This is a genomic window from Micromonospora sp. NPDC047812 (genome assembly GCF_040704175.1).
In the GTDB taxonomy this organism is placed as follows: domain Bacteria; phylum Actinomycetota; class Actinomycetes; order Mycobacteriales; family Micromonosporaceae; genus Micromonospora.
In genome coordinates this window covers 141,580-197,803 of the sequence record NZ_JBEYRY010000003.1, presented here as the reverse complement: position 1 = coordinate 197,803, position 56,224 = coordinate 141,580, and the positions used below count along the sequence as shown (strand labels likewise).

Genomic DNA, 56,224 nt, shown 5'->3' with positions numbered 1-56,224 from the left:
GCCGGCGGACCGTACTTGACCTTGCGCCAGCGGTACAGCGTCTCAGCGGGCACCCGCAGGTACGCCGACACGTCTCGGATCGTCCACAGCTCGTCGGCCGGCTTCATTGCTGCCCCTCCCCGATGTCTTGCGTCGTTCCATCCGGTGCTGTGTTCGATGGCGGCTGTGCGGCCCGGTCCTTCGCGGCGAGCAGTTCGGAGCGCCAGCGGGCGCGTTCGCTGATTGACCGCAGGAGGCGGTGCGCCATGGCCGGTACGTCGGGATCGTCGGGCCGGGCGAGTTCCCAGGCGTGCCGGACCGGTTCGACGGTGGCGCCCTGGTCGTCGACGCCATCCAGGCCGACGGTGACGCCGAGCAGCGCTCGCACCCAGGCCCGTACGTCGTGCTTGTGGTCGGTCAGCGTCTTGCCCGACCAGTCGCGGGAGATGAGGATGCGCCGACCGCCGATGCCGAGGGTGTCCCGCTGGTGCACCTTGCCCTTGCAGCGGCCCGGCCTGAGCTTGGCGTGTGCCTTCTTCGGCTGGACGCCGTAGAGCAGCCAGTTCGCGCAGCGATCGGTGCACGGGGTGACGCGCAGTTCCTGCCACAGCCGGTCGAGGTGGGCACGCTGCCGAACGCTCGTGATCTTGTGGCAGTCGCCGGTGTGCTTGGTGATGTACTTCGTGACGTACCTGATGGTGCGTTCCGCGTCCTCGGTGCCGGGCATGACGCCGCGCGCGTCGACCTGGGCGCCGAAGCGGACGACGTGCACCGGTTCCGCGTCCGGGTCCTCGTCGATCGCATCGAGCGCTTCGGCCCAGGTGGTCAACGGCTGGCGGGTGTCCGGGTCGACCCACGCCGAGGCGTCCTCGTCCCATACCGGCGGCCGGTCGGCGGTGTACTGCTGTACCTCGACCGAGGGCCACCACACCTGGTGGTACGTCGCCGCCGCGACGGTGCGCAGGATGTCCCGGGGGATGGTCCCCCGGATGGCGAAGTGAGCGTGTGGGGCGAGACGGCGCTGAGGCTCGACGCAGCCCGCGTACTGGACGTTCCAGCCCTCACACCGCCGCAGGTTCTGCCAGAACCGGTCGAGCAGCCGGGGGAAGTGGACCGCATCCCAGGCGGCCTGCCGGTAGTCGTACCGGTCGGGGTTGACCGGGGTGCCGTCGGGACGGACCGGCCCGTACGAGTCGAGCGTCAGCGTCAGCCACATCGACGGTCGGTAGGTCGACCCGTCCGGGGCGGTGTACGTCTTGCCAACCGTGCGCCGCTCTACCTTGCGCCGAGGCAGGTCCGGGGCATCCTGGCGCCGCTTGGTCGACCGCTTCCGGCGCCGGCCGTTGTCCTCGTCGCCCTGGTCCTCGTCGCCGGTCGAGTGTGGCGGCGCGACCCGGCCCCGCAGACCTTCGGCGGTGATCGCCTCTTCCACCTCCGTGATCGCCTCGTCGAGGTCGGCGACCTGGTCCCACTGGCACGCACGGGACGCCTCGTCGCGGGAGAACTCCAGGTGCCCGCGCAACAGGATCAGTGCCTTCTGTTCCTCGGTCGCGGGTTCCGGGGGCGGTAGCGGCTCGTCGTCCCGGTGCCATCCCTCCCGGATCTGGGCCTGCCGCAGCCGCCGGTTCTTCTTGGCACACGGAGCGCACTTGTCCTCCCGCGTCGCGCCGCAGGGCAGGTCGATGACCTCGGTACGGCCGGTGTCGAGATCCGTACGCCGCATGGCGAGCGGCCGGACGCAGACGCCGTACTCGGCCGCAATCTCCTTCAGCACGTCGACCGAGCGAGGGAGCGCCATGCGGGCCGCCCGCGACCCCGGCCGAGGAGTAACCGGAGTCGGGGCGGCCTGCGCGAGGCCGGGCAGGGTCGGCGCAGTCATCGAATGATCCCGACGACGTGCGGCCGGTTGGACTGGACGACGCCACGCGGAGGCAGGACCGCTGCCGGGGCGGGGACGACGACCGGAGTCGCTCAGCCGGGCGAACCGGTTCGACTTCGGTGGTCTGCTCTGGTTCCTCGTACCGGTACGCGGTCGGCTGGTCCGGCTCGACAGCCGGCGGGGTGACGGGTGCGTTCGACAGGACGACCTTCACCAGGGCGAGGAAGGCCAGCGACGGCACCGCCGCCACGATCCAGCCCCACACCGACGGTTCGGCTTCCGCAACCTGGGCCGCCAGCGACAGGAGCGCGAACGCCACCAGGAGCGAGCCGACCAGGCCGACGGGACGACCGGTGCGCCGACGGGAACGGATCTCCAGGCCGAGGTAGATCGCCATCAGCTCGACAGCTACGGCGTTCGCCCAGCCGATCCAGTGCGGCTGACCGTGAGCAACGGAAAGGTCGTGGACGTGGGTGAAGGCGGCGGCGCCGGCCATGGTGCCGATGGCGAGCAGGATCACCAGGCGTACGGCGGATTCGGTGCGTTGGCTCATCGCTGCTCCCCCTTCGGCTTCTCGCGGATGGTCACGTCGATCCGGATGCGCCGGCCGTCCATGTCGCGGCGGCGGTTGATGAAGTGCGCGAGCCCGCGCAGCGCGGCGGCGGTCTGGTCGGCCGGCCCGACGAGCTGGATGTGGAGCGGACGCCGGAGGCGGTTGGTCAGGCGGATGAGGGGGGTCACGGCGGTTACCTCCGGGCCGGTCGAATGTCGGTGCGGATGTAGTCGGGAGGGGTGCCGAGCGCGGCGACGGCTTCGGAGAGGCAGCGCCACAGCGCCCACGCCTCGTCGGGGGTCAGGGACATCCGCCGCCGGCCCGCACCGACCGCCAGATAGACCGGGTACGGGTCGGGCCGTTCGGGGTCGACCCGGACGGAGACGGCGGTGGTCGGTTCGGGGGTGCGGAGCCGGTAGAAGCGGCGGCCGTTCGGGGTGGCGGTCACCGCGGATCACCCCCGCTGTCGCGGTCGAGCAGGTTGCGTAGCGCATCAGGCAGCAGCGGCCCGGACGGCTTGCGGGGCAGCGGAGGGCGTACCGGTTCGGTGGCGGTTTCCCGGCCGACCTGGGCGAAGATGTCCGCTGCGTCGACCGGCGCCGGGTACTGCCGCGCCATGTCGCGGATGTCGTCGTCGCTGACGTACGAGAACCGGACCCGCATCGGGTCGGGGGTGCCGTCGAGGATCACGTACCCGACGCCCTTGGCCCATCGGGGCATCTGGTCGGCCAGCGCGCCCCGGTTGCGGGCGCCGTCGCCAAGGACCAGATCGACTTGCGACGCCTCAGTGAGGCCGAGCGCGATGCGGGTCGGGAACAGGTCCCGGAACGGCAGCACCTCCTTGCGCGGGTCCTGCAACGCCGCCACGACCAGGACCCCGACGCCGGCACCCTGCGACAGCAACAGCCCCAACGAGGACGCGATGCGCTTCCGCAGGTCGACATCCTGGAGGTACGCGGTCAGCGCCGCCATCTCGTCGACGACGACCACGACCAGGGGGTCAGCCTCAGTCGGGGTGTGCACCCGGACCGTTCCGGCCAACCGGGTCTGACGCTCACGCAGGACGGTCACGGCCTCGTCGAGCAGGTCCGCCATGGCCTCGAACGACTTGCAGGCGAACCGGGCGAACATCGGCCGACCAAGCGCGAACTCCATCCCGCCCTTGGGGTCGATCACCCATAGCCGCACCAGACCGGAGGCGATCCCGCCGCCGAGGACCCGGACGAGCGACCAGAGCACCGAGCCCTTCCCCGATCGAGTGGCACCGCCCACCAGGACGTGAGTGGCGAGCAGGTGAAGCGACCAGGTACGCAGATCTTCCCGCCGGGCCAGCGGCAACGCGGTGAAGTCCGGCACCGCCGGGACCGGGAACGGCGGAACCACCGTCCGCAACGCATCGGTACGCACCAGCGCCAGATAGACGCTGGTCGGCCGGTCCCGGTACCGCACCCGGTCGACGAGCCGAAGCAGCCAGGAACCCCGCCCGGTCCGGGTCGGCGCCTCGTCGGGACGTTCCGCGTAGACCCGGGCGTGCCGCCGGCCGAAGGCGTACGCCAGATGTGCACTCGCCTTCTGGAACTGCTCCGGCGTCTGCCCCCGCACCATGCGGACGGTCAGCACGTCTAGCGCCTGATCCGAGCGGACCCGCAGTAGTTCGGGCAGAACCTTGCGGTGGTCGTACGTCTCGGCGAGCCCGCACAGCGTCATGGCCTCACGCCAGACCCGCCGGTAGACGAACACCCGACGGAACGAACCGAGCAGAGGACCCGCCAACCAGGTCCACCAGGACGACTCATCCCGCCAGCGCCAAACCGCAGCGAACGCCGCCGCCAGCACGAGCGGCACCACCAGGCCGGACCAGCCGAACTCGACGCACAGCCAGAACGCCAGCACGGTCGAGACGGTGGTCACCGGGTGACGTAGGCACCACCAGAGCACCCGCCCGGACCAACGCAACACCAGCCAGAGCAGCGCCGCCCAGACTGGCAACTCGAACCGCTTGGGCCGGATCACCAGCAGATCCCCGGCCGAGGTCATCACCACTTCACCGCGAGGCCGCCCGATCACTTGGCACCCCGCAGAGACACGAACCGTCCCGACGCGTCGCGGACCGGAGGGAACGGAAGAACAAGCTGCCCGACGCAGACACCACAGCGGCCGTCAGCACCGCTGACCGGATTGAATCGGACCTGACACACACCACACCGGGGCCAGCCACTGCCAGCCCGACGCCTACCCTTGGACACGTCACTACCTCTCTCGACAGAGCAGGGGGAAGAGACAGAGAAGGGCGGGGCTGCCGTCCGCCAAGATCAGACAGCCCCGCCCACACTCGAAGCAGCTACGCCGCCGCCTTGCCGGTCACGCCCGCCGGGGCACGCATCGCGGTCGCACGCAGCGAGTACGCCATCCGACCGTTGTTCGACACGTACGGCGTGACCGTCATGCCCTCGAACTCGACCGCCTCGAACGGCGCCCCCGTCGGCGGAACCGGCTGGTAGTCAGCCGAGATCTTCACCGTCGTCTCCCGGGACCGCTTCCCGAGTTCGGGGTCCAGGTCCATGACTCGTACCTGCCACACCCGCTGGCCGGTCAGCTTGTCCTTCGCCGGGGAGCGTCGCCCCGTCTTCTCGTCGTAGTCCTCCACCTCGCCCAGCGACTCGGGCACCAACGCGCACCCCGCCGGGAACACGTCCTCACAACGCACGGCGAATCTCGTACCGCCACGCAGAGCCATAGCTCGACCTCCTGACTTCACCTGACTGTCCTGACTAGCCAGGTGGCGTGGATCAAAGGTAGGCCGGCTTGGCTAGTCATGTCAACGACAGTGTCGAAACTTTCCTAGCCTGGCTAGTCAGCGGTACCGTCCCTTCATGGCTCTTGACCCAGACGACCCGCGCACGCCGTCGCAACAGATCGCGGCCACACTTCGCGCAGAGATCAAGACAGGGAAGTTCGCGCCGGGCGAGAAGTTGCCGTCCCAACACGACCTCGTCGAGCGGTTCAGCGTCGCCCGCGAGACGATCAAGGCCGCCCTACGGAAGCTGCAAGATGAGCGCCTGATCGTCACCCGTCAGGGCAGCGGCACCTTCGTGCGCGCCAACACGGAACGCCCGGTCGGACTCCGGCCGCACATCGAACGAGCCTTCGAGGCCACGAACGTCACGATCGACTTCGCCGGCTTCTCCGGAGAGACGATGTACAACGCGATCCAGGAGACCTTGGACAAGGTCCGCATCGGGCGCCTCACCCCGGAGTCGATCCGGGTCCGCGTCCTGATCTCCGACATGACGTCACCGATGGCGATCCCCTGCCGCGCCGAGGACCAGGCCGACGACCCCGGCATCCGCGCCCGAGCCCGCCGCATTACCGACCGCTCGATTCACGCACTCACCGACGCCGTCCAGGAACTTGCCGACCTCGGGTTGGTCAAGACCGCCACCACCGAGGTACGCGTCCACAGGGCCGCCCCGCTGTTCAAGCTCTTCATCATCAATGAGCAGGAAGCGTTCTTCGGCTTCTATCCGGTGGTTGAGCACACCGTCTCTGTCGAGGGCAAGCCGATGGCGATCTACGACGCGATGGGCAAGGACGCGATCCTGTTCCCGTTCACGCCCAGCGACGAGGACGCCAGCAACGACGCCCTCTATGTCGAGCAGGCCCGCGCCTGGTTCGACAGCATGTGGGGCACCATCGCCCGCGAGTACGCGTCGTGACCGCCGCCGACCTGGCCAAGGTGATCGACCGCGCCCGCGTGATCCTGCTCGACTTCGACGGCCCCGTGTGCAGCATCTTCGCCCAACACTCCGCGTCGACCGTCGCCCATGCGTTGCGCCGCCTGCTCGTCGACCAGGCCGTCACCCTGCCGCCCGAGATCTTGGCCGAACGCGACCCGCTCGCCGTGCTCCGCTTCACCGCCACCCTTGGCCGCCCCGCCGTCGTCCGCCTGGTCGACGAGGCCATGATTCGCGAAGAGGTCACCGCGGCCCGCACCGCCGAACCCACGCCGTACGGCAGGGAAGTCATCGTCGCCTCCCACCAGACCGGCCGCCGGGTCGCCGTGGTGTCCAACAACTCGGCCGCTTCCGTCCACGCCTACCTGAGCGCCCGACGCCTCACCTCGTACGTGCACCCGGTAATCGGCCGCCCCGAGGCCGCGCCCGAGCGGATGAAGCCGGACCCGTTCCCTGTGCTCGCAGCCGTGCGAGAGCTGGGCGCAAAGCCGGCGGAATGCGTCCTGGTCGGTGACTCGGTCAGCGACATCGAGGCCGCCCACGCCGCCGGAGTCGCCGCCATCGGATACGCCAACAAGCCCGGCAAGCGCGAGCGGTTCGCCGCCGCCGATGTCGTCATCGACAGCATGGCCGAACTGGTGACCGCCTTCGCCGTCGACGAGCTGTAGCACCACCCCGCACACGAGCGCCCCGGGAGACTGTCACCGGGGCGTTTCTCGTGTCGTCAGTTCACCCCGGCCCGGGTCGCGGTGGGGCCACCCTGGAGCTAGTCCAGGTCCCCGCGCTTGGCAGCGATCCACGCCTCAACGTCTTCGGCAAGCCAGACATTGCCCATCTGGAGCGTCGCTACGGGCTCAGGGAAGTCGCGCCGGTTGGTGATCTGGTAGACGCGCTGGCGCGAGACACCACCGAGCATGGTCCGGATCTCCCCCGAACCCACCAACCGCAGCTTCCTGCCCATAACGCTGACGCTAGGCACACGCCGACTAGGCGTGAATCAAGTTGATGGACGCCTAGTCGTCGCAAGCACTAGTCGCATACCCTTGACGCATGACTAGGTTCAAGTGGTTCCAACGCCCTGACCAACCTGTCGACTACGTAGCCGGCGAGCCAGCCCCATCCAGGTACTGCCGGGAGCCGCAGAGATGGACTGCTCGCGCCGCCGTCCCCGCATCCGAGCCACCCCTGATGACCAAGGCAGGACTCTGGCGCTCCAAGCAAGCCGCGACGCGCCTCGACCGGAGGTAGGTCATGTCGATCCCGCAGCCGCAGCCAGAGCCGTCGTTCCTCGTCCTGATGGCCGGCAACGTCGTCGACTTTCACAACCGCGCCGTCTGCTTGCAGTGCACGGTCGATGGATGCCCACGCTTGACAGAGGCCGGCGAGACCCTACGCGCCTGGCGAGATAGGAAGAACCGACGTGAATCCCGGTGACGTGCTGCACTTGACCCGCGCGGCAAGCCCTCAGTTCGTACGGCCGATATTCTTCCGCCTCATCAAGGTCCGCGCAGACCTCCACACTTATGACGGCTGGACATGGCTGGACGGCTATCAGCTAGACGAGAAAGGCGACGCCGTGGCCCGCAGAGAATTGTACGCACTAAAGGCAGGTGTGAGGTTGGAGCAAATATCGTCCGCCTCACAACCGAGGACGGCACGGCGGCAGCCGTCTCCGGATCAAGGTGAGCACCGCGTGAAAACAAGCGCTCCTTCTTAGCGTCCAAGCAGGCGCCGTGGACGTGGCCACACACCGCCGCTGTCTGGCCTCGCCAGTCGACTCCGGCACCAGGACCCAGCAGTCGACTCAGTGCCCGCCGCCCAGCCTCCGCCACGTCAGGTGACCGCCACGACATAACCGTCCTTGGTCAGCGCCGACCTCTCGAATGGGATGGCGAGAGGCGTCAACCTGTCGATAAAGTTTACCCTGTTCTAAGATTCAGGATTCGCCGCTAAAACTTGCTGGCAGCCCACCGCGCCACCAAATATCGAAGCGATACTCTTCGATGCCGGCGTGTTCTCTTTGCAAATCTTCCACTTCTGACGAGGTCGCGCCATTCTCCATTGATCTCAAAATCGATACCCGGGCCGCATCAGCTCGCGCCCGGCCCCTATATCTGACGACAGATCCGTAAACCCCTGGCCCCTGCGGTGGGTCAATACCATCGAATCCTGAGCCGGTAGTGTCGGAGAGCAGGAGTTGCCCACTCGGGCAATACAGGCTGGCGACCTCTGACACTTCCCAGCCCGGCCAAGAAATACCCACTGACGGAGAGTCAAGAACACTAACTACGACCCTAACAGGAACCATATCCTGTGAAGCTTTCACGTAGATGCCAGAATCGGTTACAGCGACGACTTCGCGGCAAGCAGTTAGTACCGCATCGCCATCCTCGAGGACAGAATCACACACAATGTCGCGTAAAGTGAATAGCTGATGACTTGGAAGGAATGTCAGCTCATAACTCCCGTACAAAGCAACCAGCTCCGACTCCTATACATGATCGCCTTGCTGACCCCAAATAGGGCCAGCAAGGCGATCGCCCGCAACGGTGAAATTATTGTACTTCTCCAGACGGTCCTACCAATTAACCTTCACGAGGAAGGGGTCACTGGGGATACCTTGACTGGAAGTACCACGATTCTCATCCAAGACCCTATTCTGCCCGTAAAAGACACCCAAGTGAGTACCCCCCTTAGAGTTGTGAGTACCGCTGATAGGCCGAGCCGAGCCGTGCCACGCGTTGGCATTCCCGCCGTCAGGGTTCTGCTCTGTGGCGCCGGTGGATGTGGCCGATCCCTCATACGTCGTCTTGAACGGATATTCGTCACACTCAAGTCCGCCGGCGGGATATCCTGAACCCCAAACATCGACACAAATACCGACAGACGCGTTGTTGTTCTTAGTCTTCAGCGTGTCATTCATGAGTCGATGCAACGGTTTGCCAAACTCGCCCGGAACGGACTTGTTCATTATGCTGGGGAATGTACGTAGCGGCGCCTTTAGCGCATCGTCGATGTGGACAGCCTCCTCCCGATGCTCGCTATCAGGATGGGCACTAAATTCCGCTACAGGCTGATGGTCACTAAAGACCGCACCATGGAACTTCCCGTTACCTAAGGGCGCTCGCGCTGAGTCGAACCTAACTCTCGAGCTGGCCATCGCTGCCTCTTGCCACGGATACACGTTCGGCGCAGTAGTTAGGATCGACATATTCATTTGCATTAGCGAGCGCGCTATCTTGAAGTCACCTTCCCCGGTATCGTTGGGGGACGTTACGGAGAAGCTGTACATGCGATTCCCCGCCAACCATTCAGGAACAGTTGCCATCCGCATAGGGAGGCTGGGGGCGCATGCGATATTCCCTCCGCAACCGAAAAAATCAACAGTCAACGTTGTGACCGGCAGTGGATCGCCACCTTTAGTCTCGAACTTATCGAAGTCAAAAATATAGTCGACTTTACGGGAACCGTCGACCGAAAAGGCAAGGAGCGAATATTCCATTTCGATGGTTGCAACGACAGTGGCATCTTGACGAGACAACAAATTCGCGGTTCGAGCACCTATAAAACACTGCTCGAACCTGCTGCGAGCCCACCCTTCAGGACGGCGAGCTGAGAGGCTTATCATGCACTCACTCTTGAAGTCTTCAGCAACCCTTGCACGGTGCGCACTGCTATCGGTCGGACGAATTCGGATAGGCGGCGAGGCGGGATCAGTGTGCGGGTCCGACTGCTGAGTGAGGGCGGGAAGCGTCGAGGTGACGGCCCACTCCAGCATGTCGCCGCTGGACACTTCACTTGAATTTGCGGTAGCAGGCGATGCAGTGGCGAGTAAGGCCAAAATGGCGACACCTGCCACGTAACGCACGTTACGAAACATAAGCCTCTCTGTTCATCTAGCCTTGCATGGAATGCGCAGAGTGAATCAATGTGACAACAGTTGCGACGCGACGATTCCGCCTTAGCAGGAAATCACTCAATTAAGCGCTATGTGCCATCTGAACAATCGGCGCCCAGGCAGGCGTGGAGCAATTTGCCTGTCCTTGAGCCGAAGGCCAACTTGTACCCGTTGTATTCTTTCACTCGGCGGCCAAGCAAGCTTTGTACAGGCCCATCTCCTGCAACAACGATAACGTCTTCCTTATTTTCCCCGAAGGCAGCCGATCCTGCTACGCGCGCGAAGTCCTGGGCAGAAATCGTGCGCGCCTTGGCAGTGGTAGCAGGGCTGCCAGGTACCAGGGATAGCGCCTCATCCGCTAGGCGCAAAGCCTGCTGTTCAGTAATCGCGGCTCTAGCAGTGCTACTCAGCGGCGACGATCGTTCAGCATTTACATTGCAAGCCCTGAGCGCCTTTACGCATGCGGCCAATCCGCGGACTTCACTCATACAGCGGGTTGCGTCTTCGGCCATGCAAGCTGCTAGCGCACGCTGATCGACGCCGTTATAGACTTGACTCGCCTCGGTGGAGGGCTTGATGAATAGAGGATTCTGGAGAGACGACGTAGAAGGTTTGCTAATCTCGAAGTAGTCGATCGCCGCAGGGCTAGAGCCTGCCTTTGCGACAGTTGAAGCCGTCAAGCACCGGGGAGGCGTGTTTGGGCCCCCCGTAGCTGGCGCATTACGGGGTGCGTCGCAGGGGTAGGTCTCGCGCGTTGAAGTCTCCGTAACCCAAGGTCGCCGCCATACATCGTTGGCGTCCAAAAGTCGCATCCGGTGCGCAAATGGCCCCGCGAAGGTGGCCGCCTCGATGGTCTCGGCAAACAGCCCTCCGCTGCTTTCACCAATTCGAGCACTTTCGGCCTTCGTAGTGCTACCGACCGGATTGAAATCAAAATATAGCGCAAGCTGGGAGCCTTCACCAGGCACAACCATATAGGTGTGGAGACGGCCGTCTGCTCCAGCGCCGCCAGGCTTACTTGCAAGGCTATAGTAATTATATGACCCGCTGTCATATTCTACCCAATAGGCGCTTTCCACCCTCGGCTCAGCGGAATACCTTGATTCCCAACCGAACTTAAAACCCTCCCCTCTACTATTATTTCCCTGAGCATCGAGCGTGCTCCACTCCAAGGAGTTCAGCATATTACTGTAGGTTGTACCGCTGTAAGTAATGACATGCTGATGCCAAGTACTCATCAACCCATAAACCGGCTGCTCGGGGCGAACACAGAGGACAGTTCCCTCCGCCACGCACTCAAACGGCCCGGTGCGCAAGATCCAATGCTCGCCGGGCCGGCCCCCTGTCGGAAGGTTGTAGCAGCTGTTAAGTCCCGCCTCGGTTCCCGAGTACATTCCATCCAGGCAGCGGGTATTGTCATTGTGGCGAAGCCAGAAGCCCCCACCGTAGGTGGGTTTTGCCGTGTACCAAAGAGTGGAGGCCGTGCAGGCTCTAAGCTGAGCTTGTGGCCCTCCCGTGCCGGTTTTGCCCAGGCAAAGCCCGGTTTTTACGTGCTTGATTCGGTAGAGATGACGCGGTGGCGTATATGGTTGGGTGCTCTCGAACTCAAACCTCCAACGTTGCGTATTAACAGCAGGACCACCATCGGCAACGTAAGGAGCAATACCGACCGGAGAGCCATCCGTCGCCCCCAAGGCTGAAAGAACTCGCTGGTCACCGTAGACGCCAATAGCGAATTCCTTTGAAAGCGCAGCCGATGCTGGAGTTACAGAAGAGAGCAACGCTCCAGCAATGATCAGAGACGTGACTAAAATGTTCGCCACTCCTCGTCGGACGTGTTCAGCATAATTTGTTTGAGACACCTAGCTTTGATCCTCCCGTAAGAAGCACGAGTAACACGATCGCTGGCATGACCTCTCCGCACCCATGCACGTTGAGTGGCGCTGGCGTCGCGCTGCGTGAGAACTAGCACTATGACATAGCGCGGACTCATCGATCAACATCATCGAATGGTGATCTTTTGCATAGCTTGCGCCCTTGACTAAACTGCTCAGCAGTTGGGCGGCTTGGAGTGATTCACGCCTATATAGGCTGCGACCTGCTGAAATGCCTGCTGCCGTGATGTTTGCCGGGGTCAAGTCTCAGCATTGCCGAAATGCTCTTTCTTTGATCAAGGCACCGCGCTCCGCGCGGTGCGGGGCGGCAAGCCCGGCCGGCGGCAAGCCGCCCCGGCCGCCTACGGCGCCGGGGCGGTGAGCCACCGACAGCCGCCGGGGCACCGCCCCCACCACACCCAGGAACCAGCCTCAGCGAGGCCGTGACGGAAGCCAGCGGCTCGACCTGGTCGCGTGGTCGGGGCTTCCGGCTGCCGCGCCAGTCCAAACCCGGGACTGGCTTGCCACCGTGTCACCAAGTCGCGGTAGCAGCTCCACCGCCAGGACGTGCCCTGCCCCGTCTACCGCTGTCGGCAACGCGCAGGAGCCCCCGCCGAGCCGCCCCGGAAGCCTCACGACGGGACAGCACGCGCCAGGACGAGGGCGGTCCACCGATCCCTCGCTCAGGCCGTCTCCAGGCCGTACCAGGCCGTGGCCAGGCCGTCAAACGCCACCCAACGATGACCAAGGTCAACCAACGGCACCAAATAAAAGACCAGCTCAGAGCCTTGATCACGGCTCTGAGCTGGTGGGCGACGGACGAGTCGACCTGTACGCCGGATTCTGTGACCGGCGCGCGCCCCGAGGGGCTCGCGCCGGCGGCGGCCATCCATCTAGGCCTGCCGTCGCCGGCAGGCTCGAGCGGCCTACCCGCAGACATCGGGCGGGCAGCCCTCAAGCGTCTGCGCGGACCGTCATCCTGCTGGTTGACGACCCTTTCTTGGCCTTGCTCCGGGTGGGGTTTACCGAGCCACCCCGGTCACCCGGGGTGCTGGTGGGCTCTTACCCCACCGTTTCACCCTTACCGTCCCCGATGGGGTCGGCGGTCTGTTTTCTGTGGCACTGTCCCGCGGGTCACCCCGGGTTGCCGTTAGCAACCACCCTGCCCTGTGGAGTCCGGACGTTCCTCGGCGGCGGGCCGGAGCCCGCCGACGCGACCGCCCGGTCGACTCGTCCGTCGCGCACCCATCCTAACGACGCCACGGCCGCGTCTATTGCCGCCCCGGGACGACCGGCACCCGTCCTGCCGGGGCCGGGTACTAGCCTCTGGTGACCATGGATGTCTCCGACGCCGCGCTCCTGCTCGCCGCCGGGCTCGCCGCGGGCACGGTCAACGCGGTGGCCGGCGGGGGCTCGCTCATCACCTTCCCGGCGATGATCGCGGTGGGTTTGCCGCCGGTCCCGGCGAACGTGAGCAATTCGGTCGCGGTCTTTCCCGGGTACGTGGCGAGTGTGGCGGGCAGCCGGCAGGATCTGCCGCCCCGGCGGACGCTGGCCACGCTGGTGCCCACCACGATCGCCGGCACGATCGCCGGCGCCCTGCTGCTGCTGGCCACCCCGGCCCGGGCGTTCGAGCTGGTGGTGCCCTTCCTGGTGCTCGGGGCGACGGCGGTGCTGGCGTTCCAGGATCCGCTGCGCCGGCTGGTCGGGCATCCGCGTGACCTGGCGCCGCACCGCCGTACGGTCACCGTGCAGGCCATGGTCGCGGTCGGCGCGGTGTACGGCGGCTACTTCGGCGCGGCGCTCGGGGTGATGCTGGTCGCGGGCCTGGCCCTGGTGCTGGACGCGACGCTGGCCCGGGTGAGCGCGATCAAGAACCTGCTCTCCGCCCTGGTCGGGTTGACCACGCTCGTGGTGTTCGCGCTGTTGGGGCCGGTGAACTGGGCGGCCGTCGCGGTGGTCGCGCCGGCGACGCTGGTCGGCGGGTACGCCGGCGCGCGGCTGGTGCGCCGGCTGCCGTCGGTGGTGCTCAAGGTGCTGATCGTGGTCTTCGGCACGTCGATCGGGCTCTACCTGCTCTGGCGCGCGCTGCGCTGGCGTGCCGATTCGTAGAGCACGACGGTCGCGGCGGCCGCCGCGTTCAGGGAGCTGGCGGCCCCGGACATCGGGACCCGGACGAGCTGGTCGCAGGCCTCACGCCAGCCGACGCTGAGACCGGTGGTCTCGTTGCCGATCAGGGTCAGCGTGGGTTGCGTGAAGTCGTACTCGGCGGCATCCAGTGCGCCGTGCTCATCGGCACCCACGATGCCGACGCCGACGCCGTCGGCGCGCACGTCGGCGACCCAGGACAGCACGGCCTGGTGTGAGGGCGCCCGGACCACGGGCAGCGCGAACAGCGAGCCGGTGCTCGCCCGCACCGCCTTCGGGTCGTACACATCGGCGGCATGGCCGGTGACGATGACGCCGGACGCGCCGAAGGCGTCTGCGGACCGGATGAGCGTCCCGATGTTGCCTGGGCTGGTGGGCCGGTCGAACACGACGGTGAGCATGGTCGGCCCGGCCGGGATGCGGCACAGGTCGTCCTGCGGCAGCGCGACCACGGCCAGCAGCTCCGGAACCGTGTCCGCCTTGCCGCCCAGCTCGTGCATCAGTTCACGGCAGACGGCGAACCTCTCGGCCCGGACGGTGTCCAGGGCCTTGCGTGCCCAGCCGGAGAGCTGGACGTCGGCGTCGTAGAGCAGCTCTCGAACCTGCCAGCCGTGTTCGATGGCCAGGGTGATCGGGCGCACGCCCTGCACGAGGAACTCGCCGCGACGCTGCCGCTTGGTCCGATTGCGGAGCAGTGCCTCCCACTGCTGGAATCGTGCATTGCGGCCACTCACCCGCACCCTCACCGTTGTCCCCGCCTCCCCCGTACCTCAGGATCGGGGGTGTCCTGCCCGAGGCCTCGGCGAATCGCGATCTCCACGGGCGAGTACGCACCGTCGGCCCGTTCCAGTTCGTACGGCGCGGCCGGCATCAGCGGCGGCTGGGCCATGAAGCGCGGCCGCGTCCCGTGGTGCGGTTGCGCCGCGTGCACCAGGAACGGATGGCACAGGAAGACATCGCCAGGGGACCCGGTGGCCAGGGCGAGTGGCCGGTGGTCGGACGCCGCCACCAGCTCGGGCGCGAGGTCCAGCCCGCTCGCCCCGTCCTCCCCGTACCTCTCCAGCACCTTCGGCACGTCGAGGTGTGAGCCGACCCGGATCCGGGTCGGGGCGTCCTCCGCACCGATCTCGCTGAACAGGAACAGCATCAGCAGCGCCCGGCCCCGGGAGCGAACGTTCGTGAAGTACCAGCTCGCACCGTCCGGCAGATAGCTGCCCTCGATGTGCCAGCCCGCGTCGTTCGGCTCGTCCTGGTGCGGGAAGCGCAACGGGAACGTGCCAAGCGAGTAACGCGGCTCCCAGCGTCCCGCGCCGACGAGCAGGTCGTACGCGTGATGGAGGAACGGTGAATTGGGCGCGGCGGCGAACGGCCCCTGCGCCATGCCGGGCACCCAGTGCACGGGCTGCGTCCAGGTGGCGGGGTCGTCCGGGTCGCAGCCCGTCTCCCGCCACAGCAGCCGCGCGCAGTCCGCGGCCACGCGCGGTGCGACGGCGCCCGCCAACTTCACGAAGCCGTCGCGAAGGAACCGGGATACCAGTGTCGTGTCGTCCATGCCCCCCATCGTGTGGCGGCACCGATCCCGATCGCCCGACACTTTCGGCTCCGCTTCTGTCGGGTGTGCCGCAACAGAGCCGGTCACGATACGGAGGCACTGTCGCACAGCACCACAGCGTCAGGTTCCGCCCAACTGCCGAAGGGAGCGAACGCATGGAAACCCGCATCGTCGACCGTCCCGCGTTCCGGCTCGTGGGGCACGCTGCCCGGGTTCCACTGATCCACCGAGGCATCAACCCGCACATCCAGCAGCACATCGCCGCGCTGCCGGCAGAGGAGCACCTGCGCTTGAAGGCACTCGGCGACACTGAGCCGGGCGGCCTGCTCGCGGTCTTCGATGACCTCGACGCGGACTACGACGAAGGCAGCGAGCTGACCTACCTGCACGGGGTCGCCGTGTCCCCGGGCACGCCGGTCCGGGGCGATCTCGAGGTCATCGAGGTCCCGGCGGGCCGCTGGGTGGTCTTCCGGGCCGTGGGGCCGCAGCCGCAGACCCTGCAGGAGATCTGGGCCGCGGCCGCAGCCGAGTGGTTTCCCTTCAACCCGTGGCGGCTGCGGCCGGGCCCGGAGATCGTCGCGGTGCCCGAGCCGACGGACGACCTCAGCACCGCGACCCGCGAGCTCTGGCTGCCCGTCGAGCCGGCGTAGCGACGGGGTGTGGAATATCCGGGTGCCCAGGCCCGACGGTGGCAGTCCGCGTACCCGTCCGGATCCGGTCCTGGCGGACATGGCCGACAGCTCGCGGACCAACCGTGAGTACCTGCGGCGCCGAGGTATCAAGGCACGCCGCAGCGATCAACGAGTGGCCACCCGCCTCTGGAATACGGCCTAGTGGTCGTGGAGCGTGAAGAAGAGCGTCCGGTGCTCGATGTCCAGGAAGGCGGCCCGCCACCGCGTGGACGGGGTCGCCTCGTCGTACGTCCGGCTGTGCAGCCAGCGGGGCGCGGTCGGCAGGAACGGCGCGAGAGCGGGCCACGCGTCCGCCGGGCCGGTGAGGGGCGCCTGATCCGGCTCGGCGGGCGCGTACGGCACGAAGCCGTACCGCTGCGCCAGCGTCCGCGCGTCCTCCGGACGCAGCCGCACCACGCCCTGGTAGGCCCAGTCCGTCGGGCCCGGCGCGCGGCTGCACGCATCGCCCGACGCGCGCAACTGCCAGTGGATCTCCGGGTAGTCGCCGAGGCCCGGCAGCTCCTGGGGCGGATCCCACCGGTCGGTGCGCACCTTCGCCTCCTCGGCGCGCACCGACTCCCGGCACTCGGGCGTCTCGTCCGGGTGGTCGCTGACGGTCAGGATCGCGGCCCCCACGCACCCGACGACCACCAGCAGCAGCGCGGCGGAACCGCCGAGGACGGCCACCAGCGCGCGTCTCGTCATGGTGGTCAGCGTACGAAGGGCGTCCACCCCGCCGCGTCGCCCCCGGCGGCAGGGGCCGGGGGCGACGCGGTCCGGGAGCCGCTCAGGCGACCGGTTCCGGGGCCGCGTCGGCGTCGCGGCGCGGGCCGGGCACGACGCGCGGGTCGCCCTCGTCGGCGAAGTAGTCGTCCGACGTGGTGCCGTCGCCGCCGTCGCGCACCTTCGCCGCCCGCAGCACCACCGTGAGCAGCGCCGCGACCGCCAGGTTGACCAGCACGGCCACGATCCCGACGTAGATCGTCTTCGGGGTGTCGAAGCCGAAGTCGGCCAGCGGGAACGCCGAGCCGCCGAAGTGCTTGCGGCCGGTCGCGGCGTTCGGGATCTGGTAGAGCATCGACATGCCCAGCCCCATGCCCGCGATCCAGCCGCCGATCAGCGCCCCCCGGTGGAACCAGCGGGTGTAGAGGCCGAGCGCCACCGCCGGCAGCGTCTGGAGGATGATCACGCCGCCGATGAGCTGGAGGTCGATGGAGAACTGCGGGTCGAGGAAGACGATGCACGCCACCGCGCCGACCTTGACCACCAGCGAGGTGATCTTGGAGACGTTCGCCTCCTGCGCGGGGCTGGCGTCCCGCTTCAGGTACTCCTTGTAGATGTTGCGGGTGAACAGGTTCGCCGCCGCGATCGACATGATCGCCGCCGGCACCAGCGCGCCGATGCCGATGGCCGCGTACGCGACGCCGGCGAACCAGTCGGGGAACTGCTGGTCGAACAGGACCGGCACCACCGTGTTGCTGTCCACGGTGCCCTCCTTCGACCCGGGCAGCGGCTTCACCCCGGCCGCGATGGCCATGAAGCCGAGCAGCGCGATCAGGCCGAGCAGCAGGCTGTACGCGGGCAGCGCCGACATGTTCCGCTTGATCACGTCGCGGTTCCGGCTGGCCAGCACGCCGGTGATGCTGTGCGGGTAGAGGAACAGCGCCAGCGCCGAGCCGAACGCCAGCGTGACGTACTGGAGCTGGTTGTTGGCGTTGAGCAGCACCCCGTCGTTGGGGCTCGGCGACGCGTCGAACTTCGCGTCCGCGGCGTCGAAGATCTCGCCCCAGCCACCGAGCTTGTACGGCAGGTACAGCACCGCCACCAGGATCACGATGTAGATCAGCGTGTCCTTGACGAACGCGATCAGCGCCGGCGCGCGCAGCCCCGACTGGTACGTGTACGCGGCCAGGATCGCGAACGCGACGATGATCGGCAGGTGCCGGGCCAGCGCGCTCTCGCCGGTGACCCCCATGGTCTTCAGCACCGCCTCGATGCCGACCAGTTGCAGCGCGATGTACGGCATCGTCGCCACGATGCCGGTGATCGCGATCAGCAGCGCCAGCACCGGCGAGTCGAACCGCTTGCGGACGAAGTCCGCGGGGGTGACGAAGCCGTGCCGGTGCGAGACCGACCAGAGCCGGCACAGCACCAGGAACACCAGCGGGTAGATGACGATGGTGTACGGGACGGCGAAGAAGCCGGCCGCGCCGGCACCGAACATCAGCGCCGGCACCGCCACGAAGGTGTACGCGGTGTACAGGTCACCGCCGACCAGGAACCAGGTGATCCAGCCGCCGAAGTTGCGCCCGCCCAGCCCCCACTCGTCGAGGTGGGCCATGTCCTTCGGGGCCCGCCACCGGGCCGCCACGAATCCCATCCCGCTGACCAGCAGGAAGAGCACCGAGAAGACGATGATCTCGGTGAGGTGGTCGCGCCACATCAGCGACCACCCGCATCCGTGCCGGCCGGCCCGTCCGACGGCCCGCCGGCCCGCTTCTTCGTCATCTGGTACACCAGCGTGGTGGTGGCCACCCCGAGCAGGATGTAGCCGAGCTGGAGCCAGTAGAAGCGCGGGAAGCCGAGGAACCGGGGCGAGTCGGCGTTGAAGAGGACCGGGATCAGGGGCACCACGATGGGGATGAAGAGCAACCAGTTCCAGGGGCTGTGGTCCTTCGCCCTGGAGCGCGCCGCTGTCGGCGCCTCCGGTTCGGGTGCGGCCATTGCGACAAACCTCCGCGTGTCGTAGATCGGCACTGATGACGGCCGGAGGCTACGACCCTGTGAGCCGGGTCACGTTCGACGGGAGGAAGTTGCTGCGCCGAACGGCGGACGGCGTGCGCCGAACGGCGACCCCGGGCGGCCGGACGGCCGGCTCAGATCGCGGCGAGGTGCGCGGTGTCGTTGACCGTACGGACGGCGACGCCGCCGTCGGGCCACGTGTCGAGCACCGAGATGCCGGCCGCGTCCAGGAACAGCCGGTGCAGGAAGCCGTCACCGGCCGCGAGGGCGTCGCGCAGCACCAGCTTGATCGGCGAGACGTGCGAGACCACCACCACGGTCTCCCCCGGGTACGCCCGGCACAGCCCGTCGACCGCGCGACGGCAGCGCTCGGCGACGTCGACGAACGACTCGCCGCCCGGCGGGGCCACCCGGGTCGAGGCGAGCCAGGCGTCCATCTCGCCCGGCCACTCCTGGCGTACCTCGGCGAAGGTGCGCCCCTCCCAGGCCCCGAAGTCGCACTCGATCAGGTCGTCCTCGCGGCGCACCGGCACGCCGCCGAGCGCCCCGGCGATCGCCTCGGCGGTCGCCGTACACCGGGACAGGGGGGAGCTGACCACGGCCGCGACCGTCGGGGCCAGCCCGGCCACCCGGGCGGCCGTGGCCCGGGCCTGGGCCCGGCCGCGCTCGGACAGCGGCACGTCGCCGCGGCCGGAGTAGCGGCGCTGCTCGGTGAAGGCCGTCTCGCCGTGCCGGACCAGGATGAGCCGGGTGGCGGTGAAGCTCGGCCGCGGCTCCCAGGAGGCGGGCGCGGTGGCCGGGTCGGTGCCGGTGGTGGTCGCCGACGCGGCGCGGGCGGCCACCTCGCGGGCCCTCGCGCGGGCCGGCGAGTCGGGGCCGGCGACCTCGCGCGGCGGCTCCACGACGCGCGGCGGCGCGACGGCGGCCCGGGCCGGCGCCTTGCCGGCGGCGGCGTCCATGGCGGCGTTCGCGAGGGCGTCGGCGTGCCGGTTGCGCTCCCGGGGGATCCAGTGGAACCGTACGGCGGCGAAGCGGTTCACCAGCCCGGCGGCCTGCGCGGCGAGCGGGCGCAGCCCGGGGTGCTTGATCTGCCAGCGGCCGCACATCTGCTCGACCACGAGCTTCGAGTCCATCCTGGCCTCGACCTCGGCGGCGCCCAGCTCGGCGGCGGCCTCCAGCCCGGCGATCAGCCCCCGGTACTCGGCGACGTTGTTGGTGGCGACGCCGATCGACTCGCTCCGCTCGGCCAGCACCTCACCGGTGTCCGCGTCGCGGACCACCGCGCCGTAGCCGGCCGGACCGGGGTTGCCCCGGGATCCGCCGTCGGCCTCGACGACGACCACGCGCGGCGCCACGGGCTACAGGCCGGACTCGTTGGTGCGGACCATGATCCGCCGGCAGTCCTCGCAGCGGACGACCTCGTCCGGGGCCGCCTTGCGGATGCGGGCCACGTCGGCGCCGGAGAGCTCCAGGCGGCAGCCGCCGCACCGGCCGGCGGTCAGCAGCGCCGCGCCGAGCCCGGTGTCCTCGCGGATCTTGTCGTACAGCTGCACCAGGTCGGCGGGGAGGTCGCCCGCCAGCGGCTGGCGGGCGCCGCGCTTGAACTCCTCCTCCTTGGCGATCTCGGCCAGGCTCTCGTCGCGGCGCCGCTCGGCGGCGTCGCGCTTCTCCCGCACCTCCGCGAGCCGCTTCTCGACGCCGTCCAGCACGCCCTGGGCCGTCTCCCGCTGCTCCATCAGCTCCAGCTCGGCGTCCTCCAGGTCGCCCTGGCGGCGGTTGAGCGAGACCAGCTCGTGCTGGAGGGCCTCCAGCTCCCGGGCCGGGCCGGTGCCGGCGGCGAGCCGGGCCTCGTTCTTGGACTTGCGGGCCCGCACCTGGTCGACGTCCTTCTCCATGCGGGCGATGTCCCGGTCCAGGTCGTCGACCGCCACCTGGGCGCGGACCCGCTCGTCCTCCAGCGCGGACAGCTCCCGGGCCAGCGCGTCCAGCTCGGCCCGCTCGGGCAGCGAACGGCGCCGGTGGGCGAGCTGGGCGAGGGCGGTGTCGATCGCCTGGAGGTCGAGCAGGCGGCGCTGGACCTGGGGGTCAGCCTTCACGGTCGGGGCTCCTTGTCGTCCACCGCGGGTGGGGCGGCGTGTACGGTCCACGGGTCGGTGGCCAGGTCGGACACCAGCGTCTCGACACCCGTCGCCTCCCGCAGGAGGACGGCCAGGTCGTCCAGCCACGGTCGTTCCGTCGCCCAGTGGGCGGCGTCGAGCAGGGCCGGACCGTCGGCGGCCAGGTGCTCGCCGGCCGGGTGGTGGCGCAGGTCGGCGGTGAGGAACGCGTCCACCCCGGCCGCGGTCGCGTCGGCGAGGAAGCCGTCCCCCGCGCCGCCGCTGACCGCGAGGGTACGAACCATACGCCCGGGATCCCCGGCGGCGCGAACTCCCCAGGCGGTGGGGGGCAGCACGGCGGCGGCGTGCCGGGTCAGCTCCGCCAGCGTCATCGGCTCCGGCAGCTCGCCGATCCGGCCGATCCCCCGGCCGTCGCCGTGCGCGGACGAGCCGGGTGCGGGCCGGTGCAGCGGGCGCAGCCCGGTCAGCCCGAACCGGGCGGCGAGGGCGTCGGAGACCCCCGGGGCGGCCACGTCGGCGTTGGTGTGCGCGACGTAGAGCGCCACGTCGGCTCTGATGAGCCGGTGCACGATCCGGCCCTTGAAGGTCGTGGGGGCCACCGAGGAGACGCCGCGCAGCAGCAGCGGATGGTGGGCCACGATCATGTCGACGCCGGCATCGAGCGCCTCGGCCACCGTCTCCGGCACCACGTCGACCACGCAGAGGATCCGGCGCACCGGGGCGCACGGCTCGCCGAGCACCAGCCCGACGCGGTCCCAGTCCTCGGCCCAGGCCGGCGGATAGCGCCGCTCCAGCTCGGCGACCACGTCGGCGACGGTCGGCGGGACTGCGTTGGTGCTCACGGCGGGCCAGCTTACCGGCGCGGGCCGTGGCCGGGGGTGTCGCCCACCGGGACGACGGCGTGTCCCGCCGTGGTCCCGGTGCGCCGGAGGGTCCCGGGCCGACGTCGTACGCCGGCCGGGGACCCTCCGGCGCGCCTCAGGCGACGGGGCAGAGCCGGTCCCGTACGGCGGCCAGGCCCAGGGCCCACGGGAAGGTGTGCACGTGCCGCTCGCCGGTGCCGGGCGGGTGCAACGGGAAGACGTGGTCGCCGAAGAGAACCGTGACCCCCCACTCCGCGAGCCGGGCGATGCCGGCCCGGAAGGCCGGGTGGGCCGCCATCGCCGCGTTCGTGTACGGCACCGCCACCATCGGCACGCCCAGGCCCTGCGCCTCCACCAGCAGCCCGAGGGCCAGTGTGTCGGTGATCCCGGCCGCCCACTTGTTGACGGTGTTGACCGTCGCCGGACAGACGATCATCGCGTCGGCCTGCGGCAGCACGTCGAGGTCGCCCGGATTCTTGTAGTGGGTGCGGACCGGATGGCCGGTCTGCCGGGCCAGCGCGGCCCGGTCGACGAACTTGGCGCCGTCCGGCGTGGTGACCACGCAGACGTCCCAGCCGTCCTGCTGGGCCAGCTCGACGAGCCGGCCGACGTCGCGGGCCAGCGGCGAACCGCAGGCGATGACGTAGAGCACCTCGCGGCGCTCGCTGCTCGGGCGCGGGCCGGTCATCAGGCCGACTCCGCGCTCATACCCCAACTCCCATGTGCTCAGCCAACTCCGCAATCGGAGAAGGCGGCGCACCACGTGTGCGACGCAGGATGTCCGACATCACCTCGTGGGCGATCGGCCGGCAGCGGATCTCCGACGGAGCGAGGCGGTCGCCGCGCAGCAGCATCTCGCCGGCGTTGGCCACGTCGCCCACGTGAGCGAAGCCCCGGGCGATGTCGAGCAGGTGGTGGGCCCGGCGCTCGGGCAGCAACGCGTTGAACGACGGCTCCTGGATGCGCTGCCGGTGCACCTCCACCGCCCGGCCCCCGTCGCCCAGCTCGACCGCCGCCGCCGCCCGGTGCAGCTCCACGTTGGTCGGCCCGAACGAGGTCCAGTAGTGGTTGTGGTCGCCGCCCAGCAGGATGGCCGCCTCGTACGCGCCGTTGATCAGGTCGTCGACCGTGGCGGAGTCGCCGATCCGGGCGGCGGCCATCGCGCCCTGGAGCAGCAGCATCCCGTAGACCGACAGCAGGGCCGGGGACGCCTCGGTGCCGCCGCTCGGGGCGAGCCGGTTGGCGATGGTGACGTTGAGTTCGAGGGCGGGGCGGGGCCGGCCCATCGCCACCAGCGCGTTGCAGACCCGGGTGGTGGCGATGCCGGCCAGCAGCGGGTCGTTGGCGCGCTGGGCCACCGCCATCGAGCGGTCGGCGGCCAGCCAGGCCAGGTCGCACTCGCCCAGCTTGCGCAGCACCGACGAGGCGATCTGGTAGACCTGCCCGAGCAGGTGGGCAGCCTCGACCGCCTGGTCGCCGCCGTGGCCGGCGTCGGCGGCCTGGGCGTCGCGCAGCAGCTTCGGCAGCGCCCGGGTGAGCATCCCGTAGCGGCCGTACTGGTAGGTGAGCCAGGCGTGGTTGACGGCCTTGCGCATGTCGGCCAGGGGCGGCGGGCACGGCGCGGCGTCGAAGTACGCGCTCATCGAGTCGTACCGCTCCAGGGCCGCCCGGATCTCCTGCACCTCCACCTGGTCGATGCAGTTCAGCGCGTCCGTACGCCGCTCCGGGTCCTTGCCGAGCAGCAGCTGCACGTCGACCTGGAGGATGTCGGCGATCTCGTAGAGGACGGAGAACTTGTCCAGCCGGCGCACCCCGCGCTCGACCTTGTCGACCCAGCTCTTCGACTTGCCCAGCCGGTCCGCGAAGACCTGCTGCGACATCTTGCGCCGCCCCCGCCAGTAGGCCACCCGCCGCCCGATGGGTAACTCGTCCATCCACCCGTTCCTTCCCCTGTGCCTGCTCGAGCGGGCGTGCCGGCCGGTCCTGCCGGATACGGCGATCGATCCGTACGTCTTCAGGTTTTCGCTGGTCGCACAGCGTGTGCGTCAGCCGTACAGCCAGTTCTCGTAGTTTTCGTGCAAGTTGCATCAGCCGTTCGTCAGCTCAACGATCGCGGGTTACGGCAGTGACGGTGCTCGACATGCGACCTGGGCCCCGGCCGGGGTCCGGCGAGGGGAGATGGCACATGTGGGGGAATGTCGCGCCGCGCGTCGTTCAACTGTCCCCGTTGGAACGGGTGCGGCTGCGCCGGGTGGCCGTACGGTACGCCCTGCACGGCTGGGACGTCACCCCCGGCGCCTGCCTCGCCCGCAGCCGCTTCGTCTGCGGGCGGGCCGGCTGCCCGACGGTCGGCTGCCACCCCGCCCTGGAGAACTGGGAGCACGCGGCGAGCGCCGACCCGGCCCGGGTCGCGACCTGGTGGCGCACCCGGCCGCACGGGGTGCTGCTGCCCACCGGGCGGGCGTTCGACGTGCTGGAGGTCCCCACGCACCTCGGCCGGCACGTGCTGGACGCGGTCCGGACGCACCCGGCCGGCGTCGGCGTACGCGGGCCGGTGCTGGTGACCCCGACCGGCCGCTGGATGTTCCTGGTCCGCCCCGGCGACCCGCTCCGCCCCGAGCTGGACCACTGTTTCCACGTGGTCCGGCACGGCCCCGGCTCCTGGATCCCGGCCCCGCCGACCCGGCTGCCGGAGGGCCCCGTCCGGTGGGCGGTCGCGCCCGAACAGGCCCGCTGGCAACTACCCGACTCCTATCTGGTGCAGAACGCGCTGATCGAGGCCCTGCGGGCCACCGGGGTCACGGTCACCTCCGACCTGCTCCCCGGTCACCTGCCGCTGCCGCGCCGGGGCATGTGACGCCGGCTCGACAGCGACGCCGGAGGGCCGGCGCTCGTTGAGCACGGCGACGGCGCACCCGCGCCGGGAGCGGGGGTTACATGTCCACCGACGACACCGCGCGCCAGCCGGACGGCGCGGAGCCGCCGCCCCGGCACCGGCCGCGCCGCCGCTGGCCGGTGACCCGTCCCGTCGGCTCCCGCCCGGGCCGCCCCCGCCCTCCCGGCTCCCGCCCCGCCACCACCCGCCCCTTCCGCTGACGCTCAGCCGGCCAGGGGCAGGGCGGTGGAGTGCAGGAGGCGGGCGTCGTCGGTGACGACCGCGTGCAGGTGCCCGGGCAGGCCGTCCAGCCAGCCGACGCCGGCCGGGCCCATCGCGACGGCCGCGGTGGCGTACGCGTCGGCCAGCCCCAGGTCCGGCCCGACCACGGTGACCGAACGCAGCCCCCGGGCCGGCACGCCCCGGCGCGGATCGCGCACGTGGTGGCCGCGCTCGTAGACGCCGGACGTGGCCACGGCCAGGTCGGTGCCGGTGAGCACGAGGCAGGTGGACATCGCGTCCCACGGGTGGCGGACGCCGATCCGCCACGGTTGCCCGGTCGGGGAGTGGCCGCGTACCCGCACGTCGCCGCCGGCGTTCAGGCAGTGGTTCGCCGCCCCGGCCGCGAGCAGCCGGTCCGAGGCGACCTGCACCGCCCAGCCCTTGACGTAGCCGGACGGGTCGAGCCGCCCGGTGGCGTACGCGTCGAAGAATCCGTCGGTGGCCTTCCACAGGTCGGCGCAGCACGCCAGCACGGCCCGCAGGTCGGCGCCGGCCCCGGAGAGCGGCAGCTCGCCCCGGTCGACGCGGCACACCTCGCTGTCGGGCCGGTACGTGCTGAACCGGGCGTCCACCTCGCGCAGCCAGGCGAACACCTCCCCGGCCAGCGCGTCCAGCTCGGCGGCGGGCAGGTCGTCGGCGAGGTCGAGGCTGATCGCGGTGCCCATGACCTGCTCCACGCGGCGCAGCCCCGGCCTGGTCGCCGGCGGACCCCCGCCCGGCCCGCGCCGCCCCGCCGCCGACACCGGCACGTCAGTTCGCCCGGTCGATCGCTGCCTGCAACGACCTCTTGTACGAGGTGCTGGTGGCGGTCGCCCCGGAGACGGTGTCCACGTCGGCGCTCTGCCGCTGCACCACCAGCCCGGAACTGCCGCTGTAGCGGCCGTCGACCTGCTCGCTGCGCTGGTCGGACTGGGCGGTCTCCTCGGGCAGCTCCAGGGCCACCACGTCGACGATCCGCGTCCCGGAGAGGGTGATCTGCACCTGCACGTTGCCGTACTCGTTCTCCACCACCGGCCCGGTGACGGTGCGGGTGGTCGGCGCGGGCGGCGGCTTGGTGGTGGTGCGCGGCGCGGAGGGCGCGCGGGTGGTGGCGCTGGGCCGGCTCGCCGGCGCCCGGGTGACGGTGCGACCGGGCCGGGGGGACGCGCTGGTGCGGGCCGGCGACGGCGGGGCGGAGACCTTCCCGCCGTCCGGGGTCGGGCCGGCCGGCGCGGGGACCACCGGCGGAGGCGCCGCCGGCAGGTCCTGGGCGACCGGGCTGGTGCCCGGCGAGCCCTTCAGCACCACCATGGCGGTGGTGCCGGCCGCCAGGCCGGTGATCGCGAGCAGGGCGCGACGCATGGAAGCCCTCCTACAGCTCGAACGTGGCCAGGTGGATCTGCCGGCGGGGCACGCCGGCCTCGCGGAGCACCCGCAGCGACTGCTCGACCAGGCCGGGCGGCCCGCAGAGGTAGACGTCGCGCCGGGCGAGGTCGGGCACCAGCCGGCGCAGCCCGTCCGGGCTCATCACCTGGCGGGGGCCGGGATCGTGGCGGGAGCCGACGACGTACCAGATCGCGGTGTCCCGGGCCTCGGCGAGCCAGTCCAGCTCGCGGTGCAGCAGCACGTCGCCCGGGGTGCGGGCGCGGTAGATCAGCGCGGCGCCGGGCGGCAGTTCCTCCAGCATCGCCCGGATCGGGGTGATCCCGCTGCCGCCGGCGATCAGCAGGGCCCGTTCGCGGGTGCGGTGGGCGGCGGTGAAGGTGCCCGACGGCCCCTCCGCCCAGACCCTGGTGCCCGGTGCGAGGTCGCGCAGGTCGGCGGTGTGCGCGCCGACCACCTTGACGGTGAGCCGCAGCCAGCGGCCGTTGGCGGCGGCGGAGACCGAGAACGGGTGCGCCTGCCACCAGCAGCCCCGGGCGAGGAAGCGCCAGCGGAAGAACTGCCCGCCCAGCAGTTCCAGCCGCTCCAGCCGGTCCCCGGTCAGGTAGATCGAGATCGTGTCCGGGCTCTCCGCCACCACGTCGGCGACCCGCAGCCGGTGCCGCAGGTTGAACGCCAGCGGCGCGATCACCCGACCCCAGAGCAGGGCGGCGAGCACCAGCGCGTACATCGCGATCCAACCGGTGCGCACCGGGCCGGGCCGGAACAGCTGCGCGCCGTTGCTGAACTGGTGGGCGAAGCCGAGCAGCAGCACCGCGTAGCTCGACAGGTGCAGGGCGTGCCACAGCTCGTAGGGCAGCGCGGTGCGGATCGCCCGGATGCTGGTGAGGCCGACCAGCACCAGGATGCCGGCGGCGGCGAACGCGGAGACCATGTCCTCGTAGTCGCGCAGCAGCACGCCGGCCTCGGTGAGCACCGGGTTGTCCTCCAGGTCGGCGTAGCCGACCAGGATCAGCGACGCGTGCGCGAGCACGGCGACCAGCAGGGTGGCCCCGACGTCGCGGTGCCAGCGGGCGATCCGCTCGCCGCCGGCCCACCGCTCCAGGATCGGCAGGCGGCTCATCATCAGCACCTGCACGAGCAGCAGGTAGCCGGCGACCAGCCCGGTGATCCGGCCGGCGGCGGTGAGCGTGGCGGCCGTCGACCGCAGCGATCCGGCCGGGGTGTCCAGCCACCAGGGCAGCACGCTGGCGAGCAGGCCGACGACGAGCAGCGCGGCCAGCAGCCGCCGGCCGCCGGGTCCGCGTCGCGGCGGCACCAGGGGGCGTACGTCCGCAGCCGGCCGGCCGCCGCGCCGGGACGGGGTCGTCCCGGCGCGGCGGCCGGCGGCGTGGGTGCGCGGGTACGTCACGCGTACAGCTTCATCGGGCGGTACTTCTGCCGGGGGAAGATCTTGTCCACTTCCGCGTTGGTGAGCCCGAAGCGGCCCTGCGCGACGGCTCCGTAGACGTTGAACATGTTGTTGTACTCGGGCACGTCGCCGGAGTCCAGGTCGTCCAGTCCGTTCCAGGTGCCCAGCAGCGAGCCGGCGAGCTTGCGGCCGGAGAGCAGGGTGACCACCCCGCCGTGGCCGTGGTCGGTGCCGCCGCCGTTGGAGGCGACCCGTCGGCCGAACTCGCTGGAGACCATGATGGTCACGTCGGCGGACTTCTCCCCCAGGTCGGTGAAGAACGCCGCCATGGCCCCGGCCAGCTCGTTGAGCCGCCGGTGCAGCTGACCGCCGTCGCGGGTGCCCTGGTTCTCGTGGGTGTCGTAGCCGCCCATCCCGACGGTGGCGACCCGGACGTTCGCCCCGCCCTTGATGAGCTGGGCGAGCTGCTGGAACGCGTAGCCGACGCCCTTGTACTCGACGCCCTCGGCCGGCTGGTACGGCTTCGCGGCGAGGCGCTGCGCGGTGGCCAGCGCGCCCAGGCCGTCCTGCACGGCCTCCTGCACCGGGTGGTTGATCCCGGTGAAGAGCCCCTTGATCGCCTTCTCGGTCGCGGCCCGGTACCGGTCGTCGCCGTTGAGCCGCAGCGAGCCGACGCTGTTGAGGGAGAGCGCGCCGTTGTTGCCGACCAGCGACCGGGGCAGCGTGCTGCCGATGCCGACGCTGCGGAACGCGGTGCCCGTGCCGAGCGCGTCGACCAGGCTGTCCAGCCAGCCCCGGCCGCCGGTCTCGCTGGGCAGGCCGCCGAGGTTGCAGGCGTCCGCGGCCTGGAAGTGGCTGCGGGACAGCCGCTCGTCGGAGACCCCCGGGACGAAGCCGAGGTTGCCGCTCTTCAGCCACGGCTCCAGCGGCTTGAACGCGCTGTTCAGCTTGAAGCCGCGGCCCACCGCCAGGGAGTCGTCGCCGAGCAGCAGGTCGGGGCGGGCCTTGGCGAGCACCGGGTCGTCCGCCGGGGCGACCAGGCTCAGCCCGTCCAGCCCGCCGTAGAGGAAGACGTGGATCAGGGTGCCGGTCTTGGTGGCCGCGAACGAGGCCGAGGTGGTGACGAACTGGGCGGTCGCGAGGGCGGTGGCGGTCGCGGCGGCGCCGGCCACGAACGTCCGCCGGGTGACGCCGCGACCGTCCTGCTGGGCCTCCTCCAGGTCCTCCAGCCGCCGGTAGCGGTCGGCCTCGGCGGCGTTCTCGGCGGCGACGATGTCGGCCTCCGCCCGCAGCAGCGCCTCGGCCGGGTCGTCGGCCAGCCGCCGCAGGTCGGGGCATTCGGGGTGCAGGGGGAACGTGTGCACAGTCTTCTCCATCGGGTGCCTCACCGGAGGTGGTGCTGGGGGGAAGCGAGGATCGCCCGCGCTACGGCGGTGACGGCCCCGTCGAACGTGGCGTCGACCTTGTCGCCGGCCGACACGCCGGCCACGCCGAGGATCAGGGACCGCTCCCTGGCGCTCAGCTTCTGACCCACCAGGCGCAGGGCCAGCGCGTCCACGTACGCCCCGGCGGTGGCCGGGGGCCGGGCCACCAGCTTCTCGGGCGGGGTGTAGGTGAAGACGGTGCGTCGGCCGGCGAGCAGCTCGCCCGCCTCGTTCCAGCCGTGCACCATGGTGCCGGCCGAGGTCCAGGCCACGTAGACGTCCGGGTAGCCGTCGGGGGTGGGCTGGCCCATCGGGTACTGGCCCAGCTCGCGCATCCTGTCGTGGATCTGCCGCAGCCCCCGGGCGTACGGGGTGCGCTTGTTGTCGCCGTTGTCGTGCTTCGGCGACGCCTCCGGGGACACCCCCAGGGCCCGGTACGTGGCGACCAGGTACTCCATCGGCCGGCGCACCTTCTGGCCCACCGCCGCCCAGAACTCCGAGGAGCTGAACAGCGTCATCAGCACCGGCTTGATCATGCCCTTGTTCAGGCTGTACGACTTGGCCAGCCGTTCCACGAGGGACTTCGGCGGGGTGTCCGAGACGAACCGGGTGGCCAGGCTCTGCGCCACGTACCTGGCGGTGGACGGGTGCAGCGCGATGTAGGTGATGTACGCGTCGATGGCCGCCTCGGCCTTCTTCGGGTCCTTCGAGTTGTTCGGGTGGGTGAACCCGAGGACCTTCACCTTGCCGACGTAGTGCCGCTCGGGGCGGAACACGTACTTCCCGTCGTTGACGCCCCGGCCGGTCTGGAGCAGGGCCGCCTGCCGGACGTCCTTCTCGGTGTAGCCGCCGTCGACGCCGACCGAGTACAGCTCCAGGTTCTCCCGGGCCAGGTTCTCGTTGACCGCGTCGGCGCGGGAGTCGTTCTGGTTGAGGTAGAGCAGCAGCGCGGGGTGCCGGTTCGCGGCGAGCAGCATCTCGGGGTAGCTGCCGAGGGCGTGCGCCCGGACGACGTCCCGGTCGAAGGACGCGCGGTACACCTCGCCCCCGTCGAAGTCGGCGGCGACGTGCAGGAAGTCGTTCCAGAAGTCGACCATGACCTCGAACAGCTGCCGCTTCGACCAGATCTGCCGGGCGATGGTGGCGTCCACCATCTCCTTCTCCGGCTGCGCGCCCCGCTCGTTGAGTTGGTCGCGCTGCTCGCGCAGCTGCGCGGTGCCCAGCTTCAGCGTCGGCAGGTCGGCGAGCTTCAGCTCGGCCCTCGTCGGGGCGATCTTGTCGGGGTCGAGCTGCCAGCGCAGCCAGCCGTCGATGCCCCGCTCCTTGATGTCGGCGACGACCTGCGGGGTGGCGCCGAAGGTGGCCCGCCGGGCCAGGTGCAGGACCGGGTCCTTGGCGAGCACCGTCTTGACGGTCACCTTGGTCTCCGCGGCGGCGGCGGCCGGTCCGGAGAAGGTCCGGCCGCCGGCCGGGGCGTTCTTCTTGAGGGCCTCGCCGGCCCGGGAGCCCATGTAGCTCTCGTTCTGCTCGGTGTAGGTGCGCACCGTGCTCGGCTGCTGGCCGCTCGGGCGGGCCGGGGTGCCGTCGGTGACCGTGGTGCCGGTGGCGTCGCCGGCCACCGCCTCGTCGCCGAAGAGGCTGCGGATCTGCGGGGTCATCGCCAGGGCGGCACCACCGGCGACCACGGCCGCGGTGCCGCCGAGGGCCGCGAGGGCCTTGCGGCGGCCGACCTTGCGGCCCGGCTCGTCGTCGTCCAGGTTGGGCAGTCCGGGGACGGCCGACGGCGCGCCCGCCTGCCGCGCGAAGCCGTCCGGGCCGACCCACTGCGGCCCGCGCGCGGCCGGCTGCCCGGCGTGCGCGTACTGCCCCCGAGGGTCGGCGGGGTGCGGGCTGCGCGCCTCGTGGTCGTACGGGGTGGCGGCGTAGGCGTCGGCGGCGGGGTACTGACGCCCGTCCCATCCGCGATCGTCCCGCGGTCGCCGTGGTGGCACATTCTGGTCGGCCATGTACCAATCCGTTTCTGCTGCGCCGCGACGACTGGCACCGGGCACGGGTGCAGGTGCGGCGACTGGTGCCTGAGGGGGTTGCCACCGGAAGGTAATGAAGCGTTCAGGTGCCATCAAGCAGCACCGGAAGGCCCCAGGAGGGCACTTAAGGCGCCGCTCAGCGCGGGTCGGCGGCGCCGAAACCCGGGGCGGTCCGGCACGGACCTCGCGAGCAGGGCGTACGCGGCACGGCACGGGCCGGATCCGGCCAGCGGGGCCGAGGCGGCGCGGGACGCCACTTTCATCGCCACAGGCAAATTTAAGGTTCGGCTAAGCCTGCGCTGAGGCGCTCCCCCGCTCACCCGGGGGCGTGGCCGGGCGGGGCGGCAAAGTAGCAGCAGGACAGGAGCGTGAGCCACCGCCGCAGCGGGTATGCCGCCGAACCGCTGAACACGTGAGGGGAAGGCACATGCTCAGCAAAGAGGATCAGCGCAGGTTCGAGCAGATCACCCGTCAGCTCCGGGAGAGTGATCCGGCGTTCTTCGCCCGGCTCGACAACCGGGCCCGGGCCCGGCGCGGCCGATGGCTGATGCTGTTGACGATCGTGCTGTGGGCCTCGCTGCCGGCGATGACCGTGCTGGCCGGGCGACTGGCCGGGGCCGTCTGCGCGGTGGTCCTGGTGGCCAACGCCGCGCTCATGTGGCGGTTCCGTCGCCGCTGGCTGTGACCCGGGGCGCCGCACCGGTCCGCCGGCGGTCTCACCGGCCGAGGAGCCGGTACGCCCGCCGCAGCCGCTCGAGGAGGCCGGGCCCGCCGATGGCGGGGGCCGGCGCGCCGAGCTGCCGCAGCAGCAGGTCCGGTCCGGTCGACAGGCTGGGCGGCCGGTCGGGCAACGGGACCGGTGGCAGCCAGAACCGGTTGACCGCCTCGGCCAGCGGCGCCATGGGCAGGCCGGCGAGCGCCCGGGACGCGCCGACCGGCGGGACGTCCACCGTGTCCCGCCCGGCACCCGCAACACCGTCGTCCTGCGTGGACGGTGTCGACGCCGGCGCGGCACCGTCCGAGGTGGACGGTGGTGACGCCGGCACCACGCCGTCCGTCGTGGACGGCACGGCCGGCGGCACGCCCTCGGTCGCGTCCGGCTGGTCGTCGACGCCTGCCGCGCCGGCCCGCAGCACGCGCAGCCGGTCGAGCAGCTGCGTCCGGCTCCGGCCCCGCCAGTGCAGCAGCTGGAACGGGTCGGCGTCGAACGCCTCGGCGAGCAGGTAGAACGTGGCCGCGAGATGCTTGCAGGGAACGGCGAAGTCGGGGCAGCTGCACCGCTGCCGCAGCTCCGCGACGCCGGCGGGGAAGAGTGGGGCGCCGGCGCCCGCGAACAGCTCCTCCAGCTCCGGGGGCAGGTCGCCGGCGAGCAGCCGGGCGCTGAAGAACGCCTGGGCGGCCAGCTCCGCCTCGACGCGGGCCCAGAGGGCCTCCGGGAACGGCGGCAGGGCGATGCTCACCTCGTACGGCTGCGCGCGGGAGCCCTGTACCACGGCCTCGACGGTGCCGGGGGCGACCTCCAGGCGGACCACCTGGCCGGCCCGCGCGTACGACCGGCCGCGGGTCAGCCGGGTGCCGAGGGCGAACGACTCCAGCACCTCCAGGAAGCGCCGCGACCACCAGGACCGGCCGATGGCCCCCCGGGTGCTGCGGGCCCTCAGCCCGCCGTCGACCCGGCGCGGCCGGCCGTAGTCGGCGAACCGGCCGTCGGCGCCGCCGTCGCTGCCCGCCTCCCCGCTCACTCCACCACCGCCCCGGCCTCCAGGGTGAACAGCTCGCGCAGCTGCGTCGTGGACAGCTCGGTGACCCACTGCTCGCCGGTGCCGACGACCGAGGCGGCGAGGCTGCGCTTGTCGGCGATCAGCGCCGCCACCTTCTCCTCGACCGTGCCGGCGCAGACGAACTTGCGGACCTGCACCCGGCGCCGCTGGCCGATGCGGAACGCCCGGTCGGTGGCCTGGTCCTCGACGGCGGGGTTCCACCACCGGTCGACGTGCACCACGTGGTTGGCCTCGGTGAGGGTGAGCCCGGTGCCGCCGGCCTTCAGCGACAGGACGAAGATCGCCGGGCCCCCCGGGGACTGGAACCGGGTCACCATGGCGTCCCGGTCGGCCTTGCCGACCCCGCCGTGCAGGAAGAGCACCTCCCGGCCGAACCGGGCCGACAGGTGCCCGCGCAGCATGCCGCCGAACTCGGCGTACTGGGTGAAGAGCAGGGCCCGCTCCCCCGCCGCGAGGACCTCGTCCAGGATCTCCTCCAGGCGGGCCAGCTTGCCGGAGCGGCCGGGCAGCGCCGAGCCGTCGCGCAGCAGTTGCGCGGGGTGGTTGCAGACCTGCTTGAGCCGGGTCATGGCGGCGAGCACCAGGCCACGGCGCTCGATGCCGTCGCTGGACTCGATCCGCGCCAGCATGTCGTCGACGATCGCCCGGTAGAGCGACGCCTGCTCGGCCGTGAGGTTGCAGAGCACCTCCATCTCCAGCTTTTCCGGCAGGTCGGAGATGATCGAGGAGTCGGTCTTGAGCCGGCGCAGCACGAACGGGCCGGTGATCCGGCGCAGCCGCTCGGCGGTCTCGGCGTCGCCGTGCCGCTCGATCGGCTCGGCGTACTTCTTGCGGAAGGTCGCCGCCGGGCCCAGCAGGCCGGGGTTGGCGAACTGCATGATCGACCAGAGGTCCGCCAGCCGGTTCTCCACCGGCGTGCCGGTGACGGCGATCCGGTGCCGCGCGGGCAGCGCGCGGACCGCCTCGGCCTGCCGGGTGGCGGCGTTCTTGATGGCCTGGGCCTCGTCGACCACCACCCGCCGCCAGTCGATCCCGGCCAGGTCGAGCGCGTCGCGGGCCGCGACCGAGTAGGTGGTGAGGACCAGGTCCGCGCCGTGCACGGCCGCGCCGAACGCCTCGCCCCGCGCCCGCTCCGCGCCGTGGTGCACGTGTACGCGCAGCCCCGGCGTGAACCGCGCCGCCTCGCGCTGCCAGTTGCCCACCAGCGACATCGGGCAGACCAGCAGGGTCGGGCCGGCGTCCGGCGGGTCCCCGGCGAGCAGGGCGAGCAGTTGCACCGTCTTGCCCAGCCCCATGTCGTCGGCGAGCACCGCGCCGAGTCCGAGGGACTGGAGGAACGCCAGCCAGGCCAGCCCCCGGCGCTGGTACGGCCGCAGCGTGCCGTGGAACGCCGGCGGCGGGTCCAGCGGGGCGAGCCGCCGCTCCACCGCCCCGGCGAGCAGGTCGCCCAGCGCGCCGTCGGCGCTGACCTCCAGCACCGGCAGCGCGTCCGGCTGCTCGGCGTCGGCCAGGCCGAGGCGGAGCAGGTCGGCGACGGTCAGCTCGCCGGAGGACCGGAGCAGCCGCAGGCCGGCGGCGAGCCGCTTCGGGTCCAGCTCCACCCACTGCCCGCGCAGCCGCACCAGCGGGGTCTTCAGCGCGGCCAGCGACGCCAACTCCTCGGCCGTGAGCGGCTGGTCGCCGAGGGACACCTCCCAGCGGTAGTCGACGAGGGCGTCCAGTCCGACGCCCCCGACGGTGGCGGCGACGGTGCCCGGGGCGGTCCGGCTGCGGGCCTGCAACCGGGCGCCGAGCCGGGACGACGGGCGCCGCCACCAGGACGGCAGCAGCACGGCGAACCCGGCGGCGTGCAGCACCGGCGCGCCCTCCCGCAGGAACCGGTGCGCCCCCTCGACGTCCAGCTCCAGGGCCTCCGGCGTGGCCGTACGCAGGGCGGTGTCCAGCTCGGGCCAGAGCCGGCTGGCGCGCCCCAGCTCGGCGAGCAGGGTCTCCTGCGGGTCGTCGCCGCGACCGGCCAGCCCGGCGACGCTCTCCGGCGCCCGCCAGACCTGCCCGGCGTCGACGTGCAGGCTCGGCTCGTCGGCCGCCTGGAGCCCGAACTCGACCCGCCACCGCCCGGCCGGGCGCATCGTCGCCGTTGCGTCGGCGGGCACCACGACGACCGGCTCGGTGACCTCGTCGGCCGGCGGCTCGACCAGGCGGAAGCTGGCCCGCACGGCGCCGCCGGCCGCGTCGCGCTGCCAGGCGTCCAGTTCGGCGCGCAGCGTGTCCAGCGCGGCCGGGTCGGCGGCGAACTCCCGCACCGGCCCGCTGAGCGCGGCCAGCCAGGCCGGCACGGCGCCGTTCGGGCGTACGCCCCGGGCCAGCGCGGTCTCCGCCAGGGCAGCCCGGACGGCGGCGTCGGTGAGTGCGTCGAGCGCGTCGGCGACCAGCGCGCCCGGCGCGTCGGCGGCGTCCGGCGCGGGCCGGTGGCGTCCTTCGGACGGGCCGGGTCGCGCGCGGCGACCGGACGCGGTGCCCGCCCCGGCGGCGGCACCGGGGTCGCCCGGTCCGTCCGGCCCGGTGGCGGCGCGGGCGGCCGGGGGCAGGGCCAGCGCCAGCGCCCGGGCCCAGGCGGCGTCCGCGCCGGTCAGCAACGGTCGCCACACCGCCCGGGCGACGGCCTCCGCCCGTTTCCCGTCCGGCCGGGAGCGGGCCGCCGGGGGCGCCTCGGCGAGGCCGGGCAGGACCCGGCCCCGGGCCGCCAGGTCGACGGCGAAGTCGGCCAGCTCGGCGAGGTGGCGCAGGGTCGCGCCCGGCACGGCGGCCACCGCGTCGACGCCGCGCAGCAGGGCCAGGGCGGCGTCGGGGGCGTACCGGAGGACGGGCACCCGCCAGCCGGCGAGGGTGACCGGCCCGCGGACCGCCCCGGCGACGTCGGCGCGGACGAGTTCCGGGGAGTCCAGCGGTGCGCCGGCCCGGGTCGGGAGGGTGAGCAGGGCGGTGCCGAGGTCGGCCGGCTCGGCCGTCGCGGCCAGCGCGGCGGCCAACGCGGCCTGGTGGGCGGCGAACGGGTGCGGCCGTTCCCGGGGCGCCCGGCCCGGGCGCCGTGGCGCGTGGGCCGGCAGCGCACTGTCCTCGGCCCAGACGGCGAGCCCGACGCCGGACCGCCAGACCCCGTGGACGACCAGCACGCGTCCCCCTCCTCGCGACGACCCCGGCGAGGATATCGGTCCGGCCCAGGCGGCCCCGACCAGCACACCGTCGGCGGTCCGGACGAACGGGCAGCGGGCGACCCTGGACCCCGTGGCCCCCGGACGGCGGGGATAGGGTCGGGCGCGTGTACGACCTCCTCGTGATCGGCGGCCTCGGCGTCGACGTGCGGGTGCGGGTGCCCGCGATCCCGCTGCCCGCCGCCGACTCCGTCACCGTCGACCCGATCGACCTGCGGATCGGCAACACCGGCGCCGGGGTGGCGCTCGCCGCGCACGCGCTCGGGCTCCGGGTGGCGGTGGTCGACGTCATCGGCGTCGACCCGGCCGGCGACGTGGTCCGCGCCGCGCTGGCCCGCACCGGCGTGCACGCCGTGCTGGGCGACGCCCCGGCCGGCACCCGGCGGTCGGTGAACATGGTCGACCCTGCCGGCCGGCGGATGTCGCTCTACGACCCGCGCCCCTGGCACGGGCCGGCCCCGTTCTCGGCGGCCGAGGTGACCGCGCTGGTCCGGCAGGCGGCCCACGTGCACCTGTCGATCATGGACTGGACGCTTCCCCTGCTGCCCGCCCTGCGCGCGGGGCTGGCCGACGGTGCCGTCCTCTCCACCGACCTGCACGACTGGGACGGCGGGAACGCCTACCACCGGCCCTTCGCCGAGGTGGCCGACCTGGTCTTCGTCAGCGGGGTCCGGCTGGGCGCGGGGGCCGGCGCGCTCGCCGCCGCGCTGGCGCCCCGCACGGTGCTGGTGACCCGGGGGTCGGACGGCGCCGAGTTGCACACCGGCGGGGACGTGCCGACGGCGGTGCCCGCCGCCGTGCCGCCCGCACCGGTCGTCGACACCAACGGCGCGGGGGACGCCTTCGCGGCGGGCGTGATCGCCGGCCGGCTGGGTGGCGCGGCGCTGACCGACGCGGCCGGATATGCGGCCCGGGTCGCCGCGGCGGCCTGCACCCACGACGGCATGGAGTATCCGCCCGGCCTGCTGCCCCGTCGCTGAGCCCGCTGTCCGTCGCCCTGGTCGCGTCGCGCGCCGCCCGGGCGGCGGTCAGAGCGCGCCGGTGGCGCCGTCGGTCAGCTCGCGGAGGATGTCGGCGTGCCCGACGTGCCGGGCGGTCTCCTCGATCATGTGCACGAGGATCCAGCGCAGCGACACCTCACCGAGCTGCGGGTGCGGCACCACGTGGTCAAGGTCGAACCGGCCGGCGACCTCCCGGGAGCGGGCGCAGGCCCGCTCGTACGCGGCGGCGAGCCGTTCGACGGTGTCGGCGTCGGTGAGCGCGAAGCTCGCCTCCGCGTCCTCCTGCGAGGTGAGGTAGACGTCGCCCGGGCCGGGGGCGAGCAGGCACGGGAACCAGTTCCGCTCCACCAGCGTCAAGTGTTTGACAAGGCCGGCGACGGTGGTGGCCGAGGGCACCAGCCGGCGGGCCGCGTCGGCGTCGGAGAGCCCGCGCAGCTTGCGCAGCAGCACGCCCCGGTGGAAGTCGAGGAACGATTCGAGCACGGCCCGCTCGTCGCCGGTGCGCGCCAGCACCGGGCCGAGCGTGGGATCGATCGCAATCTCCGCCATCCACCGACCCTAGTGCCGCCCCGCCCCGGCCGGCTGCCCCGCTATCCGCTGCGGGGGCTTCCCGGGCGGGGCAGGATGGGGCGCATGGCATCAACGGCAGAAATCCCCCTGGTCGGTGGCGTGGCCGACGGCGAGACCGTCACCGTGGAGCTGGACCCGAACGGCCGCCCGCCGCTGACCCACCACCACCTCGGTGCGAAGGGGCTGGCCGAGGCGGAGATCTACGAGCTGGAGTCCGTGGCTGCCGACGCCGACCGGTGGTGCTACCGCTGGCGCGGGCCGGCGGTCTGAGCCGGCGGTCTGAGCCGGCGGGTCAGGCCGCCGGGGCCAGGGTGCGGGCGCGCAGGCTGTCCAGCACGGCGCGGGTGACCTGGGAGGTTCCCCGGGCCTCGTCGCACACCTCGGCCACGCGCCGGGCGGTGGCCTCGGCCCGCTGCTCCCGCTCGTCCCAGAGCCGGTCGACCTCGGCCAGCAGCGGGCCCTCGACCTCACGTTCCACGCCGCGCAGGGCCGGCACCCCGAGCCGCTGGGCGAGGTCGAAGACCTTCCCGGCGTACGGCAGGGGCAGGAACGGCGTGCCCGCCATCGCGGCGAAGATCAGGAAGTGCAGCCGCATGCCCACGGCCAGGTCGAAGTGGCGCATCAGCCCGAGCACCTGCTGGGGCGAGTAGGTGCCGTGCAGGATCCGGCCCCGCTCGGCGGCGACCATGTGCGACAGCACGCCGTGCGAGTGCCGGATGTCGTCGCGCTCCATCGGGACGAAGAGCACGTAGGCGTCGATCCGGTGCACCAGAAAGTCGCCGATCTGGGCGAGCAGGCGGTGGTAGCCGTCGACGTCGAGCCGCTCGGCGGCCCGGCCCGGCTCCCGTACGCTCATCCCGACCAGCCGCTTGCCGGCCGGCACACCCTCCTCGCGGAGCAGTTCCGCCGGGAAGTCCTCGGGTTCGATCAGGAACGCGGGGTCGGCGGTCACGGTGATCGGGTTGAGCAGCCCCGCCTCCTCCAGCACCATCCGGGACTCCTGGTCCCGTACGGTCACCTGGGTGGCGCTGGCCAGGGTCTCCCGCACCATGCCGGTGTCCACGCCCTCGCTGAGCGGCCCGACCCCCACCGCGTACGTCAGCAGCGGCAGGCCCCGCTCCTGGGCGACCCGGACCACCCGCAGGTAGCGGCGGGCCTCCCGGTCGTAGAGGATGCCGCCGCCGCCGAGGATCAGCACGTCGAGCTGGGCCAGGACCAGCGCCGAGTCGGTCCGGCTGATCCCCTCCCAGGGCACCGCCTCCACGTCGGGATGGGCGATCCTGGTGTGCTCCGGGTGCCGGGAGAAGACGATGATCCGCCCGTTCGGCTCCTGCTCCCGAAGGTCGGTCAGCAGACCGGTCAGGATCGCCTCGTCACCGAGGTTGCGACCGCCGTACGAGCCGAGCACACCGATGGTCAGTCCGCCACCATGCCTCATCCGTCGCTCCTCCCCAGGTGCGTCCGGGGCGGGGTTCCCGCTGCGCCGGGGAACACTCCTGACGGGCTCAGCCGGCCGGGGAGATCCGCTTCGTCATCTGCTGGGCGGCCACCCGGTAGCCGAGGCTGTGGTAGAGGTGGATGGCCCCGGTGTTGGAGCCGAAGACGTTCAGCCCCAGCTCGGGCACCCCGAGGGCGGAAAGTTCCGCCTCGACGAGCTGGATCATCCGCCGCCCGTGCCCCTGTCTCCGATGTCCGGGATGCACCTCGACGTTGTTGAGCCATGCGGTGTGGGCCCCGGCGGGGCCGCCGGGGAGCCCGACCCAGATCCACCCCACCTCGACGTCGCCCACCCAGGCCGTGCGGAGCAGGGCGCCGGCGCTGTCGACGCCGTCGGGGAGCTGTTCGCGCAGCTGGGTGGTGGCCCGCTCCAGGGCCACGGCCGGGGCCAGGCCGCGATCGGTGACCATCGCCTCGGCGTACGAGCGCACGAGCGGCTCCCGCCGCCGCGCGAACTCGTCGGCCGTCATGGGTCTCAGTTCCACCGCGTCTCCCCTGTCTCCGGTCACCGGTCGGCGGGGCCGACCAGCCGGGACGCGAACGCCACGACCACGTCGTCGGGGTCGAATCCCGCCTCGATGGACGTGCCGAGCAGGTCGAGCAGCAGCCCGTCCATGGCGTAGTGCAGCAGAGCGACCTCGAACGCGCCACCCGGTAATCCGGCGGCGAGGTGGAACGCGACGTCGTCGCGGTAACCCCGGCGCAGCGTGTCGCCGAGGATGCGGGCCAGGTCGGGGCGGCGGGCCGCCTCCAGCCGCAGCTCGATCAGCGCCCGGGTGAGATCGGGCTGCCGGGTGGTCCGCTCGACGATGTAGCGCAGGTAGTCCGTGAAAAGCTCCAGCGACGGCTCACGGGCCCCCAGCTCGGCCAGGACCCGCTCGTCCGGGGCGAACCGCTCCATGATCCGCTCGCCGAGCGCGCCGAGCAGCGCGTCGCGGGAGCGGAAGTAGTTGGAGGCGGTGCCGGTCGGCACGCCCGCCTCGGCGTCGACCGCCCGGTGGGTCAGGCCGCGCGCCCCGGTCGCCGCCAGCACCCGCAGCCCCGCGTCGGCCAGGGCCGCCCGTCGTTCCACGTTTCTCGCCACGGGGAACACACTAGCAAGAACCACTATGGGTGTAGTAGCTTCATCCACGACACCAGTAGTGATTGGGGATCGGTTTGCGCAAGCTCGTGTACTACGTCGCCAGCACCATCGACGGCTTCATCGCCGGCCCCGACGGGTCGTACGACTTCCTGCGGTTGGATCCCGACGTGGCGGCCCACCTGACGGCGAACTGGCCGCAGACGCTCCCCACGTTCGCCCACCCGCAGTTCGGCATCGAGGAGCCGGAAGGCCGCTTCGACACGGTGCTGATGGGCCGGGCCTCCTACGAGCCGGGCCTCAAGATGGGCGTCACCAGCCCGTACGCCCACCTGAAGCAGTACGTCTTCTCCCGCACCCTGCCGCCGGCCGCCGAGCCGGAGGTGGAGATCGTCTCCACGGATCCGGTGGAGTTCGTGCGGGAGCTGAAGCGCCGCCCCGGCCGCGACATCTGGCTCTGCGGCGGCGGACAGCTCGCCGGACAGCTCCTGCCCGACGTCGACGAGATGGTCGTCAAGCTCAACCCGTGCGTGATCGGCAGCGGCGTCCCGCTCGTCGCCCGGGGGTTCGACCCGCGCCGCTTCGACCTGGTCGACACCCGTCCGTTCGACAGCGGAGTGGTCATCCTCCACTACGCCCGCCCCGCCGGGACGGAGTAGCCGGCGTCAGCCGGGCGGCGACACCGGGTGGGTGAGGAACGGCAGGACGGCGGCGGGCAGCGCCGGCGAGACGACGACGTCGTAGTGGGTGAGCCCCGGCAGCACGGCGAGCCGGGACGCCGGGCGGTCGGTGCCCTCCCCGCCGGCGTCCCGGCGGCCCCCGCCGAGCAGCCCGAAGAACTCCACCATGTGCGCGGCGCTGACCGAGTCGGCGTCGGCGAAGACCAGCAGGGTGGGCACGGCCAGGGCGGCCACCTCGGCCGACCAGTCGTAGTCGCGGCGCAGCAGCTCGCCGGTCTTCGCCCAGAGCCGCGGCCAGTCCCCCGGTCGGGGCGCGACGCGGGTGTAGAGCTCGTGCGGCGGAGTGCCCCGCATCCGCTCGCCCGCCTGCTCGTCGGGCTCGGGCATGCCCGCCAGCACCTCCGGATACCAGCCCTGCCGCCGGCACGGCGCGGAGACGACGACCAGCCGGCGCACCAGCGCCGGGTGCTGGATCGCGGTACGCAGCGCCACGCCGCCGCCGAGCGAGTAGCCCATCACGTCGGCCTCGGCCAGGCCGAGGTGCCCGATCAGCGCCGCGACGTCGTCGGCCATCGACTCGTAGCGCAGCGGACGGTCGACGTCGGCGGTGCGCCCGTGGCCCTGGAGGTCGACCGCGATCACCCGACGACGCGCGGCCAGCGCCGGCAGGATCGGCGCGAACATCTCCGCCGACCCGAAGCCGCCGTGCAACAACAGCAGCGGGCGGCCGGCGCCGTGCTCCTCGTGCCACAGGCGCAGCCCGGCGACCTCCGCGTAGCTCATCGCCCCATCCAACCCCGGGCCGTACGACGAACGCGGGCGATCGGCCGGGCTATCCCGGCCGGACGCACGGGTCGGTGGCCTGGTAGGTGGGACTCTGCGCCGTACGGCCGTCCGTTGTGGTCGCCCGTACCGACCAGGTCAGCGTCGACGCGCGCAACTGCCCGACGGTCCCCCGCGCCACCGATCCGTCCACCGTCAGGGCCCGCGCCGACGTCCTGCCCCCGGCGGGTGTCCAGCGCACCTCGGCGGCGACGAACGTGGCACTGCCGGCGACCCGCACCACGAGGCTGTACGTCTCCGAGCCGCACCGCACGTGAGCGGTGGCGGAGACCGTGAACGGCGCGGCGACCTGCGGCGCGCCGGTCGGCCGGGGCGCGACCGGGGGCCTGGTCGGTGCCGTGGTCGGTGCCGGTGCGACGCCGCCGCCCGGCGCGACGTCGGGCGCGTCGGTCCGGGCGGCCCCGCCGCCGCGCGTCGGGGCGACCGCGGAACCGGACGTCGGACCGGCGGCACCGGCCGACGGCGGGTCGGCAGCCCGGGCGCCGGTGTCCGTGGCCGTGCCGGACGGCGGCGCGGGGGCGGGCGGCACCGGTTCACCGGCCGGTGATCCGAGTGCCTCGGACACCGGTCGGTCGGAGTCGTCCTGCGCGGCGGTCGGGCGCCCGGGTGCCAGCGCCCAGGTGCCGAGCGCGGCGAGGAGGACCAGCAGGGCTGCGGTCGCGGCCAGCCGCCGACGGCGCCGGTCGCGGCTCGCCGGGGAGGTCGTCCGCACGGGGTGCGCCGCAGCGCGCGGCGCCGCCCCACCCACCGGGAGCGCGACCGCACCGCCCGAAACCGCCGCCGCGCCGCCCGAACCCACGGCCACGTCGGTCGTCGGCGGGGGCGCGTCGACCGCTTCGTCCGCCGGCCCGGCGTCCCCCGCCCGGGGGTGCCCGTCGGTCGCCGGCTCCGGGTCGGCCGTGGCCGCACCCGCCGGATCGGCCTCCGCGCCCGGCGCCGGGTCGGCCGTGACCGTGGCCGCCGGATCGGCCTCCGCGCCCGGCGCCGGGTCGGCCCCGACGCCGGTCGCGCTGGTCTCGGCCAGTCGCGGCCACACCGTGTCGGCGACGACCAGGAAGGCCGGGGCCGTGTACGCCGACAGCAGCGCGGCCGGACTGAGCTGTTCCCGCCGGCGCAGCCCGCACACGGCGCAGCTCTCGATGTGCCGCGAGACCCGCTTGCGCAGGGTCGGGGTGAGCCGGCCCTGCCAGCCGTCGATGAGGCCGGCGAGGGTCGGGCAGTCCCGGGCTCCGGTGCGGGCCACCAGCAGCGCCCCCAGCGCCCGTTCGAGCTGTGAGCGGGCGCGCGACAGGCGGGCGTGCGCGTGGTTCGCGGGCACCCCGAGGGCCGCACCGATGTCGGCCGACGACAGGTCGTGGCGGATGGCCAGGTGGACCACCTCACGGTCGCCCGGGTTCAGCGCGGCGACGGCGGTGTGCACCAATGCGCGCACCTGGTCGGCGTTGACGCCCGTGCCCGGGTCGGCAATGTCGGCCACCGGCTCGTCGGCCTCCTCCAGCGGCAGCGAGCGGGACCGCTGCCGCAGCTGCCGGAGGCACTCGTTGCGCACGATCGCGTACAGCCAGGAGCGCAGCCGGTCGGGCTCACGGAGCTGGCCGATGCGCTGGCTGGCGGTGAGGAACGCGTCGTGGACGGCGTCCGCGGCGGCCTCCGGCTCGCGCAGCATGGTCCGGGCGTACGTGTAGAGCCGGTCGGCGTACCGCCGGTACATGCCCTCCAGGCCGGCCCGATCACCGCGGCGCACCGCCTCGACCAGTGCGGTGTCGTCCCCTGCCGCCGTGTCCATCCGTCTCCCTCAGTGCTCGTCGACGGGTCCAGTAGAACCGCGGATTTTTTTCTTCGGGTCTTTCTGTTGGCATCCCGACCCGACCGCGCTCCTACCGGTGTCAGCGATACCGAACAGCCCTGAGAAAGGTAGAGACACCATGCGAGAGGGATCGAACCGCACCCGGTGGACGCGTCGGACGGCCACCGTGGGGGGAGCCGCGCTGAGCGCGCTCGTACTCGGCCAGCTGGCCCTCGCCGGGCCGGTGGCGGCGGTGCCCGGGCTGAGCGTCAAGACGACGACCGGCCCCAGCAACAGCTCCGCGAAGACGCAGAACGCGACCTGCCCGGCCGGCACCAAGGTCATCGGCGGCGGTGGTGCGATCACCGGCTCCGGCCTCGGGCAGGTCGGCATGGACATCATGCGTCCGCTGATCGGCGGGGACGCGTACTCGGTGACCGGCCGGGAGGACGAGAACGGCGTCGGCGGCAACTGGGCGGTCACGGCGAACGCGATCTGCGCCACGCCGCCCGCCGGCCTGGTGACGGTGTCCGGCAGTTCGGCGCCCAGCTTCGGCACGTCGAACTGGTTCGAGAAGTCCTGCCCGGCCGGCAAGCACGCCATCGGGGTCGGTGGCGCGGTCGTCGGGGCGGCGAACAGCGAGGTCGTCCTGGAGGACCTGCGAATCCACCAGAACAGCGTCGTGGTGGCGGGCGCCGAGGACGGCACCGGCTTCGCCGGCAGCTGGTGGCTGGACGCGGTCGCGATCTGCGCCGACCCGCTGCCCGGCGAACAGCGCGTGATCGACGACAGCCTCTACAGCTCCGCCGCCACCCGGTCGATCACGGCCACCTGCCCGACCGGGACGCGGGTGCACGGGGTGGGCGGCGAGATCCTCGGCGGCGACGGGGAGGTGCGCCTGACCCAGATGCGGGCCACCACCTCGACCGTCGTCACCGTCTCCGCCGCCGAGGACGAGGACGGCTTCAGCGGCAACTGGAAGGTGCGCGCGTACGCCGTCTGCGCGAGCTGACCCATCGTTCGAGAAAGCTGGGACGGGCCGCCGGTCGTCCGGCGGCCCGTCCCGCACCGGTCGTGGTTTCGTCGCGACGGCCGCGCCCTTGGCCTGCGGCTCCCCGGACCCCGCCGCCGGGAGCCGTGATCGGCGAGGCGGAAGCGCTCGCCTCAGCCACCGTCCGAGGGCTCGGGGCCGACCACCGCGGCACGTGGCCGGTCAGCCGTGCGGCGCAGACGACGGGAGCTTGCCAGGGCCAGCCCACCGAGACTCACGGCGACCAGCCCGACCACCAACGCCACGATGGCCCCGCCCAGCCCGTTGCCGGTGCCGACGGCGCCGTCTGAGGTGGCCACGACCAGCCCACCGAGGGCCATGCCGATCAGCCCGGCCGCCACGGCCACGACGACGCCGAGTCGCCCGGAGCCGGTACCGAAACGACCGGCGGGGCGAGCCAGAGCCAGCCCACCGACGACCACACCCGACAGTCCCAGCACGACGGCCACGGTGGCCCCGAGTCGCCCTGAGCTCATGGCGGTGACGCCGGCGGCGACCGGCTGGGCCGAGCCGTTCGCGGCCGCCGGTACGGCAGGCGCGAACACCCCGAGCAGGGCCGCCCCGACCACGGCGAGCACACGTCGGACCGGCGACAGGGCTCCTGATGGGCTCACGTCGCTCTCCTCTCTTCCTGCGTCCCGTTCCGGGATCGGTGTCGCCCGATCATGTCGCCGGGCGTACCGCGGGTCGTCCCGCAGCCGGACGCACTTCCTGCTGCCGCCGCTGGGGCATGCGGCTGCCACGGATGCCGCAGGGCGGCGGGAAGGTACTGCGGGCGCGGTACGCGACCGCTCGTTCCCGAGCGGGATCCGCCTGCGGCGGCATCCGGTTAAGGTGCGCGCATGGGCACAGGGCGGTCCGAGGTCCGGGCTGGCGTCGGAGACTGGGCGATCGCCGTCGGTGTGGCAGCGACGCTGCTGGTCACCGGGTTGTCCGGACACGCCGCCACGAACCTCGATCTGCCCGGCTACGCGCTACTGACCGGCGGCGGTCTGGCGCTGGCAGCGCGCCGCCCGGCGCCAGTTCCCACCCTGGCCGTCACCGGACTGTGCGCGGTGGGCTACCAGGCAGCTGGCTTCGACGTACCCGCCGTCGCGTACCTGTTCGCGGTGTACACCGCCGTACGGGCGGGGCACCGGAGCATCACGGTCGCGGCAAGCGTGATCATGCTGGCCGCTCTCCCCCTCGCGGCCCTGGCCTCGGGCCTGCACGACACGGGCGAGGCGTTCGCACAGGCCCGGGGCGCCCTCGAGTTGGCCTGGCTGATCGCGGCCGGGGCTGCGGGGGAAGCGTTGCGGCAGGCCGAACGGCGGGCAGAGGAAGCCGAGCGCACCCGGGAGGAGACCGCGCGGCGCCGCGCCGACGAGGGACGGCTGCACATCGCGCGGACATCGTGCCGGAGGACTTCCTGCACGCCGTACGCGTCGCCGCGCGCGGCGACGCGCTGCTCGCACCGTCGATCACCCGCAGGCTGATCGACCGGTACGTCACCCAGCCGCCCCCCGCCGGTCTCGACAGGGGACTGGAGGGCGTGACCGCCCGCGAACGCGAGGCCGTCGCCCTGGTCGCCCAGGGCCTGTCCAACGACCAGATCGCCGAACGCATGGTCATCAGCCCGATGACCGCGAAGACCCACATCAATCGGGCCATGATCAAGCTCCACGCCCGGGACCGGGCCCAACTCGTGGTCCTCGCCTACGAATCCGGCCTGGTCACCCCGCGCAACCGCTGAGACCACCGGTCACGGGCCGATCAGCTCGGCCGTAGGCCGCCGGCAGCGGTGCGGCGGACGGCGCGCGATCCGCCGTCCCGATGCCCCTGTCGACCCGTCCCCGGCCGCCATGCTTCGAGCCGATGCCGGTGCTGCTGGTGAATGGGTGGGCGCGGCAGGTTTCGAACCTGCGACCCCTCGCTTGTAAGTTCCATGATGTCCCGTTCGGACATGTTCCAGCACGGGCGTCAACAGGTACGGCCGGGGTCGGCGAACCGGTCCGGACCTGACCGAACGTCGACGAACGAGACTAGAAGTGAGACGCTGAGTCCGCAGTGGACTGCCCCCTGCGAGGGCAACTCAGGAAGGTTCGCATGCAACCGGCCACTCAGCCGGCCTGACGACCCATTGGAGTGCATTGATCTATGCAGGAACAATACAGAGATCGAAAGAAAGATAAACGACACGTGCGAGCCATAGTCTCCATCTCCGTCGAAGGATTACTCGGGTCATTCAATCATGACATTCTCTTCCCTGAAGAATGGGAATTCGTAATTATACATGGCCCTAACGGCGTCGGAAAGACTAAGCTCTTCGAGTTGATCAAAGCCACGTTCTTCATGGACTACGACAAGCTGGCAAGCATTCCCTTCGATGTCGCCCGCTTCCATTTTGACGACGAATCTGAACTTCAGATAGTCAGGCGCGAGATGCGGGGCTCGGATTGGTCTCAACCAGACACCCTATTCGACACAGAGGAACACTTCATTGACACCCTACTAGCTCCGGTCACCCGCTTGAATTTTCAACTGCTTCAGCCGAATAAGCTCGCAGTCGATTGGACACGGCAGGTCGACGTCGAACCTAAGGCATACATCACCCATGGAGACGTTAACGTCCAATTTAACCATGCTATACAGGTTGATCACATAACTTCAAGGACGGAATTCGCTAGTGACCGCCCATCAGGCATCCTGAGAGGTCTAACAGCACGCACATCCAAGGCCGCTAGATCGCGCCTTGAAAGGCTAAGGACGCCCCAGGAACTTGCCGAGTTTCTTGCTGCGACCTCCGTCTACGTCATTGAAACACAGCGGCTTCTCTACGTCCCCAACTCAGAAGATGCCAACGAGCAGGACCCCCATACAAGGACACGCGTTCGCTACCTAGCAGCAGACCTCGCGCGCCGCCTCAGCGAAGTCCTCGCTAAGAATTCTGAAATCACTCAGGAACTCGACCAAACTTTCCCTCATAGGCTATTTAGGCAACCCGCACCGCCTCGCAACATATCGGATTCATCCATCCTCATGCGGTACCAAGAACAAACCAAACTCCGGGACCGATTGGCCGCAATCGGCCTCACCGAAGCGCAGGCGGATTTACCACTACCGAGCAATCGGTTAGCCGATTGGCAACGCCTCGTCCTCTGGACTTACCTGCAAGACTCAGAAGATAAGCTCCACTCCTTCCTCGACATTCTGCAACGAGTGGAATTATTTAGAGACATCATCAACGCTCGCTTTCTGTTCAAGCAAATAAGAATCGATCGCGAGCGTGGCTTCGTATTCCGGACTCACAACGAAGAAGAGATATCGGCCGACGCATTATCCTCGGGTGAGCAACATGAACTCGTGCTGGTCTATGGTCTGCTTTTCGGCGTCACACCAGGGACTCTTGTGCTCATCGACGAGCCAGAGATATCCCTTCATCCCGCATGGCAGCGACAGTTCCTAAGCGACATTGCCAGAATTTCGAGCCTAACGTCACTGCGCTTCATTGTCGCCACACACAGCCCGCAGATTATTCACAAGTGGTGGGACAGGGCAATCGCTTTGACGCCGCAGGACGAGCATGACGAATACTAGGAAGAACGCAATGCAGGACTCGATTGATGCCGATACGATCATTTCCGAAATCGACATGATTCGGACGAACGACTCCCGGGCGATTGTTCTTGTTGAGGGACCAGAGGACATAGCAGCCCTCGACCCCCACCTTAAGGAAAGTGAGTGCTTTACGCTTCCGACTACCGGGAACTCGATCTTGATGGGTGCGATAAGGATTGCCGACGACCGAAGAATGGCGAAGGTTGTCGCGATTTCAGATCTCGACTGGACCGGCATTCTTTACCCCGCATACAACTCACCTAATGTGATCTACACGGACGACTACGATCTTGACGCCACCTTAATGAACTGCCCAGGAATTGTCAGCCGGATAACCTCCTCACACTGCGACCGGGAGAAGGTTCGGCAACTCCTCGAAAGGACCGGAACGGGGAGCATTTTTTATCTGGCCACCCAAATTTCCGCCATCATTGGTGCACTGCGTCTTGCATCAATTCGAGATGGGCTACAACTTAAGTTACGACACTTTCCCGTCGAGAAGGTGATCGACTGGCAGACTTACACTGTCGACCCGAGGAAGTTAGCAGTCGAGGCAATCACAAGGACCACTAATTGCAGCATCTCCCCCGATGAATTAGAAATGATAATTAAGTCTGAGGCAGCCCAAATACTCAACCCTCTTCGCTACTGCTCTGGCCACGACTTAATCGCAACCTTTGCGACCATCATTCGCAGAAGCTGCGGAGGGAGCGCAGGCGCCGATTCTCTATCAAGAGCATTGCGAGCCGCCTTCTCTTGTGCCGATCTGCAATCGACGGGACTTTATTTCAAACTTGACTCTTGGGCCAAAGACCGCGGCATCAACGCATGGGGCAAAGAACCAGATTGTTTCTGCGCTACGACCTGACTCGGCCTCATCGCAGGACTCCTGCGCCAAAGTCTCCCAACCCATGCCGCCTCCATGGGCGAGCGTAAAGATCAGCATGTTTACCACACCACCTCAAGGCCGCAGGAAACCCTGTCGCGCTGTGGATCGCCGCCAGCCACGCCCAACCCGCGTGGGCACACGCGGCCCGGCTCGTGATCCGCGCACCCGAGAAGCGCTGCGGCAAGTCCCGGTTGTTGGATGTGGTGGAGGCGACCTGCTACGCGCCGCTGATCACCGTCAACGCCTCCCCGGCAGCTGTGTATCGGGCCATCGGCACCGACGACCCGCCCACCCTGCTCGTAGACGAAGCCGACACCATCTTCGGGGCCGCCGCCGAAGCGAACGAGGACCTGCGCGGACTGCTGAACGCGGGACACCAGCGCAACCGGCCCGCGATCCGCTGGGACGCCGCCGCGCAGAAGGTCGAGAAGATCCCCACCTTCTCCATGGCCGCCCTGGCGGGTATCGGCGCGATGCCCGACACCATCGAAGACCGCGCCGTCGTCATCCGCATGCGCCGACGCGCCCCCGGCGAAACCGTCGCCCCATACCGGCACCGCCGCGACAGCCCCGCCCTACGCGCCCTCGCCCGACAGCTCACCGGATGGCTCCGCGCGAACCTGCGCGACCTGGAAACCGCCGAACCGGGCATGCCGGTAGAGGACCGGGCCGCCGATACCTGGGAACCCCTCGTGGCCGTTGCGGACCTGGCCGGCGGCACCTGGCCCCAGCGGGCACGCCGTGCGTGCGAGAACCTCACCGCGGAACGTGACGGGGCCGCTGTGCCGTCCGACCGCATTCGGCTGCTGGCCGACTGCCGCGCCGCCTTCCGGGCCGTCAACGCCGTCGACAACCAGGGCCGACCTGCCATCCCCAGCAGCGTCCTACTCGACAAACTCCGCACCGATCCCGAAGCGCCGTGGGCCGAGTACGGCAAGGCGGGAACCGGCCTCACCGCCATGAAGCTTGGTCAACTCCTCGCCGAATACGAGATTCGCTCCGCGAACATCCGGTTCGGCGGCACATACGGGCAGGTCAAGGGCTACTACCAAGCCGACTTCACCGACGCATGGAACCGCTACTGCCCTGCCCCCAACCCGGTGCCCCAGGGGGAGGCGTCCCAGCCGTCCCAGCCGTCCCAGCCCAGCTCAACCCCGGGACGGGTCATACCCCTGGGACGGCTCAAGCCGTCCCAGCCAACCACCACCCACACCACCGCTGGGACGGCTTAAGCCGTCCCACCTCCCAAGCCGTCCCAGCCCTGACCTGCACTGCAACGGCTGGGACGGCTGGGACGGCTACCCCCGCCCCACCAGCACCCCGGAAGGACGCCGTGACTACCGCCGACAACCGCATCGTGCTGACCATCGAAGAAGCCGCCCAACGCCTCGGTATCGGCCGCACCAGCATGTACGCCCTCATCAAGAGCGGCGACATTCGCACCGTCACCATCGGCCGTCTCCGCCGCGTTCCCGTCCAGTGCCTGAACGAGTACGTCAGCAACCTGCTCGACCAGCCCATCACCCCCGCCGCCTGAGAGAGGATCGACTTGCCACGCAATCCCAACGGCGCGTCCAGCATTTACAAGGGCAACGACGGCTACTGGCACGGCCGGGTGACCGTCAGCGTGAAGGACGACGGGAAGCCCGACCGCCGGCACGTCCAGGCCGCTACGCAGGCCGCGGTCACGAAGAAGGTTCGCCAACTCGAACGGGAGCGCGACAGCGGCACGGTCCGCAAGACCGGTCAGCGGTGGACGGCCGAAAAGTGGCTCACCCATTGGGTCGAAACGATCGCGGCCCCGTCCGTCCGGGAAACCACGTTGGTGGGCTATCGCGCCGCCGTGTACAAGCACCTCATTCCCGGAATCGGCGCTCACCGGCTCGACCGCCTGGAGCCGGAGCACCTGGAGAAGCTCTACGCCAAAATGATCCGCTCTGGCAGCGCGCCAGCCACCGCCCATCAGACGCACCGAACGGTCAAGACCGCGCTGAACGTCGCCCTACGGCGGGGGCATCTGATGCGCAACGTCGCGCAGTTGGCGAAGGCACCGCGGATTGAGGAACAGGAGATCGAGCCGTTCACCGTCGAGGAGGCGCAGCGGATTCTGACCGTCGCCGCTGGGCAGCGAAACGGAGTGCGCTTCGCCCTGGCGCTCGCGCTCGGTCTACGGAAGGGCGAGGCGCTCGGACTGAAGTGGCGTCGGGTCGACCTGGACAAGGGGCTTCTCCGCACGCCGCGGCAGCTTCAACGGCACCGGTGGCAGCACGGCTGCGACAACCCGCACGCGTGCGGCGCTCGCCTGCACAAGGTCGAGCCCTGCCCGAAGGACTGCAAGCGCCACCAGCTCGCGTGTCCGCCGCCGTGCCCCCGCGACTGCACCCGGCACGCCAGCAAATGCCCTCAGCGCCACGGTGGCGGCCTCAAAGAGGTCGACGTGAAGTCTCGGGCCGGTCGCCGTGCCGTCGGTGTTCCCGCTCCCCTGCTCGAAGCGCTGAAGCAGCACAGGGCAGCCCAGGAGAAGGAACGGGAGACCGCAGCCCAACTCTGGGAGGAAGGCGATTGGGTGTTCGCCCAGCCGAACGGCCGACCGATCGACCCGCGCGCCGATCATGACGCCTGGAAGGCGCTGCTGAAGGAGGCGAACGTACGGGATGCCCGCCTGCACGACGCCCGGCACACGGCCGCGACCATACTCCTGGTGCTCGGCGTGCCGACCCGCGCGGTCATGGAGGTAATGGGCTGGTCGCAAATGGCGATGACGACCCGCTATCAGCACCTCGCCCCGGAACTCATCTCCGGCATCGCCGAGCAGGTCGCCGGACTGCTCTGGCGAACGAACTGAGACGACAACTGAGACGACGCAGGGCACCGGTCATCCGGTGCCCTGCTCGGGTGCTGGTCAGAGTGTGGGCGCGGCAGGTTTCGAACCTGCGACCCCTCGCTTGTAAGGCGAGTGCTCTCCCACTGAGCTACGCGCCCGGAACGCCCGTACGGCGGGCCGGAGGGTGGCAAGCTTACCCTGCCCTCCACCGGCCCGGTCGTACGGCGTGCCCGGTTGGTCAGGCGGCGACGGCCTCGGTGAGGGCCTTGCGCCAGCCCTGCTGGTCGCGCGCCTCGCCCGGCATGTTCATCTCGGCGAAGCGGACCACGCCCGCCTTGTCGATCACGAAGGTGCCCCGGTTGGCGATGCCGGCGACGTCGTTGAAGACGCCGTACGACTGGGCGACCGCGCCGTGCGGCCAGAAGTCGGCCAGCAGCGGGAACTGGTAGCCCTCCTTGTCGGCCCAGATCTTGTGGGCGTAGACCGAGTCGACGCTGACGGTCAGCACCTGGACGTCGTCGTTGACGTAGTCGTTGAGGTTGTCCCGCACCTCGCACAGCTCACCCTGGCAGATCCCGGTGAAGGCGAGCGGGTAGAAGACCAGCAGCACGGTGCGCTTGCCACGGAAGTCCGAGAGCCGGACCTCCTGGTTGTTCTGGTCCTTGAGCACGAAGTCCGGCGCCTCGGCGCCAACCTCGATCGGCATGCGAGCTCCTCAGGATGGGGTCGGATGGTCAACAGCCTGCCACATCCGGCAGCGGGCGCCGCCGGGTGATCGCCGGGTGATCGCCGGCGTCGGCCTACTTCTTGCCCTTGGCGCCGCGGCGCAGGACGAGGCGGGCGCCGCTCCAGTCCCGGCCGGCGTTGACGGTGGAGGTCTGCTGGAGGCCGGCGGTGGGCGCGGACTCGGCGACCTCGCTCGGCTCGACGTGCCCCTCGCGCCCCGCCTTGGGCGTGAGCAGCCACACGACACCGTTGTCGGCCAGCGGGCCGAGGGCGTCGACGAGAAGCTCGAAGAGGTCACCGTCGCCGTCGCGGTACCAGACCAGCACCGCGTCGACCACCTCGTCGGTGTCCTCGTCGACCAGCTCTCCACAGCGGTCGGTCAGGGCGTCACGGAGATCCTGGTCGACGTCGTCGTCGTACCCCATCTCCATGACGACCATCCCCGGTTCGATCCCGAACCGGTCCGCCAGGCTGCGTACCCCGTCGGCGGCCTGACCAGCGGTCGCGCTCACTGTCGCGTGCCTCCTCATCTCATCCCTGCCCGCGGCGCCGCGTCGACGCCGTCAGGCAAAGTCCACACAGTTGTGGCTCCCCGCGCAAGTGGCGCACCGGGTGGAACGGAATTTACCGTGCCAGAAGCGTGCGGGCACCCTGGGTAATTGCTTCCTCGGAGACCAGAACCTGACGGGCCGCCGGACCTAATGGTACAAACGAGTCAACTCCGGCCACTCGCCGCGCTGCCCCGACATATCCGGCATCCACCAGGGCCGCGATGACCCCCTCGCCGACCCCGCCGGAGCGGCGCGTCTCGTCCACGACCAGCACCCTGCCGGTCGCCGCCGCCTCCCGGATGACGTCGGCCACCGGCAGCGGGGACAGCCAGCGCAGGTCCACCACCCGGGTGCCGATCCCCTCGTCGGCGAGGGTCGCCGCCGCGCGCAGCGACATCGGCACTCCATTACCGAACGTGATGATCGTGACGTCCTCGGCGGAGCCGACGCCGTAGACGCGGGCCCGCCCGATCGGCACGTGACCGCCGGTCCACGCGCCGGGCTCCGCGTAGTGCGCCAGCCACTCACCGTCACCTTCGGCGTACAGGTCGCGGGTGTGGTAGAGCGCGATCGGCTCCAGGAAGACGCAGACGCTGCCGTCCACCGCCGCGCTGGCCAGGCAGGTGCGCAGCATGGGCGCGGCGTCGTCCGGCCGCGCCGGCACCGCGATCACCAGGCCCGGCACGTCCCGGAGTACGGCCACCGAGTTGTCGTTGTGGAAGTGCCCGCCGCCCTCCTGGTACGCCAGGCCGGCCACCCGCACCACCATCGGGTTACGGAAGGCGCCCTGGGAGAGGAACTGCATCGTGGCGGCCTCGCCACGCACCTGGTCCTCGGCGTTGTGCAGGTACGCCAGGGACTGGATCTCGGGCACGGGCAGCATCCCGGCCAGCCCGGCGCCGAGCCCCAGCCCGAGGATCGAGGTCTCGTCGAGCAGCGTGTCGAAGACCCGGGCCGCGCCGAAGCGGTCGCGCAGCCCCTCGGTCACCCCGTGGACGCCGCCCCTGGCGCCGACGTCCTCGCCGAACACGGCCATCTGGGGGTGGTCGAGCATCCCGTCGGCGAGCGCGGCGTTGATGCTCTGCGCCAGCGTCAGCGGGCCGGTCAGCTCGGGCGGCCGGCCACCGAACGCCTCCGTACGGGCGGCGGCGCCGGGGCCTGCGGCGCGGGCCGCCGCGTCGGCCACCGCCCGGGCGAGGCGGACCGGCCGGCGCGGGGCCAGCGGGGCCAGCACCTCCGCGGGTGCGGTCAGCTTCGGCTCGTCCAGCACCTCCTCGGCGATCCGGCGCACCTGCCAGCCGATCTCGTCGTAGCGGGCCAGCAGTTCCCCACCGGTGGCGACCCCCGCCCCGACCAGCAGCCGCGCGGTGCCGGCCAGCGGGTCGCGGTCGAGGTCGGCGGCGATCTCCTCGGCGCTGCGGTAGGCGGTCTCGGCGTCCGCGCCGGAGTGCCCCATCAGCCGCACGGTCGACAGGTGGAGCACGGCGGGGCGGCGGTGCCGGCGCACCCAGGCCGCCGCCTCGGCCGCCACCTCGTACGCCCGCACCAGGTCGTCGCCGTCCGCGGCGAAGTAGCGGACACCCGGCTTAGAGCGCAGCGTGGTCTCCACCCACCCCTTCGGGGAGCGGACGCTGAGGCCCAGGCCGTTGTCCTCGCAGACGAAGAGCACCGGGATGCGCAGGCCGGTGTGGTCGTACCAGCCGGCGGTGTTGAACGCGGCAGTGGCGCTGGCGTGGTTGACCGAGGCGTCGCCGAACGAGCAGACCACGATGGCGTCCGACGGCCAGGACGCCTGCGCGGCGCCCCCGCCGCTGCCGACCCGCACCCCGTCCCGCCGGCCAAAGGTCTCCAGCCGGCGCAGCCGCTCCACCGCCAGTCCCATCCCGACGGCGCGGGGCAGGTGCGAGGCGATGGTGGGGGTGGTCGGGACAACGGCCAGGTCGGCGCGGCCGAAGACCTTGTGCCGCCCGCCGGCGATCGGCTCGTGGCTGGAGGCGACCATGCCCCGCAGCACGTCGCGGGCCGCCTCGGCGTACCCCGGGCGGAGCGGCCGGTCCACGACGGATCCGGAGCCGGCGGTCGGCTCCTCCGGGGCCGGGGCGTCCGGTGCGGAGGGGTCGCCGGGCCCGTCCGGGTCGGCCAGCGCGGCCTCGACCGGCCGGTCCGCCGCAACCGGCTGGTCGACCTCGCCCTGCTCGGCCCCGGGCCGCTCGCCCGGGGTCGACCGGGCGGCCTGGTCGGCGCGGACGCAGTAGAAGGCGCCCGCGCGGTAGTGCAGCAGCGCCGGGTCGGTGGCGCGCAGCGCGGCGGCGACCGCGGCGTTTCCCTCGTGGCCGGCCGAGCCGATCGTGTGGAAGCCCTCGCCGAAGCTGTGCAGCCACCGGCCGGCCAGGTCGAGCTGGCGGCTGGTGGCCTGCGCGTCGAAGAGGTCCAGCGCCCGCGCGCCGGTCAGCGTCGTGTCGTCGGTGACCGGCCGTGCGGAATCACGCCGCTGCGGCGGAGCGGCAAGCGCGGCCAGCGTCTCCCGGAACCGGTCGTCGAGATCTTGCGGGGTGGTCACGTCGGACAGCATTACCGACGAGCGGCCCGTGCGCCCACTCGGACACGAATGACGCGGTGTCGTTCAGTCGTCGTCGCACCGCTCGGGGCAGCCGCCGTCGGAGACCTTCCAGACCAGCTCGCGCAGGGTCGCCAGCTCCTCGACGGTGAGCCCGGCGAGCAGGCGGGAGTCCGTCATGACCTGG

At 70.9% G+C, this 56,224-nt stretch carries 55 protein-coding genes, 1 tRNA gene, 1 other RNA gene and 3 pseudogenes (2 of these 60 running past the window's edge); 20 read left to right on the top strand and 40 right to left on the bottom strand.

Features of this window, described 5'->3' with window-relative positions:
* The 7 genes and pseudogenes from AB0883_RS15940 to AB0883_RS15910 all read right to left on the bottom strand — a co-directional run.
* A protein-coding gene (locus tag AB0883_RS15940) for a helix-turn-helix domain-containing protein (protein ID WP_366641913.1) crosses the window boundary here: on the bottom strand, window positions 1–107 show its 5' portion. The gene continues 76 nt to the left of window position 1, outside the view; 107 of the gene's 183 nt are visible here — the first part of the coding sequence; its start codon is at window positions 105–107; its stop codon lies beyond the left edge, outside the window.
* Complete coding sequence (locus AB0883_RS15935) at window positions 104–1,858, bottom strand: replication initiator (RefSeq protein ID WP_366641912.1); 1,755 nt, start codon at window positions 1,856–1,858, stop codon at window positions 104–106. Before AB0883_RS15935 ends, AB0883_RS15940 begins: the two co-directional genes overlap by 4 nt.
* Window positions 1,859–2,108: 250 nt before the next feature.
* Window positions 2,109–2,354: pseudogene (locus AB0883_RS15930) on the bottom strand (DUF2637 domain-containing protein); the annotation flags it as partial.
* A 53-nt stretch (window positions 2,355–2,407) separates the two neighbouring features.
* Window positions 2,408–2,599, bottom strand: a complete 192-nt coding sequence (locus AB0883_RS15925; protein ID WP_357562773.1) for a hypothetical protein — start codon at window positions 2,597–2,599, stop codon at window positions 2,408–2,410.
* Window positions 2,600–2,604: 5 nt separating this feature from the next.
* Window positions 2,605–2,859, bottom strand: coding sequence for a hypothetical protein (locus AB0883_RS15920; protein WP_018807974.1), 255 nt, complete (start codon window positions 2,857–2,859; stop codon window positions 2,605–2,607).
* Window positions 2,856–4,448, bottom strand: coding sequence for a cell division protein FtsK (locus AB0883_RS15915; RefSeq protein ID WP_366641911.1), 1,593 nt, complete (start codon window positions 4,446–4,448; stop codon window positions 2,856–2,858). Before AB0883_RS15915 ends, AB0883_RS15920 begins: the two co-directional genes overlap by 4 nt.
* A gap of 304 nt (window positions 4,449–4,752) precedes the next feature.
* Window positions 4,753–5,148 (bottom strand): transcriptional regulator, encoded by a 396-nt coding sequence (locus AB0883_RS15910; RefSeq protein ID WP_366641910.1) that lies wholly within the window; start codon window positions 5,146–5,148, stop codon window positions 4,753–4,755.
* Between the two features lie 136 nt (window positions 5,149–5,284).
* Between AB0883_RS15910 and AB0883_RS15905 the strand changes: the two genes are divergently transcribed.
* On the top strand, window positions 5,285–6,127 hold the full coding sequence (locus AB0883_RS15905) for a winged helix-turn-helix domain-containing protein (protein ID WP_366641908.1): 843 nt from the start codon (window positions 5,285–5,287) through the stop codon (window positions 6,125–6,127).
* Complete coding sequence (locus AB0883_RS15900; RefSeq protein WP_366641907.1) at window positions 6,124–6,813, top strand: HAD-IA family hydrolase; 690 nt, start codon at window positions 6,124–6,126, stop codon at window positions 6,811–6,813. Before AB0883_RS15905 ends, AB0883_RS15900 begins: the two co-directional genes overlap by 4 nt.
* 98 nt (window positions 6,814–6,911) lie before the next feature.
* Here AB0883_RS15900 and AB0883_RS15895 read toward each other — a convergent pair whose 3' ends face one another.
* A complete protein-coding gene (locus AB0883_RS15895) occupies window positions 6,912–7,106 on the bottom strand; it encodes an AlpA family phage regulatory protein (protein ID WP_244164556.1) in 195 nt (64 codons plus the stop codon).
* Window positions 7,107–7,565: 459 nt separating this feature from the next.
* Here AB0883_RS15895 and AB0883_RS15890 point away from each other — a divergent pair, with 459 nt between their 5' ends.
* Entirely contained in the window at window positions 7,566–7,862 is a 297-nt protein-coding gene (locus AB0883_RS15890; RefSeq protein WP_366641906.1) for a hypothetical protein, read from the top strand.
* 861 nt (window positions 7,863–8,723) lie between these two features.
* Here AB0883_RS15890 and AB0883_RS15885 read toward each other — a convergent pair.
* From AB0883_RS15885 to rnpB, 3 genes are all read right to left on the bottom strand, one after another.
* Window positions 8,724–10,004 (bottom strand): hypothetical protein, encoded by a 1,281-nt coding sequence (locus AB0883_RS15885; RefSeq protein WP_366641905.1) that lies wholly within the window; start codon window positions 10,002–10,004, stop codon window positions 8,724–8,726.
* A 128-nt stretch (window positions 10,005–10,132) separates the two neighbouring features.
* Window positions 10,133–11,866 carry an RICIN domain-containing protein gene (locus AB0883_RS15880; protein WP_366642233.1) on the bottom strand — a complete coding sequence of 578 codons (1,734 nt, stop codon included), beginning with the start codon at window positions 11,864–11,866 and terminating at the stop codon, window positions 10,133–10,135.
* A gap of 867 nt (window positions 11,867–12,733) precedes the next feature.
* Window positions 12,734–13,150, bottom strand: an RNA gene (rnpB, locus tag AB0883_RS15875) — RNase P RNA component class A.
* 102 nt (window positions 13,151–13,252) lie between these two features.
* On the opposite strand from rnpB, the gene AB0883_RS15870 reads away from it, so the two are divergent.
* Window positions 13,253–14,029, top strand: coding sequence for a sulfite exporter TauE/SafE family protein (locus tag AB0883_RS15870; protein ID WP_366641904.1), 777 nt, complete (start codon window positions 13,253–13,255; stop codon window positions 14,027–14,029).
* On the opposite strand, the gene AB0883_RS15865 is transcribed toward AB0883_RS15870, so the two are convergent.
* Both AB0883_RS15865 and AB0883_RS15860 read right to left on the bottom strand, forming a co-directional pair.
* Window positions 13,987–14,805, bottom strand: coding sequence for a TrmH family RNA methyltransferase (locus AB0883_RS15865; RefSeq protein ID WP_366642232.1), 819 nt, complete (start codon window positions 14,803–14,805; stop codon window positions 13,987–13,989). The two genes, AB0883_RS15870 and AB0883_RS15865, sit on opposite strands and share 43 nt — an antisense overlap.
* 2 nt (window positions 14,806–14,807) lie before the next feature.
* Window positions 14,808–15,617: a phytanoyl-CoA dioxygenase family protein gene (locus AB0883_RS15860; protein ID WP_366641903.1), complete on the bottom strand. Its 810-nt coding sequence runs from the start codon at window positions 15,615–15,617 to the stop codon at window positions 14,808–14,810.
* A gap of 155 nt (window positions 15,618–15,772) precedes the next feature.
* Between AB0883_RS15860 and AB0883_RS15855 the strand changes: the two genes are divergently transcribed.
* The gene (locus AB0883_RS15855) at window positions 15,773–16,267 is read left to right on the top strand and encodes a GyrI-like domain-containing protein (protein ID WP_366641901.1); all 495 of its coding nucleotides are present in this window, start codon (window positions 15,773–15,775) and stop codon (window positions 16,265–16,267) included.
* Between the two features lie 16 nt (window positions 16,268–16,283).
* Window positions 16,284–16,403 (top strand): annotated as a pseudogene (locus AB0883_RS15850) (IS5/IS1182 family transposase); the annotation flags it as partial.
* 44 nt (window positions 16,404–16,447) lie between these two features.
* Here the strand turns inward: AB0883_RS15850 and AB0883_RS15845 are convergent.
* The 8 genes from AB0883_RS15845 to AB0883_RS15810 all read right to left on the bottom strand — a co-directional run bounded on the left by AB0883_RS15845 (window position 16,448) and on the right by AB0883_RS15810 (window position 23,944).
* Window positions 16,448–16,993, bottom strand: coding sequence for a hypothetical protein (locus AB0883_RS15845; RefSeq protein WP_366641900.1), 546 nt, complete (start codon window positions 16,991–16,993; stop codon window positions 16,448–16,450).
* An 82-nt stretch (window positions 16,994–17,075) separates the two neighbouring features.
* On the bottom strand, window positions 17,076–18,731 hold the full coding sequence (gene mctP, locus AB0883_RS15840) for a monocarboxylate uptake permease MctP (RefSeq protein WP_366641899.1): 1,656 nt from the start codon (window positions 18,729–18,731) through the stop codon (window positions 17,076–17,078).
* On the bottom strand, window positions 18,731–19,012 hold the full coding sequence (locus AB0883_RS15835; protein ID WP_366641898.1) for a DUF3311 domain-containing protein: 282 nt from the start codon (window positions 19,010–19,012) through the stop codon (window positions 18,731–18,733). The genes mctP and AB0883_RS15835 overlap by 1 nt, the downstream gene beginning before the upstream one ends.
* 152 nt (window positions 19,013–19,164) lie before the next feature.
* The gene (locus tag AB0883_RS15830; RefSeq protein ID WP_366641897.1) at window positions 19,165–20,385 is read right to left on the bottom strand and encodes a bifunctional RNase H/acid phosphatase; all 1,221 of its coding nucleotides are present in this window, start codon (window positions 20,383–20,385) and stop codon (window positions 19,165–19,167) included.
* Window positions 20,386–20,388: 3 nt separating this feature from the next.
* On the bottom strand, window positions 20,389–21,126 hold the full coding sequence (locus AB0883_RS15825; protein ID WP_366641896.1) for a C4-type zinc ribbon domain-containing protein: 738 nt from the start codon (window positions 21,124–21,126) through the stop codon (window positions 20,389–20,391).
* Window positions 21,123–21,953: a Nif3-like dinuclear metal center hexameric protein gene (locus AB0883_RS15820; RefSeq protein ID WP_366642231.1), complete on the bottom strand. Its 831-nt coding sequence runs from the start codon at window positions 21,951–21,953 to the stop codon at window positions 21,123–21,125. The genes AB0883_RS15825 and AB0883_RS15820 overlap by 4 nt, the downstream gene beginning before the upstream one ends.
* 172 nt (window positions 21,954–22,125) lie before the next feature.
* A complete protein-coding gene (locus tag AB0883_RS15815) occupies window positions 22,126–22,698 on the bottom strand; it encodes a flavoprotein (protein WP_366641895.1) in 573 nt (190 codons plus the stop codon).
* Between the two features lie 16 nt (window positions 22,699–22,714).
* Complete coding sequence (locus AB0883_RS15810; protein ID WP_366641894.1) at window positions 22,715–23,944, bottom strand: helix-turn-helix domain-containing protein; 1,230 nt, start codon at window positions 23,942–23,944, stop codon at window positions 22,715–22,717.
* A gap of 251 nt (window positions 23,945–24,195) precedes the next feature.
* Between AB0883_RS15810 and AB0883_RS15805 the strand changes: the two genes are divergently transcribed.
* Window positions 24,196–24,867 carry a bifunctional DNA primase/polymerase gene (locus tag AB0883_RS15805; RefSeq protein ID WP_366641893.1) on the top strand — a complete coding sequence of 224 codons (672 nt, stop codon included), beginning with the start codon at window positions 24,196–24,198 and terminating at the stop codon, window positions 24,865–24,867.
* 80 nt (window positions 24,868–24,947) lie between these two features.
* Window positions 24,948–25,106 (top strand): hypothetical protein, encoded by a 159-nt coding sequence (locus AB0883_RS15800; RefSeq protein ID WP_366641892.1) that lies wholly within the window; start codon window positions 24,948–24,950, stop codon window positions 25,104–25,106.
* A gap of 3 nt (window positions 25,107–25,109) precedes the next feature.
* Here the strand turns inward: AB0883_RS15800 and AB0883_RS15795 are convergent, their stop codons facing one another.
* The 5 genes from AB0883_RS15795 to AB0883_RS15775 form a co-directional block, all read right to left on the bottom strand.
* Window positions 25,110–25,832, bottom strand: a complete 723-nt coding sequence (locus AB0883_RS15795; protein WP_366641891.1) for an FAD:protein FMN transferase — start codon at window positions 25,830–25,832, stop codon at window positions 25,110–25,112.
* An 85-nt stretch (window positions 25,833–25,917) separates the two neighbouring features.
* Complete coding sequence (locus AB0883_RS15790; RefSeq protein WP_366641890.1) at window positions 25,918–26,508, bottom strand: FMN-binding protein; 591 nt, start codon at window positions 26,506–26,508, stop codon at window positions 25,918–25,920.
* A 10-nt stretch (window positions 26,509–26,518) separates the two neighbouring features.
* Entirely contained in the window at window positions 26,519–27,940 is a 1,422-nt protein-coding gene (locus tag AB0883_RS15785) for a ferredoxin reductase family protein (protein WP_366641889.1), read from the bottom strand.
* Window positions 27,937–29,304 (bottom strand): DUF1501 domain-containing protein, encoded by a 1,368-nt coding sequence (locus tag AB0883_RS15780; RefSeq protein ID WP_366641888.1) that lies wholly within the window; start codon window positions 29,302–29,304, stop codon window positions 27,937–27,939. Before AB0883_RS15780 ends, AB0883_RS15785 begins: the two co-directional genes overlap by 4 nt.
* Window positions 29,305–29,324: 20 nt before the next feature.
* The gene (locus tag AB0883_RS15775; protein WP_366641887.1) at window positions 29,325–31,370 is read right to left on the bottom strand and encodes a DUF1800 domain-containing protein; all 2,046 of its coding nucleotides are present in this window, start codon (window positions 31,368–31,370) and stop codon (window positions 29,325–29,327) included.
* Window positions 31,371–31,818: 448 nt separating this feature from the next.
* Between AB0883_RS15775 and AB0883_RS15770 the strand changes: the two genes are divergently transcribed.
* Window positions 31,819–32,076, top strand: a complete 258-nt coding sequence (locus tag AB0883_RS15770) for a DUF3040 domain-containing protein (protein ID WP_121400370.1) — start codon at window positions 31,819–31,821, stop codon at window positions 32,074–32,076.
* A gap of 31 nt (window positions 32,077–32,107) precedes the next feature.
* On the opposite strand, the gene AB0883_RS15765 is transcribed toward AB0883_RS15770, so the two are convergent.
* Window positions 32,108–33,133, bottom strand: coding sequence for an SWIM zinc finger family protein (locus AB0883_RS15765; protein WP_366641885.1), 1,026 nt, complete (start codon window positions 33,131–33,133; stop codon window positions 32,108–32,110).
* The gene (locus AB0883_RS15760) at window positions 33,130–36,345 is read right to left on the bottom strand and encodes a DEAD/DEAH box helicase (RefSeq protein WP_366641884.1); all 3,216 of its coding nucleotides are present in this window, start codon (window positions 36,343–36,345) and stop codon (window positions 33,130–33,132) included. The genes AB0883_RS15765 and AB0883_RS15760 overlap by 4 nt, the downstream gene beginning before the upstream one ends.
* Before the next feature lie 146 nt (window positions 36,346–36,491).
* Here AB0883_RS15760 and AB0883_RS15755 point away from each other — a divergent pair, with 146 nt between their 5' ends.
* Window positions 36,492–37,364, top strand: a complete 873-nt coding sequence (locus AB0883_RS15755; protein WP_366641883.1) for a carbohydrate kinase family protein — start codon at window positions 36,492–36,494, stop codon at window positions 37,362–37,364.
* Window positions 37,365–37,412: 48 nt separating this feature from the next.
* Here AB0883_RS15755 and AB0883_RS15750 read toward each other — a convergent pair whose 3' ends face one another.
* Window positions 37,413–37,934 carry a DinB family protein gene (locus AB0883_RS15750; protein WP_366641882.1) on the bottom strand — a complete coding sequence of 174 codons (522 nt, stop codon included), beginning with the start codon at window positions 37,932–37,934 and terminating at the stop codon, window positions 37,413–37,415.
* An 84-nt stretch (window positions 37,935–38,018) separates the two neighbouring features.
* Here AB0883_RS15750 and AB0883_RS15745 point away from each other — a divergent pair, with 84 nt between their 5' ends.
* Window positions 38,019–38,225, top strand: a complete 207-nt coding sequence (locus AB0883_RS15745; RefSeq protein ID WP_366641881.1) for a hypothetical protein — start codon at window positions 38,019–38,021, stop codon at window positions 38,223–38,225.
* Between the two features lie 22 nt (window positions 38,226–38,247).
* Here AB0883_RS15745 and AB0883_RS15740 read toward each other — a convergent pair whose 3' ends face one another.
* From AB0883_RS15740 to AB0883_RS15730, 3 genes are all read right to left on the bottom strand, one after another.
* A complete protein-coding gene (locus AB0883_RS15740) occupies window positions 38,248–39,393 on the bottom strand; it encodes a polysaccharide pyruvyl transferase family protein (protein WP_366641880.1) in 1,146 nt (381 codons plus the stop codon).
* A 67-nt stretch (window positions 39,394–39,460) separates the two neighbouring features.
* Complete coding sequence (locus AB0883_RS15735) at window positions 39,461–39,937, bottom strand: N-acetyltransferase (protein WP_366641879.1); 477 nt, start codon at window positions 39,935–39,937, stop codon at window positions 39,461–39,463.
* Window positions 39,938–39,957: 20 nt separating this feature from the next.
* Window positions 39,958–40,536 (bottom strand): TetR family transcriptional regulator, encoded by a 579-nt coding sequence (locus AB0883_RS15730; RefSeq protein WP_366641878.1) that lies wholly within the window; start codon window positions 40,534–40,536, stop codon window positions 39,958–39,960.
* 74 nt (window positions 40,537–40,610) lie between these two features.
* Between AB0883_RS15730 and AB0883_RS15725 the strand changes: the two genes are divergently transcribed.
* Window positions 40,611–41,192: a dihydrofolate reductase family protein gene (locus tag AB0883_RS15725; protein ID WP_366641877.1), complete on the top strand. Its 582-nt coding sequence runs from the start codon at window positions 40,611–40,613 to the stop codon at window positions 41,190–41,192.
* 6 nt (window positions 41,193–41,198) lie between these two features.
* Here the strand turns inward: AB0883_RS15725 and AB0883_RS15720 are convergent, their stop codons facing one another.
* Window positions 41,199–41,996, bottom strand: a complete 798-nt coding sequence (locus AB0883_RS15720) for an alpha/beta fold hydrolase (RefSeq protein ID WP_366641876.1) — start codon at window positions 41,994–41,996, stop codon at window positions 41,199–41,201.
* Between the two features lie 49 nt (window positions 41,997–42,045).
* On the bottom strand, window positions 42,046–43,842 hold the full coding sequence (locus AB0883_RS15715) for a sigma-70 family RNA polymerase sigma factor (RefSeq protein ID WP_366641875.1): 1,797 nt from the start codon (window positions 43,840–43,842) through the stop codon (window positions 42,046–42,048).
* 139 nt (window positions 43,843–43,981) lie between these two features.
* Between AB0883_RS15715 and AB0883_RS15710 the strand changes: the two genes are divergently transcribed.
* Window positions 43,982–44,854 carry a hypothetical protein gene (locus AB0883_RS15710; protein ID WP_366641874.1) on the top strand — a complete coding sequence of 291 codons (873 nt, stop codon included), beginning with the start codon at window positions 43,982–43,984 and terminating at the stop codon, window positions 44,852–44,854.
* A 152-nt stretch (window positions 44,855–45,006) separates the two neighbouring features.
* Here AB0883_RS15710 and AB0883_RS15705 read toward each other — a convergent pair whose 3' ends face one another.
* Complete coding sequence (locus tag AB0883_RS15705; protein ID WP_366641873.1) at window positions 45,007–45,507, bottom strand: DUF6223 family protein; 501 nt, start codon at window positions 45,505–45,507, stop codon at window positions 45,007–45,009.
* Window positions 45,508–45,795: 288 nt separating this feature from the next.
* On the opposite strand from AB0883_RS15705, the gene AB0883_RS15700 reads away from it, so the two are divergent.
* The 7 genes and pseudogenes from AB0883_RS15700 to AB0883_RS15670 all read left to right on the top strand — a co-directional run bounded on the left by AB0883_RS15700 (window position 45,796) and on the right by AB0883_RS15670 (window position 52,224).
* Window positions 45,796–46,368 carry a hypothetical protein gene (locus tag AB0883_RS15700; RefSeq protein ID WP_366641872.1) on the top strand — a complete coding sequence of 191 codons (573 nt, stop codon included), beginning with the start codon at window positions 45,796–45,798 and terminating at the stop codon, window positions 46,366–46,368.
* Window positions 46,290–46,625 (top strand): annotated as a pseudogene (locus AB0883_RS15695) (response regulator transcription factor); the annotation flags it as partial. The gene AB0883_RS15700 and the pseudogene AB0883_RS15695, both read left to right, overlap by 79 nt.
* 446 nt (window positions 46,626–47,071) lie before the next feature.
* On the top strand, window positions 47,072–48,469 hold the full coding sequence (locus AB0883_RS15690) for an AAA family ATPase (RefSeq protein ID WP_366641871.1): 1,398 nt from the start codon (window positions 47,072–47,074) through the stop codon (window positions 48,467–48,469).
* A gap of 10 nt (window positions 48,470–48,479) precedes the next feature.
* The gene (locus AB0883_RS15685; RefSeq protein ID WP_366641870.1) at window positions 48,480–49,358 is read left to right on the top strand and encodes a hypothetical protein; all 879 of its coding nucleotides are present in this window, start codon (window positions 48,480–48,482) and stop codon (window positions 49,356–49,358) included.
* A gap of 173 nt (window positions 49,359–49,531) precedes the next feature.
* A complete protein-coding gene (locus AB0883_RS15680; RefSeq protein WP_366641869.1) occupies window positions 49,532–50,611 on the top strand; it encodes a DUF3631 domain-containing protein in 1,080 nt (359 codons plus the stop codon).
* A 101-nt stretch (window positions 50,612–50,712) separates the two neighbouring features.
* Entirely contained in the window at window positions 50,713–50,916 is a 204-nt protein-coding gene (locus tag AB0883_RS15675; protein WP_366641868.1) for a helix-turn-helix domain-containing protein, read from the top strand.
* Window positions 50,917–50,928: 12 nt separating this feature from the next.
* Window positions 50,929–52,224 carry a site-specific integrase gene (locus AB0883_RS15670; protein ID WP_366641867.1) on the top strand — a complete coding sequence of 432 codons (1,296 nt, stop codon included), beginning with the start codon at window positions 50,929–50,931 and terminating at the stop codon, window positions 52,222–52,224.
* A gap of 65 nt (window positions 52,225–52,289) precedes the next feature.
* Here the strand turns inward: AB0883_RS15670 and AB0883_RS15665 are convergent.
* From AB0883_RS15665 to AB0883_RS15645, 5 genes are all read right to left on the bottom strand, one after another.
* Window positions 52,290–52,361: transfer RNA gene (locus AB0883_RS15665), tRNA-Val, on the bottom strand.
* A gap of 80 nt (window positions 52,362–52,441) precedes the next feature.
* Window positions 52,442–52,909 carry a peroxiredoxin gene (locus AB0883_RS15660; protein WP_366641866.1) on the bottom strand — a complete coding sequence of 156 codons (468 nt, stop codon included), beginning with the start codon at window positions 52,907–52,909 and terminating at the stop codon, window positions 52,442–52,444.
* A 94-nt stretch (window positions 52,910–53,003) separates the two neighbouring features.
* Window positions 53,004–53,441 carry a DUF3052 domain-containing protein gene (locus AB0883_RS15655; RefSeq protein ID WP_121400356.1) on the bottom strand — a complete coding sequence of 146 codons (438 nt, stop codon included), beginning with the start codon at window positions 53,439–53,441 and terminating at the stop codon, window positions 53,004–53,006.
* A 112-nt stretch (window positions 53,442–53,553) separates the two neighbouring features.
* A complete protein-coding gene (locus AB0883_RS15650; RefSeq protein ID WP_366641865.1) occupies window positions 53,554–56,052 on the bottom strand; it encodes a transketolase C-terminal domain-containing protein in 2,499 nt (832 codons plus the stop codon).
* A 51-nt stretch (window positions 56,053–56,103) separates the two neighbouring features.
* Window positions 56,104–56,224, bottom strand: the end of a protein-coding gene (locus AB0883_RS15645) for a MarR family winged helix-turn-helix transcriptional regulator (RefSeq protein ID WP_366641864.1). The gene runs 362 nt beyond the window's last position; the window shows 121 of its 483 coding nt (coding positions 363–483); its start codon lies beyond the right edge, outside the window — the gene reads right to left on this strand; the stop codon is at window positions 56,104–56,106.

Coding starts and splice junctions, on each gene's coding strand:
- AB0883_RS15835 (WP_366641898.1), bottom strand. CDS start 19,012: ATGGCCGCACCCGAACCGGAGGCGCCGACAGCGGCGCGCTCCAGGGCG.
- AB0883_RS15775 (WP_366641887.1), bottom strand. CDS start 31,370: ATGGCCGACCAGAATGTGCCACCACGGCGACCGCGGGACGATCGCGGA.
- AB0883_RS15915 (WP_366641911.1), bottom strand. CDS start 4,448: ATGACCTCGGCCGGGGATCTGCTGGTGATCCGGCCCAAGCGGTTCGAG.
- AB0883_RS15795 (WP_366641891.1), bottom strand. CDS start 25,832: ATGGGCACCGCGATCAGCCTCGACCTCGCCGACGACCTGCCCGCCGCC.
- AB0883_RS15845 (WP_366641900.1), bottom strand. CDS start 16,993: ATGACGAGACGCGCGCTGGTGGCCGTCCTCGGCGGTTCCGCCGCGCTG.
- AB0883_RS15650 (WP_366641865.1), bottom strand. CDS start 56,052: ATGCTGTCCGACGTGACCACCCCGCAAGATCTCGACGACCGGTTCCGG.
- AB0883_RS15855 (WP_366641901.1), top strand. CDS start 15,773: ATGGAAACCCGCATCGTCGACCGTCCCGCGTTCCGGCTCGTGGGGCAC.
- AB0883_RS15740 (WP_366641880.1), bottom strand. CDS start 39,393: ATGAGGCATGGTGGCGGACTGACCATCGGTGTGCTCGGCTCGTACGGC.
- AB0883_RS15905 (WP_366641908.1), top strand. CDS start 5,285: ATGGCTCTTGACCCAGACGACCCGCGCACGCCGTCGCAACAGATCGCG.
- AB0883_RS15750 (WP_366641882.1), bottom strand. CDS start 37,934: ATGGCGGAGATTGCGATCGATCCCACGCTCGGCCCGGTGCTGGCGCGC.
- AB0883_RS15935 (WP_366641912.1), bottom strand. CDS start 1,858: ATGACTGCGCCGACCCTGCCCGGCCTCGCGCAGGCCGCCCCGACTCCG.
- AB0883_RS15870 (WP_366641904.1), top strand. CDS start 13,253: ATGGATGTCTCCGACGCCGCGCTCCTGCTCGCCGCCGGGCTCGCCGCG.
- mctP (WP_366641899.1), bottom strand. CDS start 18,731: ATGTGGCGCGACCACCTCACCGAGATCATCGTCTTCTCGGTGCTCTTC.
- AB0883_RS15685 (WP_366641870.1), top strand. CDS start 48,480: ATGCAGGACTCGATTGATGCCGATACGATCATTTCCGAAATCGACATG.
- AB0883_RS15805 (WP_366641893.1), top strand. CDS start 24,196: ATGTGGGGGAATGTCGCGCCGCGCGTCGTTCAACTGTCCCCGTTGGAA.
- AB0883_RS15710 (WP_366641874.1), top strand. CDS start 43,982: ATGCGAGAGGGATCGAACCGCACCCGGTGGACGCGTCGGACGGCCACC.
- AB0883_RS15770 (WP_121400370.1), top strand. CDS start 31,819: ATGCTCAGCAAAGAGGATCAGCGCAGGTTCGAGCAGATCACCCGTCAG.
- AB0883_RS15800 (WP_366641892.1), top strand. CDS start 24,948: ATGTCCACCGACGACACCGCGCGCCAGCCGGACGGCGCGGAGCCGCCG.
- AB0883_RS15745 (WP_366641881.1), top strand. CDS start 38,019: ATGGCATCAACGGCAGAAATCCCCCTGGTCGGTGGCGTGGCCGACGGC.
- AB0883_RS15895 (WP_244164556.1), bottom strand. CDS start 7,106: ATGGGCAGGAAGCTGCGGTTGGTGGGTTCGGGGGAGATCCGGACCATG.
- AB0883_RS15860 (WP_366641903.1), bottom strand. CDS start 15,617: ATGGACGACACGACACTGGTATCCCGGTTCCTTCGCGACGGCTTCGTG.
- AB0883_RS15660 (WP_366641866.1), bottom strand. CDS start 52,909: ATGCCGATCGAGGTTGGCGCCGAGGCGCCGGACTTCGTGCTCAAGGAC.
- AB0883_RS15790 (WP_366641890.1), bottom strand. CDS start 26,508: ATGCGTCGCGCCCTGCTCGCGATCACCGGCCTGGCGGCCGGCACCACC.
- AB0883_RS15715 (WP_366641875.1), bottom strand. CDS start 43,842: ATGGACACGGCGGCAGGGGACGACACCGCACTGGTCGAGGCGGTGCGC.
- AB0883_RS15815 (WP_366641895.1), bottom strand. CDS start 22,698: ATGACCGGCCCGCGCCCGAGCAGCGAGCGCCGCGAGGTGCTCTACGTC.
- AB0883_RS15810 (WP_366641894.1), bottom strand. CDS start 23,944: ATGGACGAGTTACCCATCGGGCGGCGGGTGGCCTACTGGCGGGGGCGG.
- AB0883_RS15720 (WP_366641876.1), bottom strand. CDS start 41,996: ATGAGCTACGCGGAGGTCGCCGGGCTGCGCCTGTGGCACGAGGAGCAC.
- AB0883_RS15910 (WP_366641910.1), bottom strand. CDS start 5,148: ATGGCTCTGCGTGGCGGTACGAGATTCGCCGTGCGTTGTGAGGACGTG.